Origin of the sequence: Paenibacillus sabuli, assembly GCF_014705605.1 — a bacterium.
GTDB classification, from domain to species: domain Bacteria; phylum Bacillota; class Bacilli; order Paenibacillales; family Paenibacillaceae; genus Paenibacillus_D; species Paenibacillus_D sabuli.
Genome location: NZ_JACXIZ010000028.1, coordinates 1 through 57,671, shown reverse-complemented (window position 1 = coordinate 57,671; position 57,671 = coordinate 1). Strand labels below are relative to the sequence as shown.

At 62.9% G+C, this 57,671-nt stretch carries 45 protein-coding genes, 1 pseudogene and 1 riboswitch; of the genes and pseudogenes, 7 read left to right on the top strand and 39 right to left on the bottom strand.

What is annotated here, in order from left to right:
• Positions 1-79 precede the first annotated feature (79 nt).
• Positions 80-1,003, bottom strand: coding sequence for an aldo/keto reductase (locus IDH44_RS16905; RefSeq protein WP_190919663.1), 924 nt, complete (start codon positions 1,001-1,003; stop codon positions 80-82).
• 173 nt (positions 1,004-1,176) lie between these two features.
• On the opposite strand from IDH44_RS16905, the gene IDH44_RS16900 reads away from it, so the two are divergent.
• A complete protein-coding gene (locus IDH44_RS16900) occupies positions 1,177-1,683 on the top strand; it encodes a hypothetical protein (RefSeq protein WP_190919796.1) in 507 nt (168 codons plus the stop codon).
• A gap of 56 nt (positions 1,684-1,739) precedes the next feature.
• Here IDH44_RS16900 and IDH44_RS16895 read toward each other — a convergent pair whose 3' ends face one another.
• The 5 genes from IDH44_RS16895 to IDH44_RS16875 form a co-directional block, all read right to left on the bottom strand.
• Positions 1,740-2,654, bottom strand: a complete 915-nt coding sequence (locus tag IDH44_RS16895; protein ID WP_317890201.1) for an EAL domain-containing protein — start codon at positions 2,652-2,654, stop codon at positions 1,740-1,742.
• A gap of 201 nt (positions 2,655-2,855) precedes the next feature.
• The gene (locus tag IDH44_RS16890; protein ID WP_190919660.1) at positions 2,856-4,499 is read right to left on the bottom strand and encodes a hypothetical protein; all 1,644 of its coding nucleotides are present in this window, start codon (positions 4,497-4,499) and stop codon (positions 2,856-2,858) included.
• Positions 4,500-4,535: 36 nt separating this feature from the next.
• Positions 4,536-5,846, bottom strand: coding sequence for an alpha-L-fucosidase (locus IDH44_RS16885; protein WP_190919658.1), 1,311 nt, complete (start codon positions 5,844-5,846; stop codon positions 4,536-4,538).
• Complete coding sequence (locus tag IDH44_RS16880; protein ID WP_190919656.1) at positions 5,843-6,766, bottom strand: sugar phosphate isomerase/epimerase family protein; 924 nt, start codon at positions 6,764-6,766, stop codon at positions 5,843-5,845. The genes IDH44_RS16885 and IDH44_RS16880 overlap by 4 nt, the downstream gene beginning before the upstream one ends.
• On the bottom strand, positions 6,763-7,905 hold the full coding sequence (locus IDH44_RS16875; RefSeq protein ID WP_190919654.1) for a Gfo/Idh/MocA family protein: 1,143 nt from the start codon (positions 7,903-7,905) through the stop codon (positions 6,763-6,765). Before IDH44_RS16875 ends, IDH44_RS16880 begins: the two co-directional genes overlap by 4 nt.
• 143 nt (positions 7,906-8,048) lie before the next feature.
• Here IDH44_RS16875 and IDH44_RS16870 point away from each other — a divergent pair, with 143 nt between their 5' ends.
• On the top strand, positions 8,049-8,984 hold the full coding sequence (locus IDH44_RS16870; protein ID WP_190919652.1) for a helix-turn-helix domain-containing protein: 936 nt from the start codon (positions 8,049-8,051) through the stop codon (positions 8,982-8,984).
• 292 nt (positions 8,985-9,276) lie between these two features.
• Here the strand turns inward: IDH44_RS16870 and IDH44_RS16865 are convergent, their stop codons facing one another.
• The 9 genes and pseudogenes from IDH44_RS16865 to IDH44_RS16825 form a co-directional block, all read right to left on the bottom strand.
• The gene (locus tag IDH44_RS16865) at positions 9,277-11,139 is read right to left on the bottom strand and encodes a PAS domain S-box protein (RefSeq protein WP_190919650.1); all 1,863 of its coding nucleotides are present in this window, start codon (positions 11,137-11,139) and stop codon (positions 9,277-9,279) included.
• A 344-nt stretch (positions 11,140-11,483) separates the two neighbouring features.
• A pseudogene (locus IDH44_RS16860) lies at positions 11,484-11,822 on the bottom strand (ArsR/SmtB family transcription factor).
• Positions 11,819-12,202 (bottom strand): SRPBCC family protein, encoded by a 384-nt coding sequence (locus IDH44_RS16855; RefSeq protein ID WP_190919648.1) that lies wholly within the window; start codon positions 12,200-12,202, stop codon positions 11,819-11,821. Before IDH44_RS16855 ends, IDH44_RS16860 begins: the two are co-directional and overlap by 4 nt.
• A 456-nt stretch (positions 12,203-12,658) precedes the next feature.
• The gene (locus IDH44_RS16850) at positions 12,659-13,006 is read right to left on the bottom strand and encodes a hypothetical protein (RefSeq protein WP_190919646.1); all 348 of its coding nucleotides are present in this window, start codon (positions 13,004-13,006) and stop codon (positions 12,659-12,661) included.
• Between the two features lie 42 nt (positions 13,007-13,048).
• Positions 13,049-14,245 (bottom strand): ParM/StbA family protein, encoded by a 1,197-nt coding sequence (locus tag IDH44_RS16845; RefSeq protein ID WP_190919644.1) that lies wholly within the window; start codon positions 14,243-14,245, stop codon positions 13,049-13,051.
• A gap of 115 nt (positions 14,246-14,360) precedes the next feature.
• A complete protein-coding gene (locus IDH44_RS16840; RefSeq protein ID WP_190919642.1) occupies positions 14,361-14,822 on the bottom strand; it encodes a hypothetical protein in 462 nt (153 codons plus the stop codon).
• Between the two features lie 188 nt (positions 14,823-15,010).
• A complete protein-coding gene (locus tag IDH44_RS26665) occupies positions 15,011-16,951 on the bottom strand; it encodes a CotH kinase family protein (protein WP_223869767.1) in 1,941 nt (646 codons plus the stop codon).
• An 18-nt stretch (positions 16,952-16,969) separates the two neighbouring features.
• Complete coding sequence (locus IDH44_RS16830; RefSeq protein WP_190919640.1) at positions 16,970-17,656, bottom strand: DUF4956 domain-containing protein; 687 nt, start codon at positions 17,654-17,656, stop codon at positions 16,970-16,972.
• Between the two features lie 41 nt (positions 17,657-17,697).
• Positions 17,698-18,405: a polyphosphate polymerase domain-containing protein gene (locus tag IDH44_RS16825; RefSeq protein WP_190919637.1), complete on the bottom strand. Its 708-nt coding sequence runs from the start codon at positions 18,403-18,405 to the stop codon at positions 17,698-17,700.
• Between the two features lie 266 nt (positions 18,406-18,671).
• Between IDH44_RS16825 and IDH44_RS16820 the strand changes: the two genes are divergently transcribed.
• A complete protein-coding gene (locus IDH44_RS16820) occupies positions 18,672-19,499 on the top strand; it encodes a class I SAM-dependent methyltransferase (protein WP_190919635.1) in 828 nt (275 codons plus the stop codon).
• Positions 19,500-19,610: 111 nt separating this feature from the next.
• A complete protein-coding gene (locus tag IDH44_RS16815; protein WP_190919633.1) occupies positions 19,611-20,189 on the top strand; it encodes a beta-class carbonic anhydrase in 579 nt (192 codons plus the stop codon).
• Between the two features lie 99 nt (positions 20,190-20,288).
• Here the strand turns inward: IDH44_RS16815 and IDH44_RS16810 are convergent, their stop codons facing one another.
• The 3 genes from IDH44_RS16810 to IDH44_RS16800 all read right to left on the bottom strand — a co-directional run bounded on the left by IDH44_RS16810 (position 20,289) and on the right by IDH44_RS16800 (position 22,285).
• Entirely contained in the window at positions 20,289-21,131 is an 843-nt protein-coding gene (locus IDH44_RS16810) for a 1,4-dihydroxy-6-naphthoate synthase (RefSeq protein ID WP_190919792.1), read from the bottom strand.
• Positions 21,132-21,136: 5 nt separating this feature from the next.
• The gene (locus IDH44_RS16805) at positions 21,137-21,805 is read right to left on the bottom strand and encodes a futalosine hydrolase (protein ID WP_190919631.1); all 669 of its coding nucleotides are present in this window, start codon (positions 21,803-21,805) and stop codon (positions 21,137-21,139) included.
• A gap of 78 nt (positions 21,806-21,883) precedes the next feature.
• Positions 21,884-22,285 carry a LytR/AlgR family response regulator transcription factor gene (locus IDH44_RS16800; RefSeq protein ID WP_190919629.1) on the bottom strand — a complete coding sequence of 134 codons (402 nt, stop codon included), beginning with the start codon at positions 22,283-22,285 and terminating at the stop codon, positions 21,884-21,886.
• 316 nt (positions 22,286-22,601) lie between these two features.
• Here IDH44_RS16800 and IDH44_RS16795 point away from each other — a divergent pair, with 316 nt between their 5' ends.
• Positions 22,602-23,789, top strand: a complete 1,188-nt coding sequence (locus IDH44_RS16795; RefSeq protein ID WP_190919627.1) for an acyltransferase — start codon at positions 22,602-22,604, stop codon at positions 23,787-23,789.
• Between the two features lie 40 nt (positions 23,790-23,829).
• Here the strand turns inward: IDH44_RS16795 and IDH44_RS27445 are convergent, their stop codons facing one another.
• The 12 genes from IDH44_RS27445 to IDH44_RS16735 all read right to left on the bottom strand — a co-directional run bounded on the left by IDH44_RS27445 (position 23,830) and on the right by IDH44_RS16735 (position 36,301).
• Entirely contained in the window at positions 23,830-24,057 is a 228-nt protein-coding gene (locus IDH44_RS27445; RefSeq protein WP_190919625.1) for a hypothetical protein, read from the bottom strand.
• A 55-nt stretch (positions 24,058-24,112) separates the two neighbouring features.
• Entirely contained in the window at positions 24,113-24,304 is a 192-nt protein-coding gene (locus IDH44_RS16785) for a hypothetical protein (RefSeq protein ID WP_190919623.1), read from the bottom strand.
• A gap of 153 nt (positions 24,305-24,457) precedes the next feature.
• On the bottom strand, positions 24,458-25,597 hold the full coding sequence (gene ald, locus IDH44_RS16780) for an alanine dehydrogenase (protein ID WP_190919621.1): 1,140 nt from the start codon (positions 25,595-25,597) through the stop codon (positions 24,458-24,460).
• A 2-nt stretch (positions 25,598-25,599) separates the two neighbouring features.
• A complete protein-coding gene (locus tag IDH44_RS16775; protein WP_190919790.1) occupies positions 25,600-26,994 on the bottom strand; it encodes an aspartate aminotransferase family protein in 1,395 nt (464 codons plus the stop codon).
• Positions 26,995-27,109: 115 nt separating this feature from the next.
• Complete coding sequence (locus tag IDH44_RS16770) at positions 27,110-28,576, bottom strand: CoA-acylating methylmalonate-semialdehyde dehydrogenase (protein ID WP_190919618.1); 1,467 nt, start codon at positions 28,574-28,576, stop codon at positions 27,110-27,112.
• 58 nt (positions 28,577-28,634) lie between these two features.
• Positions 28,635-29,591, bottom strand: a complete 957-nt coding sequence (locus IDH44_RS16765) for a nucleoside hydrolase (protein ID WP_190919616.1) — start codon at positions 29,589-29,591, stop codon at positions 28,635-28,637.
• Positions 29,591-30,667 (bottom strand): Gfo/Idh/MocA family protein, encoded by a 1,077-nt coding sequence (locus IDH44_RS16760; protein WP_190919615.1) that lies wholly within the window; start codon positions 30,665-30,667, stop codon positions 29,591-29,593. Before IDH44_RS16760 ends, IDH44_RS16765 begins: the two co-directional genes overlap by 1 nt.
• Positions 30,668-30,701: 34 nt before the next feature.
• Positions 30,702-31,538, bottom strand: coding sequence for a carbohydrate ABC transporter permease (locus IDH44_RS16755; protein WP_190919613.1), 837 nt, complete (start codon positions 31,536-31,538; stop codon positions 30,702-30,704).
• Positions 31,539-32,492, bottom strand: coding sequence for a carbohydrate ABC transporter permease (locus IDH44_RS16750; RefSeq protein ID WP_190919611.1), 954 nt, complete (start codon positions 32,490-32,492; stop codon positions 31,539-31,541).
• Between the two features lie 93 nt (positions 32,493-32,585).
• Positions 32,586-33,497, bottom strand: a complete 912-nt coding sequence (locus tag IDH44_RS16745; protein WP_190919609.1) for a sugar phosphate isomerase/epimerase family protein — start codon at positions 33,495-33,497, stop codon at positions 32,586-32,588.
• Positions 33,498-33,549: 52 nt separating this feature from the next.
• Positions 33,550-34,986 carry an ABC transporter substrate-binding protein gene (locus tag IDH44_RS16740; protein WP_190919607.1) on the bottom strand — a complete coding sequence of 479 codons (1,437 nt, stop codon included), beginning with the start codon at positions 34,984-34,986 and terminating at the stop codon, positions 33,550-33,552.
• A gap of 64 nt (positions 34,987-35,050) precedes the next feature.
• On the bottom strand, positions 35,051-36,301 hold the full coding sequence (locus tag IDH44_RS16735) for a Zn-dependent hydrolase (RefSeq protein WP_190919604.1): 1,251 nt from the start codon (positions 36,299-36,301) through the stop codon (positions 35,051-35,053).
• A gap of 299 nt (positions 36,302-36,600) precedes the next feature.
• Between IDH44_RS16735 and IDH44_RS16730 the strand changes: the two genes are divergently transcribed.
• Positions 36,601-38,247 carry a PucR family transcriptional regulator gene (locus IDH44_RS16730; RefSeq protein WP_190919602.1) on the top strand — a complete coding sequence of 549 codons (1,647 nt, stop codon included), beginning with the start codon at positions 36,601-36,603 and terminating at the stop codon, positions 38,245-38,247.
• 127 nt (positions 38,248-38,374) lie between these two features.
• On the opposite strand, the gene IDH44_RS16725 is transcribed toward IDH44_RS16730, so the two are convergent.
• The 3 genes from IDH44_RS16725 to IDH44_RS16715 form a co-directional block, all read right to left on the bottom strand.
• Positions 38,375-40,015, bottom strand: coding sequence for an MDR family MFS transporter (locus tag IDH44_RS16725; RefSeq protein ID WP_190919788.1), 1,641 nt, complete (start codon positions 40,013-40,015; stop codon positions 38,375-38,377).
• A 6-nt stretch (positions 40,016-40,021) separates the two neighbouring features.
• Positions 40,022-40,462 carry a MarR family winged helix-turn-helix transcriptional regulator gene (locus IDH44_RS16720; RefSeq protein WP_190919601.1) on the bottom strand — a complete coding sequence of 147 codons (441 nt, stop codon included), beginning with the start codon at positions 40,460-40,462 and terminating at the stop codon, positions 40,022-40,024.
• A gap of 262 nt (positions 40,463-40,724) precedes the next feature.
• Positions 40,725-41,723: a helix-turn-helix domain-containing protein gene (locus IDH44_RS16715; RefSeq protein ID WP_190919599.1), complete on the bottom strand. Its 999-nt coding sequence runs from the start codon at positions 41,721-41,723 to the stop codon at positions 40,725-40,727.
• A 198-nt stretch (positions 41,724-41,921) separates the two neighbouring features.
• On the opposite strand from IDH44_RS16715, the gene IDH44_RS16710 reads away from it, so the two are divergent.
• Complete coding sequence (locus tag IDH44_RS16710; RefSeq protein ID WP_190919597.1) at positions 41,922-44,897, top strand: family 78 glycoside hydrolase catalytic domain; 2,976 nt, start codon at positions 41,922-41,924, stop codon at positions 44,895-44,897.
• Between the two features lie 158 nt (positions 44,898-45,055).
• Here IDH44_RS16710 and IDH44_RS16705 read toward each other — a convergent pair whose 3' ends face one another.
• The 6 genes from IDH44_RS16705 to IDH44_RS16680 all read right to left on the bottom strand — a co-directional run bounded on the left by IDH44_RS16705 (position 45,056) and on the right by IDH44_RS16680 (position 56,914).
• Positions 45,056-45,775, bottom strand: coding sequence for an ECF transporter S component (locus IDH44_RS16705; protein ID WP_190919595.1), 720 nt, complete (start codon positions 45,773-45,775; stop codon positions 45,056-45,058).
• Positions 45,760-47,400: an ABC transporter ATP-binding protein gene (locus IDH44_RS16700; RefSeq protein ID WP_190919593.1), complete on the bottom strand. Its 1,641-nt coding sequence runs from the start codon at positions 47,398-47,400 to the stop codon at positions 45,760-45,762. The genes IDH44_RS16705 and IDH44_RS16700 overlap by 16 nt, the downstream gene beginning before the upstream one ends.
• Positions 47,373-48,269: an energy-coupling factor transporter transmembrane component T gene (locus IDH44_RS16695; RefSeq protein WP_190919591.1), complete on the bottom strand. Its 897-nt coding sequence runs from the start codon at positions 48,267-48,269 to the stop codon at positions 47,373-47,375. Before IDH44_RS16695 ends, IDH44_RS16700 begins: the two co-directional genes overlap by 28 nt.
• Positions 48,266-49,492, bottom strand: a complete 1,227-nt coding sequence (locus IDH44_RS16690; protein ID WP_223869764.1) for a DUF4430 domain-containing protein — start codon at positions 49,490-49,492, stop codon at positions 48,266-48,268. Before IDH44_RS16690 ends, IDH44_RS16695 begins: the two co-directional genes overlap by 4 nt.
• Positions 49,493-49,496: 4 nt before the next feature.
• On the bottom strand, positions 49,497-51,182 hold the full coding sequence (locus IDH44_RS16685) for an S-layer homology domain-containing protein (protein WP_190919589.1): 1,686 nt from the start codon (positions 51,180-51,182) through the stop codon (positions 49,497-49,499).
• Positions 51,183-51,289: 107 nt separating this feature from the next.
• Positions 51,290-56,914: a DUF4430 domain-containing protein gene (locus IDH44_RS16680; protein WP_190919587.1), complete on the bottom strand. Its 5,625-nt coding sequence runs from the start codon at positions 56,912-56,914 to the stop codon at positions 51,290-51,292.
• A gap of 238 nt (positions 56,915-57,152) precedes the next feature.
• A riboswitch (cobalamin riboswitch) is annotated at positions 57,153-57,338 on the bottom strand.
• Between the last annotated feature and the right edge of the window lie 333 nt (positions 57,339-57,671).

Genomic DNA, 57,671 nt, shown 5'->3' with positions numbered 1-57,671 from the left:
GCAGTGTGCGGAGGTACTGCTCTGGCGCCGGTGGGAGAATTGGCTCGGCACGTCGCAACTGCCGTATGGAGGAGCTAGCTCAACGCGCCACAGCTTGCGGATGATCCGGGCGGACAAGTTCCAGCTCCGCTGCGGCCGCGTTGTCTTCGACCTGCTGCACCGACTTGCAGCCGGGAATGACGCAAGTGACGGCCGGATGCTGCAGACACCAGGCCAGCGCCCACTTGGCCATCTCCGTACCTGCCGGCACTTCATCGCGCTGAATCCGCTGGACCTCCTCCAGCTTGCGACGCACGTCCGCTTCGTTGTGCGCCGCCCGCACATCGTCGGCGGCAAAAGAAGCTCCCGGCTGATACTTGCCGCTCAAATAGCCGCTGGCCAGCGGCACGCGCGCGAGGACGCCCAGCTCTTGGCGCTCGCAGGCGGGGAAGACGCGCTCCTCCGGCTTGCGATCGAGCCGATTGTAGACAACCTGAATGGCACGGGCGCCCACTCGGGTCGCCGCCTCGGTCTGATGCAGGTTGGCGTTGCTGCCGATGGAGATGCCCAGATGCCGAATTTTGCCGGCCTGCACTTGCTTGTCCAGCATCGTCCACAAGGCGTCGTTGTCGAACACTTCATCTGTGCCGGAATGGAATTGATACAGATCGATATAGTCGGTGCGCAGCGCCTTCAGCGAGCCCTCGAGCTGGCTCTGCACCTCCTCTGGCCGCCAATGCTGCGTACGGTCCATGTGACGGTGAAAATGATGGCCGAATTTGGTCGCGACGATCCACTTGTCCCGCTGCCCGGCAATGCTCGCCCCGACGAGCCGCTCGGAGAGGTGATCGCCGTAGCACTCGGCCGTATCGATCAGGTTGATGCCATGCGCCTGTGCGCTGTCCAGGATCGCAGCCGCCTCCTGCTCGGTGAACGCCTTGCCCCATTCGCCTCCGAATTGCCACGTGCCGATGCCGATGACCGACACCTGCAGGCCGCTCGTTCCCAATTTGCGATATTTCATCTCGAATCACGCTCCTTGCATACATGATCGTCGTCCGCTCGCGCCCTGGACTTTGGTCCAGGGCGCGCCGCCGCCCCCGGATGGAGGACAGCCGGACTCCCGTCTGTTACAGTATAACGTAACGAAGCATACTCTTTTAAGGAAACGGAGTGAAGCGAACGATGAATCCCCGAATGCTTGCGCGCGCCGTAATCGGTCCGCTCCTGCTGCTTGTCGGCGTATACCTGTATTTGAATCGCGGCGAAACGCTCAGTCCCGGCGAAATGATCGGCTATTTCTGGCCGAGTCTGTTTGTCATTCCGCTCAGTCTTTTTTTCCACTGGCTCTACTTCTCCGTTTTGGAGCGGCGCGGCAGCGGCCTGCTCATCCCTGGCGGCGTATTGTTCACGGTCGGCGTATTCTGCCAGATCGCCATGCTGCTGGACAACTGGGCCTATATCTGGCCCGGCTTCATCCTCGCCCCTGCCCTCGGCCTGTTCGAATTCTTTTGGTTCGGCGGCCGCAACAAGTACCTGCTCATCCCGATCAATATTCTCACGGTGCTGTCGCTGATGTTCTTCGTCTTGTTCTCGCTGGGCGCGCTGTTCAACCGATTCGTGCTCGGCAAGCCGCTGCTCGCCATTCTATTCATCCTCGCGGGCGCTCTGCTGATGGTCGCCGGGCGGCGAAGACGCGCCTAGCGGGGACTGCGGCCGCCCGTCGCGCCTGCCCTCCCCCCCCATCCCGTTCGAATCGCTCAGGAAACGAGCGGCTCGGCGGCCGGACGGCCGAGCAGATAGCCTTGTCCGAAATGCACGCCCGTGCGCCTTAGATAGGCCCATTCGGCCGGCGTCTCGATGCCCTCGGCAAGGACCTCCCCCCCGAACGAGGCCGCCAGCGCGATGATCTCGTCGATCGCACGCTGCTGCTCCGGTCGGTGGTCGCACCCTGTCACGAGCGAACGGTCGATCTTCACGACGTCCGGCCGCAGCTCGCACACGAGCTGCGGCGTCGCGCTGCCCTGTCCCACATCGTCGAGCGCGACGCGCATGCCGCTCGTGCGGTAGGCGTCGAATACACGCTGCAGGTGACGCACATCGTCGATTTTTTCGGTCTCGACCACCTCGAATACATAATCCGACGGCTGCTGGGCATGGCTGCGAATCGCGTCAAAGGTATGGGTCAAGCAATAACTCGGATTGTAGATCGAGGACGGCAGGAAGTTGATAAAGCGCTTGATGCCGTGCGGCAAGTGCCGCGCGCCCGTCTCGATGGCGCAAATGCGAGCTTGGCGATCCAGGAAGGAATGGAGACCGGTCTGCCGTGCGACCTCGAATAAGCGAGCGGCCTGAAAATCCGCGCCTCCCGGAAGCGGACGCAATAAAAATTCGTACGCATAGACCGATTCGTCCGCAGTCCTGACGATCGGCTGCATGAAGCAGCGAAACTGCTTATCCTTAATGATGGCGGTCAGATCGGCATGGTGCAGCCTCGCAATATACGTTGCTAGCGGCAGCTCGCCGCTGTCGATTGCGACCGCCCCGGATCGTCCCGTGATGCGCACTCGCTGCTCGCCGTCCGCCCGGTGCAATGCGGTCAACAGTTCGAGCAATTCCTGTTCGGATCGATAGACCTCTCGCTTTCCCGCTCCGGTCCCATACGTAATGCTCACCTCTCCTTCATCATGAATGGGCGAAATTCCGCCACAATTCGAGCATGACGTCATGCCGTCCCACCTCGCTTTCTGTCGAATGAATGCATTTGCCTTCACTACTTCGTCCGCCGCCTCTCGATCTCCTGCCAGCCGGCGCAAAAAGAGCTCGAACCGCCGCACTAGCCGTGCAGGTTTCGAGCCCTATGCCGAAGCGTCCGCTTAAGACCGGACGCCTACCTCGAAGTCCAGCGTGAAGCCGCGTGCGTCGCCGCGATACATCCGCACCTCGGTGTCGCCGAAGCGCTGCATCCAGCAGTCCGGCGCCCCCAGATGCGGAGCGAGCGTCTCGCGTACGCGCGGATCGTCGAGGAAATCGTCCGTCACAAGCCAGCGGCCGCTGCCGACGCGCCCGCTCTCCCGCCACGCCTGCGGCGCGATGAGCCAGCTCGCAATGACGACGTCCGCGCCGTCTTCGGCGCGCTGCCGCAACGCCTGCAGCGTCCGCGCCGACAGGCGCGAGCCCGCTGCGACGATCAGACCTGGATGGCCCAGCACGTCCGCGCCCACCGTCTCGTCGTAGACGAGCACATTGTTCACCGGATGGAACAGCGTGTGCACCCGATCCTCCTCCGGGAAGGCGCGCCCGTGCGCCAGCGGGAAGTCCTTTGTAGGCACCTCGGCCTTGAGCTGCTGACGCGGGAACGTGTAGCCCGGGATATGCATGCAGCTGCCGTGCGCCGGGATCGTGCCGTGGCTGAGCAGGTGCCACACGTGAAAGATGCTCTGCGATTCATGTGTCCCCTCCAGCTCCCGATTGCCGAACAGCCGGGCATTCTGCCCGTAATTGCTGTCGTCGGAGTGGATGAATACGATGTCCGGATCCGCGTCGGCATGACTCCAGCTCAGCGGGTGGGCCGGCACGAACTCGCGCACGAAGCTGGCCCATACGTCGCCGAACTCGGTCCTGCTGAAGCGCTCGCCGTCATAGCGGAGCAGCACGTCGATATTCTCGGTGAACAGATGGCTCGGGCTCATGTAGTAGGCCATGCGCAGGGCCGATTCGTACTCCTCGGGCGAATGGCCCGGGAAGCCCGAGGTGCGGATGAACCATTCGCCCACGTCCGGTCCCCACAGATCCGCGCAGATCCACATGGCGCGGCCGTACTGGCGCGCCGCGCCGAGCGCCGTCGCCAGCTGCAGCGATTGGAACGATTCCTTCATCACCTTGGGACACGGCGTCATGCCCGCACTCGCCTGGGCGTGGAAAAGCACGGGGAAGACCTGCTCGGCGACGAGCGGCGCCGCCGCCGGATCGAGCCCCGCCCCCGCCAGCAGCTCCCGTACGTGGCGATCGCGCGCCGCCACGGATACGGCGAGCCGCTCGCTCGCCTGCGCCGGCGCGAGGCCGTCCGTTCGGCCCCAGTGCGGCAGGAAGTCCTTTTTAAGATACTGCGCCGCATTGATCTGCAGATGCTCGGGCTCGTCGTAGAGCAGGCCGATCAGGCGACCGCTCTTGGCCGCCTCGAGCAGCGGCTCGTCCGGGACGTCGTAGCGGTTCGTGCCCGCCACGTACGGCCCGTTGATGTTGCCGTATTCGTTGCCGAGGCAGACGTCCATGCCGTGCCGAGTCATGTCGCGGATCATCTCGGACTGGCCAGCCAGATTGGGCAGCATGTGATGGACGTAGAAGTCCGCGCCGAGCGTCTGCATCGCCTCTACGAAAGCGCCGGGCGGCGGCGCCGGGTCCTGGGACGGGTAGACGCTGCCCGTGCCGGTACGCATGATTTCGTCGGATATTTCGCCTGCCCACGGATCGTGCCAGGCGACGACAGGGCCTTGCAGACCCAGCTTCGGTTGTGTCATGATACTCGTCTCCTTTGCGGTCGGATGAGGGCGTTTCTAGTCCTTGAGGAATAGCTCGATCACTGGCACGGTCACGTTCGGCTGCTTGACCGGCAGCTGCAGGGTGAGCGTATCTTCGGGCCGCCCTTCGTTGAAGGCGCCGGCCTCCATCGTCATCGCCTTGTGCCCTTCCACCATCCGGATCTCGGAGGTGTCGTGCATCAGCTGCGCGTATTCGACCTGGCCGGAAAAGCCGCGCAGGTGAATGTTCTTGAACGGCCAACTATACACATGCAGATAGAGCCGGCGGCGCTGCGGATCGTAGGTGAAGCGGCAATCATCCGGACAGGCGAAACGCTCCGGCGCCGCCGTGCAGCCGTGGATGGCGCGCTTGTGGTAACGCATCCAGGCGCCGATGCCCTTGAGCCGGTCGATCGCGCGCGCGTCGAATTCGCCGCGTCCGGTCGGGCCGACATTGAGCAGCAGATTGCCGCCCTTGGCCACCGTGTCGATCAGCATCTTGAGCAGCGTGTCCACGCTCTTCCACGACTCCTCGTCGCGGTAGTAGCCCCACGAGCCGCTGAACGTATGGCACGCCTCCCACACGACGCGCTGCCCGTTCACCCGGATCCACTCGCGCGGCTGATATTGCTCCGGCGTGGTGATGTCGCCCCGCACGCCGAGCCGGTCATTGAGCAGGATATTCGGCTGCAGCTCGCGGATCGTGCGGATCAGCCGCTCGCTCTGCCACTCGTCCTTGCCCTTGCCTGCGAAGCCCTCCTCCGGCGGAATGGAGAAGTCGAAGAACATCATGTCGACCGGGCCGTAGCCGCTGAGCAGCTCCTTGGTCTGGCCGTGCAGATACTCGACGTATTGCTGCCAGTCCCGATTGGACTGGTCCGCCAGGAACGCCTCGTCGTAGCGCAGCGGATGCTTCACGTCGACCGTATAGTGCCGATGATGCCAGTCCAGCAGCGAGTAGTACAGCCCGGTGCGCAGGCCGCGCCCGCGGAAGGCGTCGACCATCGGCCGCAGCAGGTCGCGCCCGGCCGGCGTGCGGGTCGCCTTGTAATCGGTGAGGGCGCTGTCCCACAGGCAGAAGCCCTCGTGATGCTTCGTCGTCACGACGAAATAACCCATTCCCGCCTCGTCGGCGAGCCGCGCCCACAGCTCGGGATCGTACAGATCCGGGTCGAAGCGCTTGAAGTACTTGTCGTATTGTTCGTTGGTCATGTGCTCGCGGCCCTTCATCCATTCGTGGCGCGCCCCCAGGCTGTACAGCCCCCAGTGAATGAACATGCCGAAACGGGCATGCGTGAACCAGCTCGAATCGCCGATCGTCGGCGCCACCTCTACGTAATCGTTCATTGTCCGTCTCCTCTCTGCTTGGCGCGGCCGGCGGCCGCCTTGTCATAGCTGTCGCGAATATAGTCCAGCGCCGAGCCGACTTCCTCGGGCTTGGTATGCTCGAGATAGAGCGGCATCTCCGGCATCCGCTCTGCGAGCAGGCCGGCCACCTGCGCCCAATCGACATCACCCGCGCCCGGGCGCGGCGTGTCGATGCCCTTGGCCGTATAGACAGTGTCCTTGGCGTGCGCGATTACGGCCCGCGGCCCCACCTGATCGAAGATACGTCCCAGCGCCTCGCCCTGCGCCGCCAGATCGTCCCGGGTCAAGTAATTGAACGGGTCGAGCACCAGGCCGAGCCCGCGCTCGGGCAGACGCGCCATCAGCGCGGACGCCTGCTCGGGCCGGGCCAGCACATTGTCGACATAACCCTCCAGCAGTAGCGTCACGCCATGGTCCGCAGCGACCCGCCCGAGCCGCTCGCAGACTGCGCACAAGGCTTCCCAGGCCGCCTCCGAGGCGTTATCCGGGTGATAAGCCCACTGGTTCGTCGGATGCAGACTGCCGGTCTCGGTCGCCACTGCCTCCGCGCCGAATGCCGGCGCCAGACGCAGCAGCCGTTCCATCGCCAGCACGTTGGCCTCGCGGCGCGCCGGGTCCGGATGCAGCAGATTCATATATCCGGAGAGCACGGGGATCGCAATGCCGCGCTGCGCGAAGACCGACCGGATCGCCTCCGCCTGCTGTGCGTTCCACTCGCCCTGCGCATCCAGCAGGCCCTGCTGGCGCGGATCGACCTGAGCCCGTCCCACCCCGTGATCAGCCATTGCATCGGCCATCTCCTCCGCGCGATGCTCCAGATAGATATAGCTCATCAGGCCGAGCGGATTCATCTGATTGCCGGCAGCAGTCTCGGGCGCGCGCTTGTCGATTGCGCTCATGGCTGTCCCCCCTCTCCTGCTGCCGCGGCCTGCTCGCCGCCCGTCGCCTCCTGCAGCACTGCGATTCGCTCGACGACGCGTCCTTCCTTGCTCGAGCGGGTCATCGCCGTCGTAAGCGCAATTGTGTTGTAATGGTCGTCCACCGGCACCGGCGGCGCCTCGCCGCGGTCGACCGCGGCGATGAAGGCCGCCATCGAGCCGGCGAAGCCGTCCGGGAACCATTTGCCCTTGATTCGAATCTCGTGCACGGTGGAAGGGGCCTTCGTCATCGCGACGTAGAGCCGCTCCTGATCGCCCCAGATGCTGCCGTCCTTGCCGTCGATCCACCACGTATAGCTGTGCGCATTGCCCGCCCGCACGATATTGTTGAACTGCAGCGCGGCCATCAAAGGGCTGCGTCCGCCGACCTCGCCGTATTCGATATTGACGGCGTAGATGAGCGGGCTGATCGACTGCTGACCCGGCTGCATCGCTGTCGCACAATGCAAGCGCTCCCATTCGAGCGCCGGACTGCTCGGCGACTGGGCGAAGTAGCGGCACAGGTCGAGATAGTGAATCCCGTGATCGACGATATTGAAGTCCTCCATACGCGTCCACCACCAGCCCTCCTGGTCCTGAAACGCGCGCATCGTGTGCTGGATCGCATAGATATCGCCGGTCAGCCCCTGATCGAGCAGTAGCCGGAGCGCGCGATGGGCCGGCGCCCAGCGGGCCTGCTGATTGAGCCCCATGACGATGCCATGCTCGCGTGCGAATTCGCCCAGCTTTCTCGCTTGACGCAGATCGACGTCGAGCGGCTTTTGGCAGAGCACCGGCCGCGGCGCCTTCGCGATCTGCTCGAGCAGCGCCATCCGCGCCTTCGGATGGACGGCCATATCGAGGATCGTGACCTCGCGCCTCTGCAGCAGCTCGCGAATGTCCGTCGTCCAGAAGGGAATGTCGAACGCCTCCGCTGTTTTGCGCGCCGCTTCAGCGTCGACGTCACAGCAGGCTGCCACCTGCAGACCGAGTTTTTTGTAGGCGGGCAGATGCGCCTGGTTGGCGATCGAGCCACAGCCGATCAATCCGATGCCGTGCCGGCTGTAATCAATGTCCTTGTCCAGACTTGGAAGATATTGTTCCTTCGTGATCCATTCCATTGGCGCTTGTCGCCTCCCAATCATTGGCATGCGCTTTCGCTCGCGTGCCGGATTGAGTATAATTATAAGAAGAAAGCTAGCAGGATGCTCTACCGAATCTTGCTGAATAGTTAAAGCATCTTGCTGCCCGGGAGGCAACGCCTATGACGAATCCGAATCAGCTCAAGCAGCAGGTTCCGCATCCGGAGCCGGGGTATCCGTTTGATATTTTCCATATTGCCCAGTCGGTTCCGGCAGGCAACCCGATTCTTCATCTGCACTGGCACGACGATTGGGAGATTATTCGATTCTTGCGCGGGCGTGCAGTTTTTCACATCGGCTCGGAGACGATTCGCCCGGAGCCGGGCGACCTGCTGTTCGTCAATCAGGGCCGTATCCACACCGGCTTCGCCGAGGACGACGAACCGGTCGCCTACGATGCGCTCGTGTTTCATTCCTCGCTCGTCGGCAGCTCGCTGGCCGACGCCTACCACACCGAGATTACGGCGCCGTATATGAGCGGCCGCAGCTTGTTCCCGAGCCGGCTGACGCCGCGGGACGAGGGGTATGCGCGCATCGTCTCGCATGTCGATCGTCTGGTCGAAGAGTATGCCGCTGTGTGTAAGGGTTTTCAATTGGCCATACGCACCATCCTGCAGCTGCTGCTTGTCGACCTGACGCGCCACAACGACCGGGCGGGATTGCGGGCCCACGACGATTCGTTTGCGGCGGAGCTGACGGCCAGATTCAAGGCCTTGATTTCGCATGTGGAGCGGCATTACGCAGAGAAGATCACGGTACAGCAGGCTGCGGCGATCGTCAACCTCAGCGATTACCACTTTTGCCGCACCTTCAAAAAAATGACCGGCAAAACGTTTATCGACTATGTCAACCTGCATCGCGTCAATGCGGCGGAGCAGCTATTGATTGAGACGGAGGAGCCGGTCACCGAGATCGCCTTCCGGGTCGGATTTGGCAGCGTCAACTATTTCAGCCAGCTCTTTCGCCATTACAAGCGCGTTTCGCCATCGCAATGCCGCAAGGCGAAACGGCTCGGTCAGGCTTCGGCGGCCGGGCAAGTTTCGTTCCGCGAAATCTAGAAGGGCTCGGACTTGGTCGGGCCGGCTATGATTTCAAGGCGAAACGGCTCGGTCAGGCTTCGGCGGCCGGGCAAGTTTCGTTCCGCGAAATCTAGAAGGGCTCGGACTTGGTCGGGCCGGCTATGATTTCAAGGCGAAACGGCTCGGCCAGGCTTCGGCGGCCGGGCAAGTTTCGTTCCGCGAAATCTAGAAGGGCCCGCGCAGCCCATATCGCGCCATACGACCGGGCAGCTTCGCGCGTTCCATCTTTGTCAGATTGCCCAGCAGTTCGACGTGATTCGAGGCCATGATGTCACAAAGCCTCCGCCGTTTCCGAGGTCGGGAGCTTCAGCTCGACCGTGATGCCCTTGTCGGGATTAGACTTGAAGCGCATCGTGCCTTTGTGCGACTCCATGATTTTGAAGCACATCATGACCCCCAGACCGTTGCCCTTCTCCTTCGTCGTATAAAACGGCTCCCCCAGGCGTACCAGCTTGTCCTCAGGGATGCCGACGCCCTGGTCGATGAATCGGACGGTGACATGACTCGCGCTATCCGCATACGCCTCCACCGTCAAGCGACCGCCCTCCGGCATCGCCTCGATGGCGTTTTTGACGACATTGACGATGACTTGCTTGAGTTGCCCCTCGTCACACGGCACGACCGGTAATTCCGCGGCGTAGCGGGTAACGATCTCCACGCTGCTCATCACCGCCTGTGAGCCGAGCACCGCGACAACCGTATCGAGCAGCTTGCGTACGTCCTTGTACTCGATATGCGTCACCTCGGGCCGAGCCAGCACCATGAACTCGCTGACGATCAGATTGATGCGGTCCAGCTCTTCCAGCATCAGCTCGAAATAGGTCTCGTTGCCGCCCGAACGCGCCTTCATCAGCTGGGTGAAGCCGCGCAGTGCCGTGAGCGGATTGCGAATCTCGTGCGCCAGTCCCGCCGCCAGCTCCCCGAGCGCGGACAGCTTGTCTGAATTCCGAAGGAATTGTTCGGTTTTTTTGCGTTCGGTCGCATCCATGACCATGCCGCTTACCGCGGCTTTGCCATTATAGATGATCGTCGAGCCCCGTCCCTCTACGAATACATGCGTTCCGTCCTTGCGCAGCATCACGTATTCGAAGCTTTCGCCGTCGCCGGGCCGCCGCTTGCCTGTCAGCCAGCGCTTGCAATTGCTCTTGTAGCGCCCCTTGTCCTCGTCTGCGATGAGCTCGATGACCGCGATGCCCTCGAGCTCGCCGGCGGCGTAGCCCAGCAGTTCGGATAGCTGCGGATTCGCGTACACGATTCTGCCCTCCTGCGTCATGTAGACGCCGACGAGCCCCTCTTCCACGAGGACCCTGTATTTCAGCTCCGCTTCCTTCAGTGCGTTCTCCATCGCCTTGCGCTCAGTAATGTTACGCAGCACCGTCTGGATGACCGGCTCATCCATAAAAGAGGTGATCATGACGCCGGACACCTCCGCCTCCAGCTCCGAGCCGTTCAGCGTGAGGAGGGTCACCTCGGCAAAATCGGACATCAGCCCGGCCTTGATTTTGCGCAGGCGATCGCGAATGAAGCCGTGCTGACGCGGGTGGAAAAAGTCCAGCAGCTGGCGTCCAAGCAGCTCGCGCTCGCTCTGTCCGTCAAGCAGCGCCACTGCCGCCTGATTGACGTAGATCAGCATGCCTTCGCTATGGACGACCATCGGCTCGGGCGAGATGCGGATCAGCTTGCGGTACCGCTCGTCGCTGTCCAGCAGTTGGCGCTCGGTTTTTCGGTACTCCGTCATGTCCGTCAACATGGCGCAGCTTAGCTCCGAACCCTCCCATTCCAGCGTTTGGACCGCAACATGGGCGTATTTTATCTGTCCCCGCTTGTGCACGATGCGAATTTCGCGCGGCAACAGCACATCCTCATGGACCCCGGGCATCGTGCGGCGCCGCATGTATGCGCGGTCCTCCGGCGCAACCAAGGCAATCGGCGGGATGCGCATTAGCTCATCGGGGGTATACCCCGTCAGCTCGCAGACGCGGCGATTCGCGTATGTCATTCTTTTTCCTTGCCATATGTAAAGGCCTACAAGCGGATTCTCGGCCAGCAGCTGTACAAATGGACCGTATCCCAGCAGCCTCTCGGCCGCTTGCCGCCTGTCGGCTCCTCCGACGCTCTGCTTCTCTTCCCCCATACCGGTTCACCAGCCCCGAATGTCTAATCTATCCCCCTCTATCATATACGAGATTTTCCAATTGAGAAAGAAATACAAGCGAACTTCATGCAAAATGCGTCAAATGGGCTGCTTCTGCTTTTGCGGCAAGGCGAAACGTGCTGCGCCCTCCTCTGGCGGCGCAGCACGTTTCGTTCCGCGAAATCGAGCGCCTCGTCCGGCATGTGAAATGCCGGATTTGCTCGATTTCAAGACGAAACGGCAAGGCCGTTTTTTAAGGCCGAATAAGTTTCGTTCCGCGAAATCGAGCGCTTCATCCGGGATGTGGCGCTCATTTCGCCGCGTAGCCTCGTATTTTACGTTTATTACTTGCCTTCGTCCGACGTCTCGACGAGACGCTTTAACACATCCAGCTTGTTGTCCCAATATTGCTCGTAATAAGCCAGCCAGAGGCTCAGCTCTCACAGCGGTTCCGCATCAAGCCGGTAGCGGGTCTCGCGACCGATTCTGCGCCCCTTGACCAGTCCGGCATCCTGGAGGAGGCGCAGGTGCTTGGACACCGCAGTACGGCTCATCGGGTAATGGCTGCTGATCGCGCCGACCGGCATCTCGCCGTCGGTGAGCAAATGCATCAGGCTCCGCCGGGTCGGATCGGCGATGGCCTGGAAGACATCCGGCCTGTCAGAAGAGGCGCGGTCGATCATCCGGCCTCGACCGTACCGCGCAGCTTCTCGACCAAGCCGGTCCAGCCGCCGTTCATGCGCTCGCGCACGACGCTATTCGCTTCGCCGAATTCGGTCTGCCCTGCCGCCTCCCAGCCGGAGTGCGTCAGAGTGAACAGGGTCGTATCGCCTTGAGCCTCCAGCTCGAATGTCAGCGTCCAGCTCTGCGCCCAGCGGAACGACAAACGATGCGGGGGATCGACGACGGTCACCTTGCAGGGCGAGCTTCCGAACGGAACGGATCCCAGATGGAACGCATGCCCTTCTACCGGTTCGAAGTCATTGGGCATGAACCAGGCCGCCAGTCCATCGGACGTCGCGACAGCCGCCCACACTTTGTCAATCTTTGTCAATCGGTGCATGGAAGGTCGTCTTTTTTACAACGTCCGGCACCTCTTGCGTTTCGTGATTTCTCATACTGCCTCCTTTTCACTAGCCTTCTCGTGTCATTACTCTTGCGCGGCCTGTGTCTGCTTTTATTTTATGAAACCTTTTGGTTTCATTTCAAGCGCATCTCAATACGATGATGCCATGCAATCCCCACTGAGACTCTATATAAGATTTACTCCAAACTCACGCAAGGCACCAAGACATACCTAGAAATACTTTGAATTATATAAACCTACTTTGTATTTTTTGGTATTACAAATTCCAATGCTGTTGGGGACAAATTAGTACCACTAAGTATGACTAAAAGGGGGATTCCAACTAGATTATTATATTATTATCAAAAAAATGAAGAAAACGCGCCTAAAACCAGCAGAAAAAGCACCCCTTGGTAATACCCAGAATTACCAAGGGGTGCTTTGGAGGGTTGGCTATGTCCAGGATTCAATATCCTCATCGTCAATTTCGTCTTCTTCTACAGGTGGTTCAAGCTCATCCCTGCTTGCTTCGGATGCCGCTGCGCTCTCAAGCTGGCCGATCGAATGGAGCATGGCCGACTCGGCCCCCGCCGCTTGAACGGCCTCGGGCAGCAGAGCACGCTCGGCCGGAACATGCGCCTGCAGGTTGCGCACCCCGTTTTGCCGAAGCTCGTTTTCGATCAAATAGCGAAGCGAATCCATCAGATTGCTCTGGGCGTTGATCCACTCCATGACCGCGGGATGCTCGGTCTTTTTTGTCTTCAGACTGATGTTCTCACCTGGCAGTTTGGTCTTCTTCATCTCCGGTCACCTTCCAACCTGCGCTTCATTCCATACGTCCCGTCAGGCCGGCTGCACGGCTTTGCTTTTTAGCGCTTCGTAAATTTTTCCGCGCACAAACGCGTCCAGACCCATGGCATTCATCTGCACCGCGTATTGAGGCGGGATGTACAGCAGCTTCATTTCGCGTTCGTCGCACAGCTCTTTCAGCTGCGGGTAGAGCAGCGTGCGCATCAGGATGCTGCCGCCGCCGTACACCGTGATGACGTCGATTTCGTTTCTCGCCTTGGTCAGCTGTTTTTTGACGTTTTGCACAATCTGGCGGACCTGACTTTCAAGCGGCCGCTTCAGCGTCTTGATGGCACGCGCATAGTACTTGTGCTTCGGGTTTTTGACCACATCGCTAAAAAATTGCCGCGGACTGTCGGGGAGATGCAGCAGCCGATTGAAATCGTCGAGCGCTTCCTCGATCGCATACCCTGCGCCGTGATGGGTGCCATAGACAAATTGGCGCAAAAATTTGTTGCCTTCCGTAATCGGGTACTCGGTCGAACCGTCGCCGATATCGACATGCAAAATGCGCTTGTCCTTGAAAAAGCTGCCGTTGAAGCTTTTACCCACCGCGTACGTATCGACAAATTCCTGATAGATGTCGCCCTCGCGCCAATTGCCCTCCGCATCCTTTTGCAGCGTAAAGATAACCGGCGTTGCTTCCGGCACCACCTTGGCAAATGCAAACGTCACCTTGACCGCGACACGCTGAATGCCCAGGTGCACGGTGACGTGATGCGTGCCATTCATGAAGCGCCGCTCGAACTTGGCCGAGGTTTCATCCGTATGCTGAGTGACCGGCAGCGCGGTCGCCATATCGACTGCGACCTCGATCGCTTCGGGAATCTTCTTCTCTTCCTCGTAATGCTTCTGGACCGCTACCGCCGCAATTTGCGCCAAGCTGTTGACAACCGGCAGATCCATGTCGCATTTGAGATCGATGCCGATTTGCAAGTTGTCGAGAATTTCGCCGCTCTCCAGCGCGAATTTGCCGACATAGTACATGCCCGGGCGCGCAGCCGGCGAGTCGATCGTCACGACGAGCTGGTCCTGGAGGTTTTTGATAAAGCTCTCCGGCGCTTGATCCTCGCTCCACGGGAGCGCGTCCACCGTGCAATTCACATTGGGCTGGACAATCGTATTGCCGTCAATGATCATATCGTGCTCGCTGTTGCCGTTGTCGTTGCCTACATAAAAATGATAGCCCACACTTGTCCCTCCTAAAATGCTAATTTTAAGGCTTGAGCCTGCGTTGAAAAAGGTGATACTGAATAATTTCCATTCCGAACGCGATTCTCCTGCATGCTGCTAAAAATTACCGGCGCTACCCGACTGCGCGCTTCAGCTCGGGCAGCTCCTCCAAATACCCGGTCTCGCTGAGCTCGCCAATCGCGCGCCGGATGACCTGCTCGTCCTCGCTCGACTGATTGGACAACGCCAGCAGATCCGGCAGCTTGGCTTGCGGGTGCTCCCTGCAATAAGCGAGCAGGCCCTTGGCCGACCAAGAGAGGCGATCGTCGTTGAACGGCCCGACCAGCTGCTGGAACAGCTTGTGAGTAATCATTTTTTGATCGACCAGGCTCTGCATCGCTTTAATCGCCTGCTTCAGGTCCATCCGACCCTTGCGCGCCATATCGGACAAGGCCGGAATCGCCGACTCGGTCTGATAAGACCGCAATACAATATACATCATCTGCGCATAAATATCGAGTTCGGGCTGATTGAAAAGATCGTGCGTCACGGTAAAATGCTGACCGTTGTTGGAATAAGACTGTTCGTTTGCCATGCTGGGTAGATTCTCCTTCCGCGATGTCTCGGGTGTACGAACCCATTATAATATACATTTCGCACATTTCCTCCCGTTTGCGCGGTGAATGAGAAGGTTTTAACCTCTGCCCGTCCGCTGCGCAAAGAGGACCGAGCGGCGCCCGCTGCGCTCGTTCGATCCTCTCTGGCTCCATATGTCGCATCCGGTCAGCGGCCGCGCCGCCGAAAGCGCAGTACAAATACAATCGCGCCCGCCAAGGCAAGAAAACCTGTCGAGCTCGCTACGATGAATGCCTGACGCTCGCCTTGACTCGCGGTCGTCGATGTCCCTCCCGCCATTCCGGGAGGCTGCATCCCGCCGCGCCACTCGCCGCGCGCATCCATGCCGCCTTCCGTCACGCCTCGCGCCGCCCCCTGGCCGCCGGCTTGCGGGGGCGCGGCATCCTCGGACGCGTCTGCACCGCCCGGTGCCATGCCCTCCGGCGGTGCCATCCCCTCGGGCAGCTCCATACCCTCAGGCGGCATCATGCCTTCGGGCGGTGCGCCGCCCGCGCCTCCGAAGGCTCCCCCCATGCCGCCGCTCGCCGCCTCTACCACCAGCTCGCCAGAGAGCTGCTGGCGAATCGATTCCGCCCGCGCCGTCATGAAGGCGATCAGACTGCTGTCGCCCGAAGCGCCCTCCAAAAATTCGTCCGTCGTATAGAACTTGGTCGGGTCCTGCTCGACATAAGGCAAAATTAACGCCGACAGCTGGGAGATAAGCGGCTCCATATATGCCTCGCTGAACAATTCGTTCGCAACGTAAGCCAAATCGTCCTCATAAGCAGCGCGGTACTCGTCCACCTCCAGCAGCGCATTCAGCAGCGGCCGCTCCTCCAGCGTCGTACCGGACACCGGCTGCGTGATGCTGAAGTTGATGCTCGCTTCGTTCATCAGATCGCCGCTCATGCCCGCGCCGCCCATCCCTCCCCTGTCGAAGTCCATGTCCGCACCGCCCATACCGAACGCCCTGCCAGCCCCGCGCGACACGCCCCCGTCTCCGTCGGAGCGCTCCTGTCCCGGGGCAACGACACTATCCGCGCCTGCGGGCGGCGATTGTCCGTCTTCGCCGTTCACACTGGTGTCGGGGGCCTGCTGCTCTGCTGCGTCAGACTGGGGCGGCGCGGCGTCCGCGGCATCGAGACCGGCCGCTCCCTCCCGCCTGTCCATGCCGCCGCCCATGCCGCCCATGCCGATGCCGAAGCCCCCGAACGACATATTGTAATCCCAAGGCAGTATGGAAAACACGCCATCCTGCTCGTACAGGTAGTAATTGTGCTTCATCGTGCCCTGGTAGCTGTCCAGATTGACCAGGGCCGTGTTGACCGCAAAATACCGCAGCATCTCGTCTACATCGAGGTAGGACGCCAGATCGCCCCCGGTGTTGATGGCCTCCAGCATGCCCAGGAGTGCCGCCTCGTCCGGATCGTTGCGATTCGTCTTCAGCACCATGCCGGTATAATCGTCGTATTCGTCGCTGATCCACTTCAGATCGCTGCCCGTTCCCTCCGGCTTGTACAGGTCGCCGGTGCCGTCCGCGAAGCTGCGGGCGAGGAACGGCTCCTCAATCGCTTCGACGCCGAGGTACAGGCCCCACTCTTGTCCATTGATCGTCACGTACATGTACGAATAGGCCGGCGTCGCCACGCCCATTTCCTCCATCACGCGGTAGGACAAGTATTCACGCATCTGCGTAGCATCGCTGAAGTTATTGTTCAGATTGAGCTTGCGCAGCCCGTACAGACTCTGATCGGAGTAGTAATCAAAGTCGATCTTGAAGCTGTACCGCTCCGAATCCTCCATCCGCGCCACCGACGAGAGCGACGAATTGCCCTTCGTGCGCACGCCGACGTCGCTTACCCGCACGCCGTCCACCGTAACGGAGGCGTTGAACATTTCCTCCGCGGTCGGATTGTCCAGCATCTCCGCCAAGTCCCCTTCGCTCATCTCGATCTGTACCTGGGTGACGCGATTCTGGTTGAACACCCGCTCCACATAGGCGCCATTGGCCGCCGCCTGGACACCGAGCCGCGGCAAGACCGCCATGACGGCAACCAGCAGGAGCAGCAGCAGACCGACCGCGAACGCAATGTAACGATTTTGGATCATCGCCTTCGCCCTCCTTCATCAGGCCGTAAAGTTGCCGTCATAGCTCAGCATGACTGCAGAGTGGACGCCCTCCATCTCTGTGATAGCATTGAGGAATTCCCCCTCGTGCGCCTTGACGCGTATCTCATAGGTCACCTCGTATTCGCCGCCGGGCATCACCGACTTCGACTTGAGCATATGCTTGCGCGATTGGCGGGAGACGATCTCCTCCAGCGACCGCTCCAACTCGGCGGTGCGGTACTTGACGATCAACAGGTACGGATTCTCCACCGTGATGCGATTGACGAAGAAGAGCAGCACCGCCCCGATCAGGAGCGAGCCGACGATGACGAGCGGAATAAAGCCCGCACCGCACAGGATGCCTGCGACGATGGACCAGAAAATATAGACCAGATCCATCGGATCCTTGATCGGCGTACGGAAGCGCACGATCGACAGCGCCCCGACCATGCCGAGCGAGAGCAGCACGTTCGAGGAGATGCCCATAATGATGAGTGCGGTGGCCATCGACACGACGATCAGCGAGATGTTGAAGCTGTGGGAATAGATGACCCCGGAGAACGTTTTTTTGTAGATGACGTAGATGAATAACCCGACGGCAAACGCAACCAGCAATCCGATCAAGGAATCGGTCAGCGAAAAGCTTTCCGTTTTTTCGAGAAAGCTCGATTTGAAAATATCGTTGAAGGTGAGATTCGTATCCATAGGGCGCAAGCCTCCATTATCTTTTTTTGCAAATATGCAACCTACCCGTACATGCGACTGAGCTGGTACTTGGAGAACGCTTCCCGGGTGCGTGCGCCGATCTGAAGCAGCGCCCGAATATGATCCGGCAGGTACGCATCGTACTTGACCTCCAGGATCGCCTCCCCCGGACCGAGCACCGGCGTCATCGGCACATGCGCGTTGCAGACGTCGTCGTGGCGGAGGCCGGTGCGAATGTCGCTGTCCAGCGTGACGCGTACATTGCCGTGCGGATAGACGAATACCTCGCGGGTATAATCGACAATGACCGTCGGCTTGAGCTGCAGCTGCTTCATGCGTACCTGCAGCTCGCGCACCAGCTCGCGCTCATCCGTCTCCATCCAGGCCGTATCGCCGAGCCGGATGCGCTCGTATTCGAGCGCCGTGACCGGACACTTCGATTTGTACGTCATATTGTCGCGCTTGCTCTTTTTCTCCAGCGTCAGATGCGCGGTGTCCAGATTGTACAGCCGCACGCGGTACTTGTCGCGGCGATAAAATCCCTCCTTCTTTTCGGTCAGCACCTTGTTGTCAAAATTATCGAAATACACACTTCGAATACGATAGCTGCCATCCGCGCCGGCATGCGGATCGGGCTGCATCACATGACGCAAATTGGTACGCAGCAAGGTACAATCCATCTGCGTGATGGCATGCTTGAGCTCATGGCGTCCGCCAGGGGCGGGCGGCCTGCGGAATAATCCACGCATCACAGCGCCTCCTCGTCCTGTTCCTCTGCCCGGCGATTGCCTCGGCATACCTCCAGTATACGGACGAGTCTTAAAAAAACCTTAACAATCCCAGGCCCCGGATCAATGCGCTGCTTTACCGGCCTGGCTTCACATCCCTTTTCAATTCAAAGCGCGTGGATGCTTGACATTCGGCACGCGCGCTCGGCACAATTAAGAAGATAAGCAACAGACGTGCGCGCTCCTGGAGCGGCTGCAATTTGTACTCGCACATTGGAGGTGACGGCATGACGATGCCCAGCGGCAACCGCCCGAGCAACATCACGCGCTTCGAGGGCTTCGGAGACGTCTACCAGCGCTATCGGCCGGAGGCGCCGCCGCACGCCGCGGCGCTCATCCTGCGCTATCTGGGGCGGCGCCCCGAGCTCGTCCTGGATCTGGGATCGGGGACCGGCCTGTCGTCCTTCGTCTGGCTCGGCCGCGCCGACCGGATCGTCGGCATCGAGCCCGGCGCGGACATGCGCGCCCAGGCGGAGGCGCGGCTGAGCGGCGATTCCGGGGCTGCGGCCAGCCTGTCCTTTGCTCACGGCTATTCCAATCGCCTCGCTTTTGACGACGACAGCGCCGACGTGGTCACCTGCTCCCAGTCCTTTCATTGGATGGAGCCGCAGAGCACGCTGCGCGAGGCGGCGCGCGTGCTCCGTACCGGCGGGGTATTCGCCGCCTACGACTGCGATTGGCCGCCTGCTGCGGGCGCGGAGGTCGAGCGAGCCTACATGGCGCTGACGCGCAAGGCCGACCAGGTCGGCGAAGCCCTCTCCACCCCGGACGCCCGTGCGATCAAGGCGGACAAGGAAGGCCATTTGGAGCAGCTCCGCAGAAGCGGTGTTTTCCGCTACGTGCGCGAGCTCGTCTTCCATCATGCCGAGCCTGCCGATGCCGAGCGTTATGTCGGGCTGGCGATGAGCCAGGGCGGCGTCCAGGCCGCGCTGCGCCTGGACCGGGATGCGCTCGAGCCTGAGCTGGCGGCGCTGCGCGCGGCCGCTCGGACCCGCTTCGGCGACGGAGAGGAGCCGGTCGAATTCGGGTACCGCATGCGCCTCGGCGTCGTCTAGCCCCTCCGGCTGCCAGCAATGGCTCGCTTTTCCGGTTGACGAATGATAATCATTCGCCCAGAATAGAAAGGATAGGTCAATTACCATACTGGATGCAGGAGGAATCGAACCATGTCCATACTTCGGGACATCATGGCTTTTAATCAATCCTTCGTGGAAGAAAAGCAATACGAGCAATATGTCACCGACAAATTCCCCGGCAAGCGCGCCGTTATCCTCACCTGCATGGATACCCGGCTCGTGGAGCTGCTGCCCAAGGCGCTGAATCTGCGCAACGGGGACGTCAAGATCGTCAAAAACGCCGGCGCCATCCTGACGCAGCCGTTCGGGAGCGCCATGCGCAGCATCCTGGTTGCCATTTACGCTCTGGGCGCACGCGAGGTTTTTGTCATCGGGCACCACGGCTGCGGCATGACCAAGCTCGACTCCGACGCCATGGTGGAGAAGTTCAAGGAAGAGGGGATCGAGGCCAGCGTCATCGACACGCTGGAGCAGTCGGGGATCAGCATGAAACGCTTCCTGCGCGGCTTCGACAGCCCCGAAGACGGCGTCAAGCACAGTGTCGACATCATCCGCAATCATCCGCTGCTCCCGCGCAACATTCCCGTGCACGGGCTCGTCATCGATCCGACGACCGGCGCGCTCGATCTGATCGACGAGGACACGCGGCCGATCGAAGCGGAGCAGTAATTCCGGCAAAGATAGGAAGTCAATACGTTCTATCGATATGCAAGACAAAGGGCCCGCCCCCCGGCACAATGCCGGAGGGCGGGCCCCCTGGTTGTCCAATCAAAACGCACGCATGGCTGCCAGGTCGATGCGGGGCACCAGCCCCTCGGCCGCGGCCCGGCCGAGCAGCGCCTCGATCGCGCCGCAGCCGCTCTCGCCGAGCTCGGCCGTATAGCTGTTGACGTACAGATCGATATGCGACTGCGCGACCTCCGCCGACAGCTCCTGCGCATGGCGCATGACATAATCCCGCGAGGCTGCAGGATCGGCCCAGGCCGCTTCCACGGAGGCGCGGATCCACCCGGCCAGCGCGGGCAGATCGAGGCCGCGGCGGGCGATGATCGCCCCGAGCGGAATCGGCAGACCGGTATCCCGCTCCCACCAGCTGCCCAGATCGACCACCTGATGCAAGCCGTATTGGCCGTAGGTGAAGCGCGCCTCGTGAATGACCAGCCCGGCGTCGATCAGGCCGTCGCGCACAGCCGGCATGATCTCGTGGAAGGGCATGACCACGATCTCCGGACGCTCGCCCGGCACCTGCTGGGCCGCCCATAGACGGAAGAGCAAGTACGCCGTCGAGCGCTCGCTCGGCACCGCGACGCGCCGGCCCGCCAGACGCGCGAGGTCCGCGCCGTCCGCGGCTTCCGCCGTCAGCACGAGCGGCCCGCAGCCGCGCCCCAGAGCGCCCCCGCAGGGCAGCAGCGCGTAATCCTCAGGCACCCAGGGCAGCGCGGCATAGGAGATTTTCATGACGTCGAGACCGCGGCCGCTCGCGGCAAGCTCATTGGTCACGTCGATGTCCGCATAGGTCACGTCGAATTGCGGCGCGTCCGCTATGCGGCCGTGGACGAGTGCGTGGAAGACGAAGGTATCGTTGGGACAAGGCGAAAAAGCAATCTGCAGCATTGTTAGAGCACCTCCAGCAGGACGGGGCCCGCTGCCTCCAGCGCGGCCAGCGCCTCGCCGATGCGCCAGGCGGCGCGATCGCGGGGGCCGACCGCATTGGAGATCGCCCGCAGCTCCAGCACCGGGAGGCCGCGGCGCACCGCCGCCGCAGCGACGCCGCCGCCTTCCATGCCTTCCGCCGCGGCGCCCGGCACGCGCGCGCACAGCTCGGCGGCGGTCGCGGCCGTCCCCGTCGCCGTGGAGACGGTCAGCACCGGCCCCAGCACAGCCTCCAGGCCGCGGGCGATCAGCGCCGCATGCAGCTGGCGCGCCGCCGCTTCGTCGACGGCGAAGCGTCCGGTCCCGAAGCCGAGCTCGTCGATGGCGACGAAGCCGCCCTCCGCCGTCTGCGCGCCCAGATCGGCGACGACAATCGCATTCGCCACGACCAGGCTGCCGACCGCGGCCCGTCCGACGAAGCCGCCGCCAATCCCGGCTGAGACGACCAGGTCGTAGCGATCCTCCTGCAGCGCCTGCATGGTGCCCGCTGCCGCCATCGCGGCGCCGGCCCCCACAGCGACTGCCGTGAATCGTCCGTCACCGCCCAGCCCGTGCTGCAAGGCCGCCTGCTCCGCCTCTACCGCGGTGACGACGAGTACGCGCCGCGCCTGCTTGTAGCCGTCTGTATGCATCGGACCCGTCCTTTCGATTCGTGATTGCTGTCGTCGCGACCAGCACTTCTTACAGTGAACCACGAATGGCGGCCGGAATCAATCCCGTTCGAGCTGCGAGGCGCGCAGCTCCGTCCGTTCGGCGCGCATGCGGCGAAGCCGGTCGATCGAGCGCGCCAGGCGCAGCGGCTCGACCGGCTTCAGCAGATAATCTGCCGCCTGCTGATTGAAGGCCTGCAGCGCATACTGACGCGCGCGCGTGACATAGACGATCTGCAGCTCGGGCAGCGCCTCGAGCAGCGTATTGGCGAGGCCGATGCCCGACATGCCGGGCAACAGCACATCCAAAAATACGACATCCGGCGCAAGCGCCGGCACACGCTCCAGCGCGAGGCGAGGATCACGCTCCGATCCGACGACTTGAGTCTCCGCGACAGCCTGCAGCTGCCGCTCAAAATGACGCAAAAATCGCGCGTCGGCATCGATTAAAAACACCCGCATCCTCTGGTTCCCCCCTCTGCTCCGCGCCGTGCCGTATGCAACGCGCCGATTCCTCGTCCTGCACAAGCATATCTTTCGTAGTATGCCCATCATACTCCCCGGCTCTGAACAAATTCTGATCGGAATAGCCAAGGAATCGACCCGATTTCCGATTCGATCCTTTTTCGCCAAATTGCGCTTTGCGCCCTGCGCAGTGTTGACAAGCCTGCCGCAACCGAACATACTTGCCTGTAGGCGGCTTGTTCAGTGCGTTTCGCCAACCCGGCGATCGCCGGGTCGCACAAGCCTGCGAGCAGCATAGAGAGGAGTGGTAGCGATGGACGCCCAACCCGATAAAAAAGAAAAAATTCCGGAGCTGCAGCTCGTGCGGGCCTTTGCCATTCTCGGCGTGCTGTTCGTGCATTCCACTTCGTATGCTACGGTCGAGATGACAAATTCGGGCTATTACGGGCTATATAACTTTTTGAACGTATTTATGAAGCACGGCACCCCGACCTTTATATTTCTGAGCAGCTTCGTGCTCTTTTATAATTACTATTCCCGGCCGCTCACCGCGCAGCTGATCGGCGGATTTTATAAGAAGCGCCTGCTGTATATCATTGTGCCGTACCTGCTCTTTTCCGTTTTTTATTTTGCCCTGCTGCACCATCATTATTATCAGGGCCGGCCTTTTGACGAGACGATGGACTCCTTCTTTTCCAAGCTGCTGACCGGCAAAGCCTACACGCACTTGTATTTCGTGTTCATCAGCATTCAATTCTATGTCTTGTTCCCGCTTACCCTGTGGCTGTTCAAAAAAGCGCCGCTGCTGGCGCGCTGGGCCATACCGATCGGACTGGCCGTGCAATGGGGCTTCGTGCTGCTGAACAAAGCCTATTGGGAGGTGCCCAATAAGGGCAGCTGGGCGTTCTCTTACATGGCTTATTTTATGCTGGGCGCGTGTCTGGGCATTTATTTCCCCCGGATCAAGGCCTGGTTCCAGATTCGCCGCAGCACCGTGAGCGCGCCGCGCGTCGCCTTCTGGCTCGTACTTGGCGCAGCCTGGCTGACCGCCGGTACGGCGCATGTCTACATCTGGTACAACGCGCGCCTGTACGGGACGCGCTACAATACGACGCTGTACGAATTCCTGTGGAACGCGCACACGTATCTCGGGACGGCCGTGCTCCTCATGCTGGCTTACGTCGTGTACCGCAAAGCGCCGCGCTGGATCAACCGCTGGCTGGAGCGGCTCGGCGCGCTGTCGTTCGGCATTTATCTCATTCATCCGTTCTTCTTGTTCGAATACCGCCTGCATCCGCTGGAGACCGGCAATTCGATGCTCGTGCATCTGTGGTACGCCGGCGGCTGGGCGACGGCGCTCGTCCTCTCCTGGATCGTCGTGTCGCTCACGGCGCGCTGGCTGCCCTTCTCCTGGATCGTATTCGGCAATCTGCCGAAGCCCGGGCGCCCCGAGGTGACCCGGAAGCGGCGCGCGCCGGTCGACACGAGCTCCGGCGTCTGAGCCCGGGCGGCGCACGCGACACGCCTCATGCTGCGCGCGTCTACAGCCGATCGAGCAGCATCGACAGGAAGACCCCGAGCGCGGTCACGATGCCGACCAGCGGTCCGCCCGCCTCGTACGCCTCCGGCATCATCGTCGAAGCGACCATCGCGATGATGCCGCCGCCCGCGAAGGCGCTGACGATGCGCGGCCCTCCGCCGACAAATCGCTCAAAAATGCATACTGAGGAATAACCGGAACAAGCCGTCCGACTTCCCGGGCGGAGCATGCTCCGCGCGGGACATCGGACGGCTTGACGGTGTGCGTTCGGCCGCATCAGCGCGTTACGAACGGCGTTTTTTCTTATACATATTGGACATCAGCATCGCCGCAATCCCGAGCAGCAGCAGCGGCATCGACAGCACGTCGACGGCTTCGATCAGACCGACCCGGGCGTTGAAGAGCAAGCCGATGACACAAGCCGCGAACCCGCTGTAAAAAATGATTTTGCCGCGTCGCGTCAGCTTCTCCAGCATGGCACGATCCCCCTTTAGGACTAATGGGTCCATTGTAGCACATGCCTGGACGTGCGTCCTCACACGGCGCGGCATGTCCGGCCGGCCAAGTACGGATCCGCGCTCAGATCCGCCTGCCGCCACCTGCGCCAGTCGTCCTAGAAGCCGTCTCGACTAGGCTCCGATCCCCGCGCCGCGCGCCAGCGCCGTCTCCAGCGCCTCATGCGGATAGCCGTGCGCCTCCGCCACGGCCTGGCAGACGATCCGCCCGCCCAGGACATTGATGCCCCGCGCCAGCGCGCGATCGGCCAGCGCGGCCTCGCGCAGCGGACCGCCCGCCAGCCGCAGGCCATACGCGGTCGTGCAATTGGCCAGCGCCTGCGTGGACGTGCGCGCCACGGCGCCCGGAATGTTGGCCACCGCATAGTGGACGACGTCATGCTTGATATAGATCGGATCGTCATGCGTCGTGATGCGGTCGATCGTGGCGATCGAGCCGCCCTGATCAATCGCCACGTCGACGATCACCGAGCCCGGGCTCATCGCTCGCACCATCGCCTCGCTGACGAGCCGCGGCGCGCGCGCGCCCGGGACGAGCACCGCGCCGATCAGCAGATCGGCCTCGCGCACCGCGCCGGCGAGCGTATGCGCGTCCGACATCAGCGTCCGCACGCGTCCGTGGAAGCGGTCGTCGAGCTGGCGCAGCCGTTCCGGATTGATATCGAGAATGCTGACCTCGGCGCCCATGCCGAGCGCGATCCGGGCCGCATTGACGCCGACGATGCCGCCGCCGACGATCGTGACGCGCGCCGGCGCTACGCCGGGCACGCCGCCCAGCAGCAGCCCCTTGCCGCCATGATGGCCCTCCAGGTAGCTGGCGCCGATCTGCACCGCCATCCGGCCCGCCACCTCGCTCATCGGCGAGAGCAGCGGCAGCGCGCCGCTATCGAGCTGGATCGTCTCGTATGCCACCGCCGTCACGCCGCTCTCCGCCAGCGCCTGCGTCAGACCCGGCTCCGCCGCCAGGTGCAGATAGGCGTAGAGCAGCAGCCCGCTGCGGAAGTAGCCGTATTCCTCCGGCAGCGGCTCCTTGACCTTGACGATCATCTCCGCCGCGCCCCATACTTCGGCCGCATCACGGCCGATCCGGGCGCCGGCCGCCTCGTAGTCCGCGTCGCGGTACCCGATGGCCGCCCCCGCCGCCGTCTCGACGACCACCTCATGACCGGCCGACGCATAAGCGTGAGCCGTCGCCGGCGTCATGCCGACGCGGCGCTCGTGATTTTTGATCTCTTTCGGCACTCCGATTATCATGGCTATCCCTCGCTTTCGCTTGCATGCATGACCGACTTGAACGTGGCGAGCAGGAAGGCGAGGTCCTCGTCGGTCGAAGCGAGCGGCGGCGCGAAGGTGAGCACGTTATTATACCCTGCTACGGTGTCGCCGTTTTTGCCGATGATGAGACCCCGCGCTTTGCAGGCGGCGATGAGCCGCGTCACCTGCTCCACCGGCAGCGGTGTGCGGGCTTGCTTGTCGGCGACCAGCTCGATGCCGAGCAGCAGGCCGAAGCTGCGGATATCGCCGACCAGCGGATGCTCGCGCAGCTCTTCCATGCCGGCGCGCAGCCGCTCGCCGAGCAGCCGGGAGCGCTCCACGAGCTGTTCGCGTTCGAGCAGCTCCAGGTTGGCCAGCGCGAGCGCGCACGCCGCCGGCGAGCCGCCGAACGTATTGACGTGGCGCAAATATTCATAGTCCTCCGTGCCTTGAAACGCCTCGTACACTGAGCGCCGCACAGCCGTCGCCGACAGCGGCAAATAGCCGCTCGTCAGCCCCTTGGCCATCGTCACGATATCGGGCTTGACGTCGTAATTCTGATGACCGAACTTGCGCCCCGAGCGTCCAAAGCCGCAGATCACCTCGTCGACGATCAGCAGCACGCCATGCCGGTCGCACGCCTCCCGCACCAGCCGCAGGTAGTCCGGCGGCGGCACGAGCATCCCGCCGCCGGTGATGACCGGCTCCATGATGACGGCCGCGACCGATTCCGCGCCTTCCCAGCGAATCGTCTCCTCGAGCTCGCGCGCGCATTGGCGGCCGTATTCCGCTTCGTCCATGCCCTCCGGCCGGCGATACGGATCGGGCGGCCGCACATGGACGAAGCCGGGCGCGAGCGGCTCGTACTTGTACTTGCGCTGGGCCTGCCCCGTCGCTGCCAGTGCTCCCATCGTATTGCCGTGGTAGGCGCGATAGCGCGAGACCACCTTGTAGCGAGCGTGCTGCCCGATCTGCTGCTGGTATTGACGGGCGATCTTGAAGGCCGTCTCGTTCGCTTCGGAGCCGCTGTTGGAGAAGAAGACGACGTACTCGTCCTCCAGCCATTCGCTCAGCCGCTCCGCCAGCCGGATCGCCGGCTCGTGGCTGTGCATGAGCGGGTAATAGGCCAGCGTCTTCATCTGCTCGTAGGCCGCCCGCGCCAGCTCCTCGCGGCCGTAGCCGACATTGACGCACCACAGACCGGACATCGCGTCGAGGAAGCGGTTGCCCTCCAGATCGGCGATCCAGGCGCCCTGCCCCTCGGCCACAATCATCGGCGGCCGCGCTTCATTGTACGGCGTCATCGCATGCCATAGATGCGCCCGGTCGGCGGCCGCCAACTCCCTGGCATCCGCTCGCGCCGCTTGCTCGTCGGCGACTGGCGCCGTCGTGTCCATGCGGGACGCATGGCCATCCGGGCTCGGCGCCTCTGCATCCGCCCGTCCGGCCCGACCTGCTGCCGATGCGGCCGACATCGAATCATATGCCATCGTACTTCCTCCTCTCCGCGCCTTAGTAGCGCGCCGTGACCATTTTTTTGCGCGTGTAGAACGCGACCCCGTCCTTGCCGTTGGCGTGCAGATCGCCGTAGAACGACTTCTTGTACCCCGAGAAGGGGAAGAAGGCCATCGGCGCCGGCACGCCCAGATTGATGCCGAGCATGCCGGCGTCAATCTCCTCGCGGAACTGCCGGACGGCGCGGGCGCTGTCCGTGTATAGGCAGGCCCCGTTGGCGAATTCCGACGCATTGGCGATGCCGATCGCCTCCGTCAGATCGGCGGCGCGCACAACCGCCAGCACCGGCGCGAACAGCTCCTCCCGCCAGATCGTCATGTCCGGTCGCACATGGTCGAACAGCGTCGGCCCGACGAAGTAGCCCGCGCCGCTCGCCGCCGCGTCCGCGCGGCCGTCGCGCACCAGCGCGGCGCCTTCCGCTACGCCCTGCTCGATATAGCCCAGCGTGCGCGCCTTGTGCTCGGCCCGAATGACCGGGCCGAGGAATACGCCGTCCGCCAGGCCGTCGCCGATCGTCAGCGCGTTCGCCGCCTCGCGCAGCCGCGCGACGAGCGGCTCGGCGACGTCGCCGACCGCGACCACGACCGCCGCCGCCATGCAGCGCTCGCCCGCCGAGCCGTAGGCCGCCCCCATGATATTCGTCACCGCCGCGTCCAGATCGGCATCCGGCATCACGATCGAGTGGTTCTTGGCGCCGGCGAGCGCCTGCACGCGCTTGCCGTGCGCGGCGGCGGTCTTATACACATGCTCGGCGACCGGCTGCGAGCCGACGAATGAGATCGCCTGCACACCCTCGTGCTCCAGCAGGCCGTTCACGACGTCATGCGCGCCGTGTACGAGATTGAACACGCCATCCGGCAGGCCGGCCTCGGCCAGCAGCTCCGCCAGGCGGCAGGCAAGAATCGGCGTGCGCTCCGACGGCTTCAGGATGAACGTATTGCCGCAGGCGATCGCCAGCGGGAACATCCAGCACGGCACCATCATCGGGAAGTTGAACGGCGTGATGCCGCCGACGACGCCGAGCGGATAACGGTACATCCCCGACTCGATGCCGGTGGCGATGTCGGGCAGTTGCTCGCCCATCATCAGCGTCGGCGCGCCAGCCGCGAATTCCACGCATTCGATGCCGCGCTGCACCTCGCCCTGTGCCTCGGCGTAGCTCTTGCCGTTCTCCAGCGTGATGAGCCGCGCCAGCTCGTCCCAGTGCGCGACCAGCAGCTGCTGGTAGCGGAACAGGATGCGCGCCCGGCGCGGCACGGCGGTGCGCCGCCAGCCGTCATAAGCCTCCGCGGCCGCCGCGACCGCCGCGTCCAGCGCGCCGCTCGTGGATAGCGGCACCCGCGCCAGCGTCTCGCCGGTGGCCGGGTTGGGCACGTCCAGCAGCTCCGCCTCGGGGCAGTCCGTCCATGCGCCGCCGATGTAATTTTTCAGTTGTCCGTATGCTAGCTCTGCGGTATGCGGCATAACAATAAGCGCCTCCTCTGGTTGTATCTGTGCTGATGGAACCCCCGACCGGGAGCGGCTAGGCGGTCCCGTCTTGACCGTAGCGTGCGAATGTCTCCAGCAGCAGCGGCCAGAATCGCTCCTGCCGCAGCCGCTCGGCGACATCGACGTTGGGCGGCCGTCCGGTGACGCCGCCGCGGTCGATGACCGTCATGCCGGCCGTGTATTCGCCTCGCGTCTCGATGACGACATTGAGATGGCGCGTCGTGAACAGCTCGGGATCGATGCAGTAGGCGACGCAGCACGCATCGTGCACCGGCGCGCCGTCCATGCCGTACACCGCCTTGTACGTCTGCGTGACGAAGGCGTACAGCTCGCTGACGAAGCGCGGCACGGCGCCCTCCAGCGCCGCCACCTCGGCGAGGAAGGCCGGCGTCGCCACCGCCTGATGGGTCAGCTCCAGTCCGACCATCGTCAGCTTGGCCCCGCTCTCGAACACGATGCGCGCCGCCTCGGGGTCGTTGTACAGATTGAATTCCGCGGCCGGGGTCTTGTTGCCGAAGTAGGCGCCGCCCATGACGACAATTTCTTCGATCCGCGCCGCGATGTCCGGGGCCTTGCGCAGCGCCAGCGCGATATTGGTCAGCGGTCCGACCGGGACGAGCGTCACGTCGCCCGCCGATTCGCGCAGCATGCGGATGATAAAGTCGACCGCATGCTCCGGCGCGAGCGCCCGGCGCGGCTGCGCCAGCACCGGGCCGTCCATGCCCGAGCTGCCGTGCACCTTGGACGCCGGCAGCCGCGGGCGCACGAGCGGCCCGCTCGCGCCGGCGCATACCGGCAGCGTCTCGGGCAGCCCCGCGACCTCGCATACCTGCAGCGCATTGCGCGCCGTCTTGTCGGCGTCCGCATTGCCGGCGACCGTGGTGATGCCCAGCATCTCCAGCGACGGGTGACCTGCCGCCAGCAGGATCGCAACCGCGTCGTCATGCCCCGGATCGCAGTCGAGGATGATCTTGCGCCGTACGTCCGTCATCAATGCGATACCTCCTTCGCCTGCGCGGCGCGCACGATCTGCAGCGCCAGCTCCACATCGGCCAGACCGTCCTCGCCCGGCGTGCGCAGCGGGACCCCGGTCGTGATCACCTCGTGGAAATGCAGCCATTCGTTGCGGAACGCCTCCTCGCAGGAGGCGACGGTTCGCGCTTCCACCGGCTTGCCGTGCTCCGTATGCCGGGATTGCACGACCGTCGGCACGTACTGGGCGTACGGATTTTTGAACGCGATGGTGACGATGCGCTCGCGCCCGTAGGCGACCACCTGCTCGTCCCACCAGGAGTAACCGGCCCACATGCCCATCTCCACCGCGCAGCGCCGGCCCTCGCCGTAGTCGAGCAGCGCGAGCAGCGCCTTGTCCGAGGGCGCATCGCTGTGCAGCACGCGCTGCGGCGCGCCGAGCAGTCCGCGCATCACCGCCAGGTCGTGGCTGCACAGCATGAGGAAGGACTGATACAGCGCGGCCAGGTCCTCGTAGCCCGCGCCCAGTCCGGCGCGCACGCTCGCCGCGACGCGCGCCTGCCCTTCCTTCAGCACCTCCGGCGGAATATCGCTTGCGCCCTCCAGCGTGTACATGGCGTCGCCGATGCGGAAGTCGCCGGCGAAATCATGCACGCGCAGCAGCCGCATGTCCGCCATTTCGCGAATCAGCTCGGCGGCGTACGCGTACCCGGGATCGTAGCGCTTCATGTAACCGACCATCAGCTGCACGCCCTTGCGCCGGGCCGTCTCCACCATGCGGCGGCCGTCGGCCGGATCGAAGCAGAGCGGCTTCTCCACCAGCACGTGGATGCCCGCTTCCAGCGCGGCCAGTACCGGGCCGGGATGGTCCATCGTCAGCACCGCGATGCAATCGAGCCCGCCCGCGCGGATCATCTCGGCGTAGTCCAAGTAACGGCGCTCCACGCCGTAGCGCTCGCCCATGGCGCGCAGCAGCTGCGGCGAGACGTCGCAGAGCGCGGCGAGTTCATACTGCGGCAGCTCGCTGAGGAACGGCAGATGCATAATCTGCGCGACTTTGCCGACGCCGACCACACCGACGCGTAATTTTTTCATCTCAATCCCTCCTTCTTCTGCCTGCTCCCACGTGCTATCCCTTGACGGCCCCTGCCGTCAAGCCGTCCACGAATTGGCGCTGCATCGCGACGAAGAGCGCGATTACCGGCGCGGTCACGATCGACAGCGCGGCGAAGTACAGCGTCCAGTCGGACGTGTATTGGAAAAAGAACTGCGTCATGCCCAGCGGCAGCGTCTGCAGCGCCACGTCGCGCACGAAGATCAGCGCCAGGAAAAACTCGTTCCAGAAATGCATCCCCTGGATGATCACCACCGTCGCCAGCGCCGGGCGCACGAGCGGCAGGATGACATGCGCGAACACCTGCAGCCGGTTCGCGCCGTCGACGAGCGCCGCCTCCTCGGGCTCGTGCGGGATCGACTTGAGGAAAGCGTGCAGCGTCACGATGCTGAACGCCAGCCCGCCCGCCGCATACGTCAGAATCAGCGCCAGGCGCGTATTGAGCAGGCCCATCTCCTTGACCGTCAGGAAGAGCGGGATGACCGTCGTCTCCGACGGAATCATCATGCTCGCCAGAAAAAGGGCGTACAACACGGTCACCCCGGGGAAGCGCAGCCGCGACAGCGCGTAGGCGGCCGTCGTCGAGACGACGAGCAGGATCGCCAGCGCGCTCACCGTGACGATGACGCTGTTCACCATGCGTGTGCCGATCTGCGCCATCTCCCACGCGCGGACGTAATTATCCCAGTTCAGCGAGGCCGGCAGGCCCCAGATATGGTTGTAGAATTCATTCGTTTCCTTGAAAGAGCCGAGGAATACCCACAGGATCGGATAGACCGTCAGCACCGAGAACAGCGCCAGAATGAGATAGGCCGCGCCGTTGCCCAGCCGTGCCCCTGCCCGCATGCCCATCTATCTCCCTCCTTCGCCGCCGCGGTTGAACGTCCGGGCGTAAACTAGGATCAGCACGGCAACCGTCAGGAACAGCAGGTAGCCCATCGCCGACGAATAGCCGAGGTTGCCCCGCTGGAACGCCTCGGACACCATGTGCGTCAGCACCACCTCGGTCGAATGGTTCGGTCCGCCTCCGGTCATGATGTAGATCAGGTCGAAGTTGCGGACGAACCCGCCGTTGAGCGCCAGGAATACGCTGATGAACGTAATCGGCTTCAGCAGCGGCAGCGTAATGGAGCGGAATCGCGCCCACGGCGACGCGCCGTCGACAATCGCAGCCTCGTACAGATCGGCCGGGATCGCCTGCAGACCGCCCAGGAACAGCACCATGTGGAAGCCCGCCCATTTCCATACCTCGACCGCCACGACGGCCCACAATGCCGTACTGGCGGAGCCGAGCCACGGATAGACCCAGTTCTCCAGCCCGAGCGCCTCGAGCCCGCTGGCGACGAGCCCGAACGACGGATTGTAGATCCACGCCCACAAGAGGCCCACGACGACATAAGAGAGCGTGACCGGCACGAACAGCGCCGTGCGGAAGAACAGGATGCCGCGGATTTTACGGCTCACGAGCAACGCCAGCAGCAGCCCGAAGACGTTTTTGCCGATCGTGATCGCCACCGCATACAGCGCGGTATTCCGGGCCGCCTGATGGAAGACGCTGTCCGAGGTGAAGGCCTTCACATAGTTGCGCCAGCCGACGAAGGTCATCGCCGAGAAGCCATCCCACTTGTGGAAGCTGATGTAGAGTCCGTAGAGGATCGGATACAGAATAAAAACGGCGAGCAGCAGCAGCGCCGGCAGCACGAGCGCGTAGCCCTCGACCGCCGTCCGCCGCGCGGCAGCGCCGCGCCGCTTGCCGGTGCGCAGGGCGCCTACTGCGCCGCGTGTCGTTTCCAGTTGTTTTGCCATAAGCACCTCGCGTGTCGCGGAGCCGCACAGGCGGCGGCCGTCTCCCGAGTCGGGAAGGCGCGCCGGCTGCTGTGCCGATCCGGTAATAGGGGGCTACTTCACATTCAATTGCAGACCGAGCGTCTCCGTCACATAGCGGACATTGTCCTGACAGCTATCGCGCGCCGGCTTGTCGGTGGCGTCCAGCTCGAGAATGACCAGCTTGTCGTAGCCGTGCTTGAGCAGCACCCGGGTCATGCCCGCCAGATCGACATGACCGTCGCCCAGCTCGCAGAAGGCGCGATAGCGGTCTGCACCCTGCAGCGCGGCCAGGTCGCCGCGGCAATCCTTGAAGTGCACGTGACCGACATGGGCGATGTACGTGTCCAGGATGTCCACCGGATCGCTGCCGCAGAGCAGCAGATGCGCCGGATCGACGCACAGGCCGACCAGCGACGTGTCCAGGATGTCCATCAGCCGGTCGAGCTGCTCGCGCGTCTCGATGAAGCAATCCATATGCGGATGGTAGACGGTGCGGATGCCGAGCCGGGCGGTGTAGGCGCCGATCGCCTCCAGCTTGTCGGCGAAGGCGCGATACTCCTCCGGCGCATGCGGCCGGAAGCGTGCCGCCGGTCCCCCGCCCATGATCAGCAGATCGGAGCCGTACGCCCGCAAGAGCCGCACGGTCGCCTGAATGACGGCCCATTCGTGCGGCCACAGATTCGGACGCAGCATCTCCGCGTTGACATACAGCCCCGCCAGCTTCATATCGTGATCCAGCTCGGCGTTGCTGAAGGCCGCGATCCGCTCCAGCATGTACACGTCGCTGTGCCGCGGCGGCAGCGCGACGCTGCGCTGCGTGATATAGCGGCGGCAGAAGTCATCGCTCATGCTGTCCTTGACCAGCGGCTCGTACCACTTGATGCCGGCCTCGGACAAGGTCTGGAAGGCCGTATCCATCTGACCGCTGAGATCCCAGGTGTTCAGGTGATAGCCGATGTCGAACAATTGCTTCGGTGTCATCATATCGCTCCTCTCGGCAAAGGGGCGGCGCCGCGTATGCGCCCCCCCGCCAAAATTATTCGCCGTAGACGTAGCCGTCGGCAACGAGTTGGTCATAAGCCGCCTGGATCGTCGCCGCCGCCTCTTCGGCGCTCACCATACCGCCGGCGATGCCTTGCAGCGACGAGGCGATCGCATCCTTCACTTCGACCGGCCAGATCCAGTCGAGGAAGCGAACCGTATTATCATAGTGGCCCTGGAGATCCTGCGCGATCGGCTCGTCCGACAGCGTCACGCCCTCGATCGAGGCGAAGATCGGCTTGTAGATGCCGAGGTACTGATCGGCGACCTCGGGACGCGTCAGATATTCCATTAGCTTGATCGCGTATTCCTGATTGTCGTCCTTGATATTGCTGCTTACGCAGATGCCGTAGTCCGGTCCGCCGCCGTGCTTCGGATCGCCGATGGTATCCGGCAGCTTGGGGAATTCGAAGGCTCCGTATTCGAAATCGGTCACATTGTCTTGCAGCCACGACAGCTCCCACGTGCCGCCGTAGTACATCGCCGCCTGCTGTGAGGCGAAGGCGCTGCGCATGCCGTCCGTGTCGACGGTGAGCGTATTGCCGTCAATGATGCCGTCTTCGACGAACTGACCGACCAGGCGCAGCGCCTCGACATCGGCTTCGTCGGTGAATTTCGTCTCGCCGCTCAGGTTGGACTCGGTCTTGCCGACGGAGTCGCCCGACGTCTGCGCCAGTGTCTCCATGAGCCACATCGGCCAGTACCAGGCGTTTTTTCCCTGATGAATGACCGCCATATGACCCGCTTCCTTGACAGCCTCGGAGACGGTCAGCAGCTCCTCGTACGTCGTCGGCACTTCGAGTCCGAGCTCGGCGAACAGATCCTTGTTGTAGTAGAAGGTCGAGGTCGACATCGTCGCGATCGGGATGCCGTACACCTTGCCGTCGCGCGAGTAGGCGTTCAGCGCCGACGGATCGATGCGGTCCTTGAACGGTTCGATGTCGGCCGTGATGTCCTTGAGGATGCCTTTGTCGATGAAGGTCGTATTGGTCGGATTGGCCGCGCAGGCGACCATGTCCATGTATTCGCCGCCCAGATTGGCCGTCATCATCCGCGTCACCTGATCGGCGACCGGTCCCTGCGCGTCCCAGGTCACCGACTTGACCTCCGGATTCTCGGCGATGAAGCCGTCCAGTACCGTCTGCTCAATCTCCTTCTGATTATCGGCGCGCGCGCCCAGCGCATCGCTCGCCGAGCCGCCGAATACCTTCAGCTCGACCGATCCTTCGACTGCCGTCGACTCCCCGTTGCCCGCAGTGTTATTCGCGCCGCCGGCATCGTCGCTGTTGCCGCCGCTTGTGCCGTCATTGTTGCCGCCGCAAGCGGCGAGCAGCAGCATCGCAGCCGTTACCATTGCCGCGAGTGCCGCCTTCTTGCGAACCGCTTTCTTGCCCCCTGCCGTTTGGCTTGCCCCATTACGCTCTTCCAACATCCCTGGTCCCTCCTCGGATATGGTTCATTTATGCCAAGCGCCTCGCGGCGCCGGTCACCGCTCATCAGGCCTGCTGTTCGCACAATTTGAGCGCTGTCCTGTACAGCAGCTCCGTGCCGTAGGCCACGTCTTCTTCGCTGGCGAATTCCTGCGGATTGTGGCTGATGCCGCCCTTGCAGCGGACGAAGATCATGCCGTAGCGGCAATAATGCGACATCGCCAGCGCGTCGTGGAACGGCCCGCTCATCAGCTGCGGCACGCTGCCGCCGAGCTCCTCGACCGACTCCGCGATCGCCGACATGATCGCCGGATCACAATAGCGCGGCTCGCTGTTCGTATCCTCGCGGATCGTATAGGTCAGGCCATGCTCCTTGCAGATGCTGTCGATGCTGTCGTACAGCTCCCGCTCCATCGCTTGCCTGCGAGCCAGGTCGATGTCGCGCAGATCGACGGTGAAGCGCACCTTCTCGGGAATGATATTGCGCGAGTCGGGGAACACATTCAGCGAGCCGACCGTCGCCACCGACGGCGTCGTCTTGTCGCGGGCGGCGAGGCTGTGCAGCACGGTGACGATGCGCGCCGCGCCGGCCAGCGCGTCCCGGCGCATGTGCATCGGCACCGAGCCGGCATGTCCGGCATAGCCCTGCAGCTCGACGGTGAGCCACAGCGGGCCCGAGATGCCGGTCACAATGCCGGCCGGACAGTCCAGCGCCTCCAGCACCGGGCCTTGCTCGATGTGCAGCTCCAGGTACGCGCCGAGCCGCCCGGGCGGGTAACGCGATTCGGCGAACCTCGCCGGGTCGCCGCCGAACGCCAGCAGCGCCTCGCGGCGCGTCACGCCGTCCCGGTCGGTGCGCTCGAGCTCGCCTTCCTCCAGCATGCCGACCAGTCCCCGCGAGCCGAACAGCCCCTTATTGAAGCGGGTGCCCTCCTCGTCGCAAAAAGCCGCGACCTCGATCGGCACCGCCGGCCGAATGCCTTGCTCGCGCATCGTCTGCACCGCCTCGATCGCGCCGACGACGCCGACGATGCCGTCGAAGCGCCCGGCGTAAGGCTGCGTATCGATATGCGAGCCGAGCATGACCGCCGGCGCCTCGGGGTCCGCTCCCGGCAGACGTCCGATCAGGTTGCCGAAGGCGTCGATTGCGGCCGTCATGCCGGCCTGCTCCATCCATCCCTTCACCAGTTGCACCGCCGCGCGGTCTTCTTCGCTCAGCGCCAGACGACAGACGCCGGTGTCCCCCAGCTTGCCCAGCTCGGCGAGCTCCATGATGCGGGCGTAGACACGCCCTCCGTTTATCGTCCTTTGCTGCATCGTCGCCCCTCCGTTTGCTCTCAGGTATGAGGCTGAGTATACGGGCATGGCGCAGCTTCGGCATTAGACAACCTGTCACATCTCGCAACGTGCGGCGGTCGACTCGCAGGCCTCGTAATGGCTTACATGATCGCTGCCGAGGCGGCCCCGAAGCGGCGCAGCGCCGGATCGGCCTAGTATGGACAGATTGTCCACTGGCAACGAACCACTCTTTCAATATTTTATATTTTGGTGTACGATAATCTCACATTGCGAAACAAAAAATAACTTTGACATCCTAGAAGAAGGAAGCGATGATCATGCAGACTTCAACGTTAACGGTGCAGGACATTGTAAGAAGGCCGATCTTTCAAGGGGCTGTCATATTCGCCAACGACAAGGCGCTGGAGCGTATCGTCAAGTGGGTGCACGTGATGGAGGTCACCGAGGTCGGCCATTTGCTGAGCGGCCAGGAGCTGATTCTATGTACGGGGATCGGCTGGCAGGACGACGAGGAGAAGAGCGCTTCCTTTTTGCAGCAGCTGATTCGCTGCGAGGCGGCGGGACTATGCGTCGAATTGGGGACGTATACCAAGAAGCCGCTGGAGCGCATGAAGCGCATGGCGATGGACGCTGATTTTCCGCTCATATTCTTTTACCATGAAGTGCGATACATCGACATCACGCGCGAGTTGCACACGCACCTGATCAATGCGCAGTATCAGATGAACGCCGAGCTGTCGCAGTTCGGCCAGCGGCTCGACAGCCTCGCCCTCTCCGGCAAAGGCATGGCCGCGCTGCTCGGCGAGCTCCAGCGCACCGTGCGGGCCCAGGTCGTCTATCGTCGCAGCGACGACGTCGGCGCACAGCCGTACTGCGCGCCGCCGGTTCCCGGGCGGACGCGGGCTGCGGCGCTGGCCGCACGCGCTTTTGATGGGCAGCACGATACGGCCGCGCAGGCCGATGTCCGCACCGACCAGGTCATCTGCCGGACGATCGCCGTCATGGACCGCCAATTCGCTCAACTGGCGCTGCTGGCGGACGCCGATCGGCCGCTCGGCGCCTTCGAGCAGCAGGCGCTGGAGCGCTGCGCGTCCGCGGTCGCGCACGAGCTGCTGCGCACGCTCTACAACGAGGAGAAGCGCAAGCTGTCCGAGCACCAATGGGTCGGCGCCTGGCTGAAGGGAACGATCGGTGCGCGCGATCTGGCCGAGCAGGCCGCGCTGCTGCCCGGCTATCGGCCCGACTGCGTCAAGACGGTCATCGTAATTGAACCACAGAGCGCCGCTGCCGATCTGCCGGACTTCGAGAGCAGCGCCTTGCAGCGCCAGCTGATGGCGCGCCGCCTATTCGACAAGCACGGGTACACGCTGCTGCCGGAATGGCGGGAAGGCCGCATCGTCTACGTCGTACTCGCGCGGCGCCAGACGCCGGATTCCGCAGACGACGCACGCCGGCTGATGGACGAGCTCCGCGCGCTCGACGCCGCCAGTCCCGCTCCGCTGTACGGCCCATTGTACGCCGTGGGACCGTCCTTCACCGCGCCGGAGTCGCTGCCTGCCAGCTACGAAGCGGCGCTCAGGTCGCTCGATATCCGCCATGCCAGCGGGGTTGTCGACAGTCCGCTGTACCGCGACCTTCACATCTATCGAATGGTGCATCAGTTGCAGCGCAATCCGGTCTTCCAGACCTTCTGCCGGGATTACGTGACACCCGTGCTCGACCACGACCGCGAGCACGGCGGTCAGCTCTACGCTACGCTGCGCACGCTGCTGGAGCTGTCCGGCGCCAAAAACGAAACCGCCAAAGCGCTGTTCGTCGTGCGACAGACGCTCTACCACCGAATCGACAAGCTGAAGGAACTGCTCGGCGAGGACTTCCTGCTGCCGCCCAAGCGTTCGGCCATTGAATTGGCCGTCCATGCGCACGAATATGCCAGCCGGCCGCCGCTTGGGGGCGCACAATGATCAAAGGCCTGTACTTGTCGGGCCGGCTATGTTTTCAAGGCGAAACGGCTGCAAAAAAAGGCTGCTGCGAACATCAAGGTCCGCAGCAGCCGAAAAAGAATTGGTCTTATCTCAAGTCGCCGGTGGCTTATGCCTCGCCCAGCGACGGACGCGAGGCGACAGCCTCCTGCTCGCCGGCGCCCTGCTCCGCACCTGCCGGAGCAGGCGCGGGCGTCTGCGCCATGCGCAGCGGGATCTCCTTGAGGAAGAGCACCAGCACGAAGGCCACGGCGAGCAGACCCGTACCGGCCAGGAACACCGTCGTCAGCGCATCGCTGAGCGCGCCCCGCAGCATCGCGATCATCTGTGTGACGACCGACTGCAATTGCTCCGGCACGGCGGCCTGGAGCTGCTCCAGCTCCGGCTTGTTGAGCAGCAGCTGAGGATTCATGAACGGCGCCAGCTGCTCGGCTGCGGCCGGATCGACGGCCGATGGATCGATGCCGCTGCTGGCCGCCGCCTCCGTCAGATTGGCGGTGAGACGCGAGGTCATGACCGAGCCCATGACGGCGATGCCGATCGTGCTGCCCATGTTGCGGAACAGCTGCGACGCGGCCGTGACGACGCCGAGCTCCGAGGACGGCACGGCATTCTGGGCTGCCAGCGTGAAGACCGGCATGCCGAAGCCGAGGCCGAGCCCGAAAACGATCATGCTCGCAATCGCGAACGGAATGTTATCCATGAAGGCCATCATGACCATGCCGATCATCATGATCAGCATGCCGAGGATGGCGAAGCGCTTGTACTTGCCCGTCTTGGTCATCCAGCGGCCTGTCAGGGCGCTGAGCACGATCATGCTGATCGACATCGGCATCGTCACGTAGCCGGAGTACGTCGGCGATACGCCCTCGACGCCCTGCACGAAGAACGGCAGGTAAATCAGCGCGCCCAGCATGCCGGCCCCCATCAGGAAGCCCGCCAGATTGGAGATGGTGACGATGCTGTTGCGGAACAGCGACAGCGGCATGACCGGGTTCGCCACCTTGCGCTCGACGAAGATAAAGATGATGACGCTGATCAGCGCGCCGCCGAACAGCCCGAGAATTTGCGGCGAGAGCCATTCATACTCGGAGCCGGCCCACGTGAAGCCAAGCAGCAGCGGCACGATGGCCAGGGTCAGGAACAGCGAGCCCCAGTAATCGACGCGTTCGCCGACTCTGCGCTCCGCCTTCGGGAACAGCTTGGCAATCAGGGCAAAAGAGACGAAGCCGAGCGGCAGGAAGATCCAGAACAGCCACTCCCAATTCATGTGGTCGACCATCCAGCCGCCGAGCGTCGGTCCGAGCACGCTCGATACGCCGAAGGTGGCCATCAGCATGCCGGTCCACTTGGCCCGCTCGCGCGGGGGGAACAAGTCGCCCACGGCGGTCACGGCACTGGCCATGATGATGCCGCCGCCCAGTCCCTGGATGCCGCGATAGATAATCATCTGCGTAATCGTGCCTGAGGTGCCGCAGAGCAGCGCGCCGGCCATGAACAAGATGATGCCCGACAGCAGGAACGGCTTGCGTCCGTAGATGTCCGACAGCTTGCCGACGAGAATCGTGGCGATCGTCGAGGTCAGCATGTAGATCGTGATGACCCATGCATAGTGATCCATGCCGTTGAGCAAGGCGGCGATGCGCGGCATCGCCGTGCTGACGATCGTCTGGTTAATGGCTGCAAAAAACATGGCCGACATGATCGCGACCATAATCAATACCTTTTGGCGTTGCGCTAAGTGTTCGATGAAAATCTACTCCTTTTCTATCCGATTTACAGCGTCAATCATTTGCCCAAAAATCCGCTTGAGATGCGCGATGTCGGTCTCCGGCAGCTGCTCGAAAAGCCGTCCGTACAATGCCTGATGCTTCTCCTCCATCGCATCCTTCAGCGTTCGGCCTTGCGGGGTCACCGCCAGATAGACAACGCGGCGGTCGTCCTGATCGCGATTGCGCACGACGTAGCCGCGCTCGATCAGCTTATCCGCCAGACCGGTGACTGCGCCGGGCGTGACCTGCAGGCATTCGGCCAGCTCGGCAACCTTTTGCTTTCCTTTCTGGACCAGCGCATGCAGCATGCGATAGTGCGTGACAGACAAGCCGGTATCGTTGTCGCGATTCCACGCGTCGCCGACTTTTTTCATTAAGCTCTTGAACAACGTATGAATTTCATGCGACTGCTCATGATAAGGCATGTCACCCTTGTCATCTCCCTCCGTACATTAGCCAAAAAAATCGCGGCCGATCCAAAGTCGACCATAAAACTTTACAATCAATTATTTTAGCGAAAATTAGTTTAGTACTAATTTATTTATGCATAAAATATACGCCCTTCAAGGCGTCGTGTCAATCACTCAGCAGGTCAATGAAGGTTCATCTAACCGCTTACATCTTTCTTTTTCGTTAAAATACGCTCGCAAGCTCGTTAAGAGGTGAGATTAGCATCGTCCCGTGTCCCTAGCGACGATGCTGCGCGCGGTATTGGCGCGGTGTGAGGCCGGTTTTGGATTTGAAGAGACGATTGAAGAACGACAGATCGCGGTATCCGGAGAAGTCGGCGACGGCGGCAATCTTGTGACCGCCCTCCGCAAGCAGCCGGCATGCCAATTCGATGCGATGCGCATGGACGTAGCTCGTGAACGGCATGCCGAGCCGCTCCGCGAAGCGGCGCCGAAAATGGCGCTCGCTCACGCCGGCCGCATCCGCCAGCGCCTGAACCGTGTAAGAGACGTGCGGCTCGCGGGCGACCAGGCGCGCCGCCTCATCGATGCGCGAGGCGAGACTCGGGACGCCGCGCACGACCGGCGCGTCTGTCGCCGCCTCCCTGCCGCCATGGCGCTCTCCTGCGGATGCAACGCCGGATGTCGAGCCGGAAGCCAGGCCGGGCGCCGAGCCCACCGGCGAGCCGGATGCCGAATCCGGCGCATCCGCCGCGGCACGCCGCAAATAGACGAGCACCCGCACGAGGCTGGCAATCATCATTGCCTCGAAGCCGGGTCGCTTGGACGCAAACTCCTCCAGCAGGTCCCGAAACACCCGCCCCGCAAAGCCATCTTCGTCGCGCGCGTGCAGCCAGCCTTGCTCCGGATAGGCCGCAGGCGTCAGCGGCGCCATGCCGGGTTCGCTCCCGTATGCCGGCGTCAGGCGCTCCAGCAAGCGGCCGTCGAACAGGCAGTTGTGCACAATTAAGCGGCCCCCGTCTCCTCCTGCCGCAGCCGGGCGAAAGACGTGCGAGACCCCGAGCGGCAAATAAAACAGATCGCCGCGCGCGACCGGCATCCGCTCTTCCTCAATATAGTGAAAGCCGCGTCCTTCGCTTACATAATTCAACTCGATGAATTCGTGGCGATGCTGCTCCAGCTCGAAGCTCTCCGTCATCCGGTTGACATGCAGCGGCAACGGAGTATTCAGATAGAGCTCCCGCGAAGTCGTGATAATCGTTCGTTTGACCCCCATATGCCTTGCCCTCTTCCCTTCCCTGGCTTCGATGACTGCTCAATTTCGCTGCACCATAGCCGAATTGCCGCCACATCATGTCCGAATCGTCTTAGAATTATCCGTTCTCTACACTTTATAATGAAAGCGATTGCCCTGCAACCCGCAAATGCGGGAACAGTCGGCTACTTCTCGTGACAGAAGGGATGGAGATGCAAGATGTGGCAAGGGAAATGGATATGGGACAACGGTGCGCCGAGCCCGCGCAATGGGTGGCATTGCTTCCGCCAAAGCGTACGGCTGGAGCAGCCCGCGCCAGATGCGCGGCTGCGGATCACCGCCGACTCCCGGTATGTGCTGTACGTCAACGGCACGCTCGTCGGACGCGGCCCGGTACGCTCGTGGCCCGAGCAGCTCAGCTATGATGAATATGAGGTCGGCCACCTGCTGCGGCCCGGCGCGGACAATGCGATTGCCGTGCTGGTCACGCATTACGGAATCTCGACCTTCCAATACTTGCGCGGCCGAGGCGGACTGCTGGCGGAGCTGCTGAGCGCGACGGATGACGCGCAAGGCGCTGCCGCCCAGCCCGGCCAGGACGCGGCGCGGCGCTCGCCTCGCGTGCTGGCCTCGACGGACGAGGACTGGCGCACGCAGGTCCACGCCGGCTACGATGCGCATACCTCGCGCATCTCGTGCCAGCTCGGCTTCACCGAGCGCTTCGACGCCCGCGCGCTGAACGATGACTGGACGAAGCCCGGCTTCGACGACAGCAGCTGGGAGAAGGCCCGCACGCTCGGACCCGCCGGCCTGTCGCCCTGGGGCATGCCGGTGCCGCGCGACATCCCGTACCTGACCGAAGAGCCGGTACGGGCAGTGCGCGTGGAGCGGCTGCGCTTCACGCGGCCGATCGCCTGGGCGGCGGTCGTCGACGTGCGCAGCCTGTTCGCCCCGGAGAGCGCCGCTCATGCCAACAACATCCAGCTCGTCGGTCTGCTGGCCGCGCGCATCCATCTGGCCGGCCGCGGCACGCTGACGATCGGCTCCGTCGACGACGGGCGCCTGCCGCTGCGCGTCACGGTCGACGGCGTCGCGCCGCCGGAGGCCGCCTGGTCCGGCGAGAGGCCGGAGCGCTACGCGGCCGTACCGCTGGAGGCGGGCGAGCATCTGATCGTGCTGGACGTCAGCGGTCAGACGCACGGCCACGGCTATCACATCGCCTTCGACAGCGACGTGCCGCTGCGTGTGCGAGCGCTGGACGACGAGAGCGATAGCGCCTTCACGGCGATCGGCCCGTTCGATACCGTCGAGGTCATCGACCATCAGCAGACGCGGGAGCTGCGGCGCGGGCATCCCGCCTACGCCCGCGCTGCGGCAGCAGCTTCAGTGGAAGAGCTGACCGCCCTATCCGATTGGCTCGCCCCGGTGCCGCCCGCGCTCGTCAATCTGGAGGACACATTTACCCACGCCGTATGGACCAGCGAGGCGCGCGAGCTGCCGGTCCCCCACGAGCTGCAGCTCGCGCTCGCGGCCGGTCCGGACGGCGCAGCGCTGCCGCTGGAGCCGGGCGCGGACACCGAGCTGATCGTCGACTTCGGCCGTGAGCTGACCGGCTATCTCGCCTTCGAGATCGAGGCCGAGGCGGGTACGACGCTGGACTTGTACGGCTTCGAATACATGCGGCGCGGCTGGCTCCAGCATACCTATCAATTGGATAATACGATGCGCTACGTCACCGCCGAGGGTCGCCAGCGCTATGTCTCGCCGATCCGGCGCGGGCTGCGCTATGTGCAGATCGCCGTACGCGGCGCGCAGCGGCCGCTGCGGCTGTACGACCTGCAGCTGCGTCTCAGCACCTATCCGGTCGCCGAGCTCGGCCGCTTCCAATCGAGCGACGCGCTGCTTGAGCGGATCTGGCACATTAGCCGCGAGACGACACGCATGTGCATGGAGGATACGTTCGTCGACTGTCCAGCCTTCGAGCAGGTATTCTGGGTCGGCGACGCGCGCAACGAAGCGCTGGTGAGCTACTACGCCTTCGGCAGCAGTCCGATCGTCGAGCGCTGCCTGCGGCTCGTGCCGGGGTCCGCCTTCCAGTCGCCGCTGTACGCCGATCAGGTGCCCAGCGGCTGGAACAGCGTCATTCCGAACTGGACGCTGTTCTGGGTGACCGCCTGCCGCGAATACTACGACTATACCGGCTCGCTCGCCTTCGCCCGCGACATCTGGCCGCAGATGCGGGCGGCACTGGAAGCGTTCCTGGGGCGGCTGCAGCCGGACGGCCTGTTCGTCCATCAAGGCTGGAACCTGCTGGAGTGGGGCAATTTCGAACAACCACGGGACGGCATCGTCACGCCGCAGAATATGTTCCTCGTCAAGGCGCTGCGCGACGCCGCCTACGTTGCGGAGGCGGTGCAGGATCAGGAGGACGCCGCGCGCTACGTGGCTGAGGCGGATAAGCTGCGCGAATGCGTCGACCGACTGCTGTGGGACGAGTCGCGCCAGGCCTATGTCGATTGCATTCGCCCGGACGGCTCGCTGTCGCAGACGATCAGCATGCAGGCGCAGGTCGTCGCGCTGCTATGCGACATCCCGCAGGGCGAGCGCGCGGCTCGGCTGGCGCGCTATCTGGAGCAGCCGCCGGCGGCATTCGTGCAGATCGGCAGCCCGTTCATGTCCTTCTTCCTGCATGAGGCGATGGCGCGGCTCGGACGCTATGATCTGCTGGCGGACGACATCCGGCGCAGCTACGGCGTCATGGTCGAGCATGACGCCACGACCTGCTGGGAGGTGTTCATCGGCAGCAGCATCTCGCCGGAGCAGCGCGCGGACGGCCTGGAAGAGGCGCAGCTGCCGGAGCTGGTGCGGGACGGCCACCCGTCCCCGCCGACGCGCAGCCACTGTCACGCCTGGTCGGCCGGCCCGGCGTACTTCCTGGGCGCCTACGCGCTCGGCGTGCGCGGACTGACGCCGGGGTGGACGCGCGTGGCAGTGCAGCCGCAGCTGTGCGGACTGACGCGGGCGCGCGGCGCCGTGCCGCTGCCGGGCGGCGGATGCATCGACGTCGAGTGGCAGGCAGACCTGGCGACCGGACGCTTCTACCTGCGGGTCGAGGCGCCGCAAGGAGTCGAGCTCGACATCGCCGCCCCGGACGATCTGGAGCTCGTGCTGCGCGAGCTTAGGATCGGTTATTAATTTGAACCTCAACAGCTATCAGACTATCTGAACGTACGGGATTGACAGTTTCAAGACCAGCGCACAAAGGGAGCCGAGGGCCGGCTCCCTTTGTGCATATTGTTTTAGGCGAGTATCGCCAATTTTACCCAATCAATTTGCGCATGCCCGAAGCTCTGTCATCCCCCGCGATCCAGCAAGCCGTATTTCGACTTGATCCGCTCCAGCTTCTCCAGCATCGTCTGTGAAAGCACGAACAGGAAGACGACCGTCGCGACGGCATGTACGAGATCAAAGCCGATCGCCGAAGCGTATGCGGCCAGCAGCGCCTCCCATGAGAACTCGGCCGAGAACATCAGCAGGCTGCCGATGTTGATCACGCCGCCGTACAGCACGTACGTGGCCGCCCCGCCAAATACGCATAACGAAAGCTTGCTCCGGCTCAGCCTGCCCTTGCGGAACAGCACCCCGGCCAGATAGCCGATGATGCCGAAGCAAAACATCTGCCATGGCGTCCAGGGGCCCTGGCCAAAGAAAAAGTTGGACACGAAGCCGCTCAGCACCCCAACCAGAAAACCCGCTTCCGCGCCCAGCGATACACCCGCGATAATGACGATCGCAACAACGGGCTTGAACTGCGGGAGCATGAAGAAGGCGGCCCGCCCCGCCACCGCGATGGCGGACAATACCGCGATGACGATGAGCTCGCGCGCTTGCGGCGCCCTTCGCTCGAATACGAGCAAGAAGGGAAGCAGCGCATAGGTGATGATCAACAGGCTGATAAAATAGTATTTGCGGTCATTCAACGAATAGACGCCGTACAAAATCGTCAACGGAATCGCGACTACGATCAAGACGGCGGCAATCACCGTCCGGTAGCGGCCTAACCGGGTCGACATTGCTTGATCACATCCTCTATCGTGATCGCTTGCGGGTAAAGATGCCGTGCCATCCGATTCGCTGAAGTCGTATAGAAGCGATTGCCCGCAAAGAAATTCCTCGTCTCGCGGGCCGTCACAATCCCCCCGTCGAAAAACAATCCGCATCGATCGGCATGGCTTGCGCAAAATTCAAGATCATGGGACACCATGACGATGGTTATCCCCTTGTCGTTCAGTTTCTTCAAGATCGCGGCCAGCTTCGTTTTGAAAAACGCGTCCAGTCCCTTGGTCGGTTCGTCGAGCAGCAGCAACCGGGGCTCCAGCAGCAGCAGTTTCGCCAGCGCGGCCCGTTGCTGCTCGCCGCCGCTCAAATCGTACGGGTGCCGCCCCAGAACAGCGCCCAGCTCCGCGAGCTCGACGACCTCGCTAATCCGCCGCTCCTGCTCCGCTTTGGTCGCGCCCGTGGCGGCGCGCATTTCCCGAAGCTCGAGCTCTACGCTTTTTCGCACAAATAGCTGCTGCGGGTTCTGCGGCAGCAGCGCCATGGGGCGAGACACTTCAGCGTGCATGATTTTCCCGCGATACGGCTTCCGCACGCCGGCCATCAGCGTCAACGCGGTCGTCTTGCCGGTGCCGTTGCCCCCGACGATGCTGTACCACTCCCCCTCCAGGACGTCGAGGGACAGATCCTTCACGACATCCGGCGCGGTCTTGGCATAGCGGTACCACACCTCCCGCAGCTGCAACGCGGTCTTGGGCGTCCGTTCAGGATCGGACCGGCGCCCGGGCACAGGCGCTCCGGGTCGCACATGCCCTCGCGCGGCCTGTGAGACGCGCTGCCGGCCTTCGTTGACGGTGAGCAGGCAGCCGCCTTCCGGCTGCAACGCTTTGCCGATCTGCATCGCCGCCGGCATCGCGAGGCACATCGGGTGATCGAGTCGATAGAGCGTATCGCCGACACTACGGGGCGGGCCGTCGGCGATGATGCGCCCCCGACCCAGGACGACCAGCCGGTCGCTGCGGTCCAGCACCTCCTCCAGCCGATGCTCGGACAGCACGACCGTCGTACCGAGATCCCGGTTGATGCGCTTCAAGGTTTCCAAAAACTCCACTGCCGCAATCGGGTCCAGCATCGCCGTCGGCTCGTCCAGAACGAGCACGGACGGCTGCATCGCCATGACGGAGGCCAGATTCAGCATTTGCTTCTGCCCGCCCGAGAGTGCGCCTACCTTGTGATGAAACCAGTCCTGTATGCCAAAAAAACTGGCCATCTCGGCAACGCGCAGCCGGATCGTCGGGGTGTCGAAGCCCAGGCTCTCCAGACCGAAGGCCAGCTCGTGCCATACTTTGTCCGTGACAATCTGGTTATCCGGATTTTGCAGCACATACCCGATCTCGGCGGCTTGGCGCCTCGGCTCGACATGCGCCAGCGTCATCCCCTCGTAGCAAATGTCGCCCTCTCGCGCCCCATGCGGCGTCAATCCCGACTTCAGATGGCGCAGCAGGGTGCTCTTGCCCGAGCCCGACTTCCCGCACAGCGTCACAAATTCGCCGTGCCGAATGGATAACGAGATGTCATCCAAAACGCGGCTCGGCTGGTCCGGGTAAGAAAAACTTAAATGCTCGATTCGATACGCTTCCACCTTCGTTCCTCCTGAATCGTAAGGATAACCGGCAACAGACAGAATAGCAGATAGGCGACCAGCGCCGCTGTGCGAAATACGGAAGGCTCGGCGGTGCGGATCGACGGGAAAAAGCGCATCGCATTCATCCCCAGAGCGGCCCCGGTCAGAACGATTGCCATCAGAATCGCCATCCCGCCTAACATCGCCGCATCTCTGCGGTCAAGGCGGAACAGCGAGAAGCTGGTCCGCCCCGGCAAGCCGTACCCTCGCGATTTCATCGAGTCGGCCGTCTCGATCGCATTTTCGAGCGCCCAGGTCGTCAGGATCGACAGGATGCGCATGCCGTTTTTCGCACGCTGCAGCCAGCTCCCCTGCGAGACATCCCGCCCGATGCCTTTTTGCGCGAGCGAGATTTCGCGCGCCTTGTCCGCATACCGCGGGACGAAGCGGAGCACCATGGAGAAAAGCAGTGAGAACGCCGGCAGCACGCGGCCGAACAAGTAGATGATTTTGTCGGAGGTCATCACCGCATTCACGCAAGAAAACCACAGGATGACCGTCACGAACATGACTGCCGCCGACGCCCCGTACAGCACCGACTCCAGGGTCACAGGGTTGCCGCTGTCCAGGTAAAACAAAATGGTCACGCCTTGATGGTTGAACAGCGGGTTCCAGATCGCCATCAGCAGCAGGACGGGCAGCATATAAAGCGTATTGAACACCCAGCCCGTCCGCCCTTTGACCAGTACAGAATAGGAAAATGCGCCAAGCAGCGACAGCGCTTGAAAGAGCGGATGCGTGAAAAACATGCTGCAGCCGATGACGGCAGCAAAATAGGCAAAAAGCACGGCCGGGTGCAGGCTTGCAAAGCTGTTCCGCTTGCTCATCTTCCGCCCGCGACCGCCGATCCGCCGATGTCCCGGCCCAGATCGCACGTATACACCCACTCGATCCGGTCGCCGGGCTCCAATTGGTACCGGCTTGCGCCGTAGTTGGGAAACCAGTCGTTCACCTTATACATCCAGCCGCTCAGTTCGCCGCAATCGAACTCGTAAAGATTGTGGATGCCTTCCACATAATGACTGTTGTAAATCGGCGTCATCTCGAATTCCATGTGGATTTTGCTTGCCTTCATCTCTCTGAGCAGCACATCAAACACCGATTCGCCTTCGTAAAACGTCACCGTCTGCTCGGCATAGATGACGCCGTCGCCCGGCAGCACCTCCAGCTTGTCTTCGTCAAGCAGGTCGAGGTTGTTCAGAATCGTCTTCGCCGTGACCGACAACGTGGCCGTGCGCGCTTTCGCTTTGTCGACTTCGACCTCCTGCCACTCCACCGGCTCCGGCTTGCCTTCCGGCACCGGGTCCGTCAGGTAGCGGTCCTTGTCCCCTGCCGAGGCCTGCGTCTGAGGCTCGGTCTGATTGTCCTCCTGGCCCGCCGCGGGCGATTGCTCGGACGGCGGCGCTGCCGCGTCATCCGGTTGGGGCGCAGCCGGGCGCTCCGGCTCCAGGCCGCCCGAGGACGGCGGTTCGCTCGCCGGCCTGCCCGGTGCCGCCGGTTCGCCGCGCCCCGGCTCTGCGCCGGTGTCAGGCGCTTCCTCAACCGGGGGCGACTCGGCTGCGGGCACTGCGGCGCTCGGCTCCTCTTCGGACGCCGAGACCGCCCCGCTCGACTCCGTCGGAATTGCGGGCGCTGCGGATTCGGATGATTCGGATGCTGCGTCTGCAGGCGCCGATGATTCCGGCTCAGGTGCATCGGCCCCCGGCGCATCAGCTCCGGCCTCATCGGACGCCGGGGCTTCGCCTGCCGCCGGCCTCTCGCCGTCCGACGCTTCGCCTGACGCTCCTGCTGCTGGCACACCGTCGGACCGCTCTCCCGCTCGCTGCGGGTCCGCGGTCGATCCTGCATCCATCGCCGGCGACGGCTCTTCCTGTGCCTCCTGTGCTACCAACGGAGCTTCATGAGGCATCGAGGTCTCAGCCTCAGCCGCCTCGCCCGCCTGGTGCCCGTCCTCCAGCGGCACGACCTCGTCCCGATTGCCCAACAAGAAGGTCGCCACAAGCAAAACCGCAATTGCTGCGGCGAGGATAAGCAGAGACTTCTTCTTCATGTGTCTACCTCCTCGTCAGGAAGGCGGCGGCGGTCGCGGTCGCTCCGGTCCGGTCGGTCATGTCGTAGAGCCGGTTGCCGCCTTCCGCGAAGCGCCGGTAAGCCACCAGCGCATACATCGCCTGGTCCGTCGCCATCGGGTCAACCGCTCCCGGCGCCGCCCCGCCATTGCCTGCTTCCCCGGTCCGGATGTGATAGAATCCGCCGTCCGGCGCGGCATAGCCAAGCAGCGCATCGAGCACCGAGCCGCCCTGCTTCACAAAGCGCGGGTCGACTGCCGCATCGATGCCCAGTCCGGAGAGCGCCACGACGACCTGCGCTGCGCTCTCCGCGTTCAGGGCGCCCCAACTGCGGTAACCCCCGCTGCTGTCCTGGGCCGCCGCCAGCCAGGCGAGCCCCCGATCCGCAGCCGCGCGCACCTCCGGGCGCTCCGTGTAGTACGGGGTCAGCCCCTGGATCGCCATCGCCGTCATATCCGGGTCCGGCGTCACGGGGTCTGCGCCCAGCGCCCAGCCGCCGCCGTCGATCTCGCGTTCCAGGATGAACGCAATCAGGCGTGCTCTCGTCGTCTGTTCCTTGACGCCGGCATCGATCGGAATCTCGTAGTCGAGACTGTCGAAGGCGATCAGCGCGAAGATCGGCCCGTTGATGCCCTGGCGAGTGACGTAGTCGAAGTCAGCCAGCGCCTGGCGGATATCGTATCCGCCGACATCGTGTACGTCCCGGCCGATCGCCGTGAGCCCGAGCATCAGCCGCGCATGCTCGGTTCCTTTGCTGCGGTCCAAGCGGCCCTCCGCCTTGCCGCCGCTCTCGGGCATGAGCCGCTGCACCTCCGCCACGACATTACGCTCGTACGCCGCATAGTAGTCGTCCGGCACCGGCTCGCCCGAGCGCGCCAGCCCGAACATCGTCCACTCGCCAGCCAGCGTGCCCAGACCGGGCTCCGGCACCATGCGCTGCATGAATGCGGAATTGGACCGGATCAGCTGCCGGACCTCGTCCAGACGGCGCTCTTGCCCGCCGGGCGTCCCTCCGGCCGCCTCTTCCCCGGCTGCCGCCGCATACGCGCGCATCGCCACCACGAAGGCCATCTCTCGCGTAGCCGGATCGCGGGGGCGGAATTGGCCGCTGTCGCCCTGCATGATACCGACTGCTGCGACCGTCCGGACCGCGGGCTGCGCCCATAGCGCCGCGTCGGCCATATCCTGCGGCTCGCCATCAACCAGCTCCTCCTGCAGCCCCAGCGCCTGGACCATCATGACGGCCATTTCCTGACGCGCAATCGGCGCATGCGGGCGAAACGCCGTACTGCTGTAACCCGAGACCATGCCGGCATCATAGCCGATCTGGACGTAAGGGTAAAACCAGTCGCGCTTGCTTACATCCGCAAAAGGCAGCTTGCGCCCATTCGCGGCTTCGATGGCGAGCATCTCCACCAGCAGCTTGGTGAACTCCGCCCGCGTGATCAGACCTTGGGGGCGAAGCTTACCGCCGCTACCGGCGATCATGCCCTGCTCCGTCCCTTCCCGGATGGCCTCCCGCGCCCAGGGAGAGATCGCGCCGGCATCCGTATACAGTCCGTCTACATCGGCTTCTCCGGTTGCCGCGGCGAGCGCGGCAGGCATCGCCAGCAGCAGGCCCAGCAGCAGCGTCGCCAAGGCGAGGCGCCAGGGCCGCAGTGGGTAAAACATCGCGCAACCACTCCTTTCTCAAATCCCCTTGTATAACACCGAAAGGGCTGCTTCCCGAAAGGCGGTCTCGCCCTCCGGAAAGCAATCCCTTTTTTGACTTGGCTGTGTTACTCCCTGGTCTCCTTGTAATGGTAGGCGCGCATCGCCACCACGAAGGCCATTTCGCGCGTCGCCGCATCCTTCGGAAGGAAGCGGTCCCCGCTGCCGATCATCAGCTCCAGCTCGGCAAGACGCTGTACATTCGGCAGCGCCCAGGCGGCGATTAGATCCTGATCCGCATAGCTGCTTGCCGAGTCGGCCGGCGCCAGATCCAGCGCTCTTGCCAGCATGACCGCCATCTCCTCACGGGTAATCGCGGCGCTGGGCCGGAACCGGTCCCCATACCCCGTGACTATGCCCGTCGCATGCGCTGCGTTCACGTAGGAATAGAACCAGTCCTGCGTCTGAACGTCGCGGAACGGCGTCCGGGACCCGCCAGCTCCTTTTAACTCGAAGACCTCTACCAGCAGCTTGGCGAATTCCGCTCTCGTAATCTCGTCTTTTGGATTCACACGGCCTTGATACCCTTCCACGAACCCTCTGACCGTGGCTGCCCGGATCGATTCGTAGGCCCAGGACGAGATGCGGTCGGCATCCGTATAGAGCTCCGTCAAGACCAGTTTCTCGCTGCTCTCGCCGGTGTCCGCATCCCCAGACTCGTCAGTCCCGTCTGTTGGAGTTTCCGGAAATACAGTGCCAGGGCTGTCCCCTCCTCTGTCAGGATCGCCACCTCCGGCTCCGGAATCGCCGTCCTCCGAGTCGGAATCATCCTCCCATTCCGCGGGATCCTCACCAAGGTCCTCGCCGAGATTGGTCGTATAGCGCCATTGCACGCGGTCGCCCGGCTCCAGCTCGTATTGGCTCGCGCCGTACTGCGGATAATCGCCGTTGACGTTGTACATCCAGCCGCTGCCGCTGCCGTGATCGAACTCGCCATCGCCGGCAATGGATTCGATATAGACACTGCCGTACTCTTCCGAGAAGGTATAGTCATAGTCAATGTCGCGCGCATCCAGTTCTCGCTGCAGCACGTCCCACACCGTCTCGCCTGTAGTAAACGACACGGTCGTCGGAGACAGGACGTAGCCCTTGTCGATCGTGAGCTTGTCTATGGACAAGCGAATCGTGGGTCGCTGCGTTCCCGGCTCCTCCCCGTCATCCTCGCCAGGCGGAGTACCGTCGTCCTCTTCCTCGACCGCTGTCGTCTGGTAGAGGACAAAGTCGGTAAAATGAGACGTCTTGACGACGAGCGCGCCGCCGGCCTCGTAGGCATATTCCGAAAGGCCGCTCGCTGCGCCGGCCTCATCATCGGCAAACTTCTGAATGACGGCCATTTCCCCATTTTGGATAAACGCCGCTTCCTTGCCTGCCATCCCTGCAAAGGTCAGCGCCACGAAGCCGTTGGCAAACCGGACCGGCTCGCTGCCGCCCATCGTGAAGAAGGCTTGGACGCCGTCCAGCTCGCGGTCGGCGCCAAGAATGCCGACAAGCTTGGCACGCATATCCGCATCTTGCCGATTTTTGGCTGTCATCAATTCCAGGCCGGTCGTCGATTCGGTCTCCATGCGAAGACCCTGCGGGAACGCCGCAACGACACCGCCCCGGACAATCTCAAGATGAGGCAGCTCGACATTCGCCGGCAGCTCGATGAAGGCGCGGGCTTGCGACTGTTCAGGCAACTGAATTGAGACCGACTTGTCCCGATCCGCTTCGGTCACGCGAATCGTGTAGTCCAGCCCGTCATCGGGCACGACGATCGACGGCTCATCGCCGGGGAGCGCGATCACATCATCCGGCTCCGCTTCCTTCAGCACGACATCGGACATCTCATAGAGAGCGGTCTCGCCCTTCAGGAAGCGATCAAATGCGACCAAGGCGTACGTGCCTTGATCGGTAGCCATGCCGTTCACGCTGCCGCCCTTCGGATGGACGAATCCGCCCCCCGGCGCGGCGAACGTCAGCAGATTGTCGACCGCCGAGCGGCCGTTCTTGATGAAGCGCGCATCCGTATGCGGATCGATGTCGAGCGCAGTCAGGGCGACGACCACTTGCGCCACACTCTGGACATTCTCGACGCCCCAGCTGGCGTAGCCGCCGTTGCCGTTCTGCGCGGAGGAGAGCCAGGCCACTGCCCGGTCGACCGCCGCGCCGACCGCTTCGTCGGAGGCATCGTAAGGGGCCAGCGCCTGCAGCGCCATCGCAGTCATATCCGGATCGGCCGCACCGGCCAGCGACCAGCCGCCTGTGGCGATTTCCCGTTCGAGAATGTAGTCGACCATCTTCTCGCGCGTGGTCGGATTGTCCACCCCGTCGGCAGACGGGAGCGCATAGTCGTGACTGTCGAGTGCGAGCAGCGCGAAGATCGGCCCGTTGATGCCTTGCTTGGTCACATAATCAAAATCCGCCAGCGCCGCGCTGATATCGTAGCCCGCCACATCGTGGATATCCTCGCCCAGCGCCGTCAGGGCGAGGATCAGGCGCGAATGCTCCGTGCCGCGATTGCGATCCAGCAGCCCCTCCGCCTTATTGGCGGTGGCGGGCATGAATTGCGCGACTTCGTGCGCAACGCTGTCGTAATAAGAGGCAAAGTAACCGTCCGGGACGTCGGCGCCGGCACGCGCCAGCGCCAGTACGCTCCATTCCCCGCCCAGCGTGCCGAAGACCGGACTACTGACGCTCGCCGCCAAATAGGCGAGGTGCTCGTCAAGCTGCTCCGTCACACCGGTCAAAGGCGCCTTGTGCCCGGGCTGCTGTGCCGCCTCCAGGGCGGCGCGCGACTGATCGAGCGCAAGGACCTTGGCATCCACCTCATCCTGGCTCGCCGTCTCGTCCGCAATCAGCGCCTGCGCCGATTCCATCGCCTGGACGAGCTGGCCGTACACGTCCTCCGTCACCCAAACGTCGCTCGGATGCACATCCGCGCCGTCCGCACTCACGACAACCGACTGCAGCGCCCGCTCCGCCTGTTCGATCGCCTGCTGCAGCGCAGCCGTATCGGCGGGCACGGGCTCGTCCGCCGCCACGACGACGATCTCCGGGAACACGCTGTAGTATCCCTCCCGCATGGAGGCGGTGAAGTTCGGGTTCGCGCCGACCGCCGGATCGATATTGCGGTGATCGCCGATCGGACTGCCGTAGAAGCCCAGCTTGATATGTCCGTCATACAAGCTATAGCCGTCCTCATCCAACTGCTCCGGCACTTGGAAGGTCAGGCTGTTGGCCTGCGTAGCGATATTGTATTGTCTCGCCAGGCCCGTGATCAGCTCCTCGTCCGGCCCCGCAGCGAAGCGCAATTGCGCATTAAAGTTGTAGATGCCGGACAGCTTGTTCGCCGGGAACGACAAGCCCTCGAACACCGCCTGCACCTCGTCGCCGGCGCCGATCGCTTCGCCTGGACGCGACACATTGTCGAGCGTCACCTGCAGCGGCCGGGCGATCATGGCCTGGTATTCGGCCAGCCCGTCCTTCTCCACCTTGACCAGGTTGCGGCCTTCCTTGAGCAGGATGTCGACCGAACCGTCCGGGTGGGCGGTCACATGCTCCCGGGAGAACGCGCCGCCTTCGTACGACACCGTACCGGCGGCATGGTCGATCTCCGGGTACAGCACGCTGACCTCGCTGCCTGCCGAAGGCGTGAACGTATAGGCCGCGCCCGGCTCGCCGGCGAGGTAGTAGACGCTGTCGATATCCGCATCGAAGGCGCCATTCTGCAGATTCATGACCTCGTTGCCCGTCTTGCCCGCATTGGCCGCTTCATTGCGCGCCTTGTTGCTCTCGATGCCGGTGACGATGTCCGTCTCCGGCTGGCCCACCGTGACGGCGAACAGGCCGACATTCTCCGGCCAGATGGCGCTGAACGCATCGTCTGCGTCCTGAATGTACATCGACCCGTTGACCTTCAGCGCGTCATAGGTGACCTTGACGATGGCCGTCCCTTCCTGCAGCGCGCGGATCGTGGAATAGCTGCCCGGCTCCCCTGCGGCGATCTCGATCACGTCGTCGCCCGATACGATCTCGTAATGGTAGTCCGGCTCGAAGAAATAATTGTTGATGCCCTCGATCAGGGCCTGCCAGTTGCGCAGCGTCAGCAACTGGAATTCGTCGCCCGGCGCCGCCAGCTTCAGGTGATGCTGCGTATCGAGATTGAGATAAAGGTTGCCCTCCAGGTACGTGCCGCGGTTCAAAATCGCTTGCGGCGACTGCACATCTAACTGCGCAGAGGTGACCTCCATTGCGGCATTGGCCTCGCTGGCCTGGAACGTCCCGACGGTCGTCAGCTTGCCTGGCTGGCTCACGCGGTAATTGTAGGTCTGACCGTTCATCAGCTTGTAGCTGTAGATGCGCTTGCCGTCCTCAAGCGCGGAGCCCAGCGGCTCGATCTCCTCGAAGGAGACGAAATGCTTGATCTTGCGGCCCACAAAAAGCGTGGCGTCCTCCGGCACGGCGAACGAAGTCTCGCGGGAAAGCGGGATTGCGCCGCGCACGTTCTGCGCCGAGCCCGCCAAAGTGACGGTCACGCTGCCGTCCAGCGCTACATACCCTTCCTGAACCCGCGCCGCGCTCGGCTCGAAGGCATAAAAATACGTATGACCCGTGACGACCAGTGCAGGATAGTGGCCTGCTTCCGCCTTGTCGCCAAGCGTCAAAGAGGTGTCGGACGGGCTGTCCTGGCCGATGCGGACGGTGTAGTCCTCGTCTGCCTCCCAGCCCGAATTGTTGGCCCGCAGCTTCAACTGGCGTAAGGCAAACGCCTGATTCGCCTCGTCGGTGACCTTGAGCTCGCCCCCGCCGACCCGGTTGCCCTCCTGATCGACCCCGGAATAGCGGTACGTGCCTGCTGGCAATGCGGCGGTATAGACATTGAACGTGTCCGGCGTCGCTGCCCCGATATCCACGCGATGATCATCCGCATCGTAGACATCCAGGGTCACAGTGCGCGGCGCGACGGTGAACGTGACGTCATAGGCCGGTTGCGGCTCACCGCTCCCCTCGTCTTCGCTGGCGGCGAGCGCTTCCTCCAGAGCGGAGCGCGCGGCGTCGACATCCGACTGGCTGCTCGCCATATCGGTCAGCGCCGCATACGCGTCGTCGTAAGCCGCTTGCACCGCAGGGTCCGCCAGCAGTTCGGCTTGCTCCGGGCTGCTGTTGAGCGCGGCCACCTCGGCCGTCAGCGCGTCCTTGTCGGCCAGCTCGGGCGAGCCGGCCAGCTCGCCGCGCAGGTCGGCACCGAAGCCATAGACCGTGAATTGCCAGCGAATCACATCGCCTTGCGCGACGGTCCTGTCCGACGCTCCGACATTCGGGAATTGATCATTGACGGCGTACATCCAGCCTGACATGGATGTATAGTCGAATTCGCCCAGCCAGTCGGCTTCGGCCCGGTCGCCGATCGCGCCCGCTCCTCCGGCCGCATCCACGATGTGGGTCGGGATGTCGACGGCTGCGTCGCTCGGATTATGCACTTTTGACAAATAAAACGCACTGTCGATGCTGCCGGTGTGGCGTGCATCCTCGCCCAGAAGCGCCATGATGACGGCGGCCGCATTGTCGCCTTCTTCAAAAGGCACGCGAACCGGCTCGACGACATAGCCTTGCCCGAGTGTAAATTTCTCGACGGACACCGTCACGTAGCGGTCCGACGATCCGCCCTCGGCTGCCAGCGCCAAGGCCGGACTGAACAATGAAAAGAGCATTAAAAGGGCTAGATATAAAGCCACTATGGATTTTTTGCTTTGAACGTACACAATCGTTCATCTCCCTGAGTTGAATTTCGTTCCGAGAAATCTACACAAGTATAGAGCAAGTCATATACTTTCTATGATTTCAAAAAAACACCGTTCCCTAAAATCGAGAAAGGTGTCAGACAGCCAAACAAACCTGTGTCCTCATCTGGACACGGCGCCGCATCTCCCCTTCCATCCTCGTGGAATTTCTGGATCAACGTACAGGGCATGTCTCCTGGCTCGGCATCATCGCACGGCTAGCGCCTTCCCGTATCCATCGATACAGTGGCGTTACGTTAGCCTGCTCCGCGTTACAGTGGCGGGACCGCGGCAGATTTACACTGCGCTTCCATTTTAAGCTGTGTGGTACAGCACCCCATACTGGATATATGCAATTGTCGTCGAGCGCTCCCATGAATATTCAAGGAAACAGTCGGTTTCATCTTAGATGAACGGGACCGGGCCGTCAAGAAGTCTTCATGACAAATGGACTCTCCGGCAACCAGAGCGCGATACGCAACAGGTTCAGATTGGCGAGTTCTGGATTCACAATATATTGTTCGTACTCCCTGCCCTGCAAGAGCGGCCCACCATCCGCATCCGGATCTTTCACTTGCTTATTACGAAACCACTGCAAGAGTCTGTTCAAAAAGCATCAACTTCATTTTGAAGATAACAGCATAGTAGTTCAGTAAAGACTCCAGAATTGGAAATAAAGAGGGAAGAA

Excerpts from the sequence above, each read along its gene's own strand:
- IDH44_RS16735 (WP_190919604.1), bottom strand. The coding sequence starts at position 36,301 with ATGCAGCAAAGGACGATAAACGGAGGGCGTGTCTACGCCCGCATCATG.
- IDH44_RS16885 (WP_190919658.1), bottom strand. The coding sequence starts at position 5,846 with ATGAACGATTACGTAGAGGTGGCGCCGACGATCGGCGATTCGAGCTGG.
- IDH44_RS16815 (WP_190919633.1), top strand. The coding sequence starts at position 19,611 with ATGTCCATACTTCGGGACATCATGGCTTTTAATCAATCCTTCGTGGAA.
- IDH44_RS16775 (WP_190919790.1), bottom strand. The coding sequence starts at position 26,994 with ATGGACACGACGGCGCCAGTCGCCGACGAGCAAGCGGCGCGAGCGGAT.
- IDH44_RS16715 (WP_190919599.1), bottom strand. The coding sequence starts at position 41,723 with ATGGGGGTCAAACGAACGATTATCACGACTTCGCGGGAGCTCTATCTG.
- IDH44_RS16730 (WP_190919602.1), top strand. The coding sequence starts at position 36,601 with ATGCAGACTTCAACGTTAACGGTGCAGGACATTGTAAGAAGGCCGATC.
- IDH44_RS16705 (WP_190919595.1), bottom strand. The coding sequence starts at position 45,775 with ATGTCGACCCGGTTAGGCCGCTACCGGACGGTGATTGCCGCCGTCTTG.
- IDH44_RS16745 (WP_190919609.1), bottom strand. The coding sequence starts at position 33,497 with ATGATGACACCGAAGCAATTGTTCGACATCGGCTATCACCTGAACACC.
- IDH44_RS16690 (WP_223869764.1), bottom strand. The coding sequence starts at position 49,492 with ATGAAGAAGAAGTCTCTGCTTATCCTCGCCGCAGCAATTGCGGTTTTG.
- IDH44_RS16770 (WP_190919618.1), bottom strand. The coding sequence starts at position 28,576 with ATGCCGCATACCGCAGAGCTAGCATACGGACAACTGAAAAATTACATC.
- IDH44_RS16850 (WP_190919646.1), bottom strand. The coding sequence starts at position 13,006 with ATGAAGAAGACCAAACTGCCAGGTGAGAACATCAGTCTGAAGACAAAA.
- IDH44_RS16890 (WP_190919660.1), bottom strand. The coding sequence starts at position 4,499 with ATGACACAACCGAAGCTGGGTCTGCAAGGCCCTGTCGTCGCCTGGCAC.
- IDH44_RS16805 (WP_190919631.1), bottom strand. The coding sequence starts at position 21,805 with ATGCATACAGACGGCTACAAGCAGGCGCGGCGCGTACTCGTCGTCACC.
- ald (WP_190919621.1), bottom strand. The coding sequence starts at position 25,597 with ATGATAATCGGAGTGCCGAAAGAGATCAAAAATCACGAGCGCCGCGTC.
- IDH44_RS16825 (WP_190919637.1), bottom strand. The coding sequence starts at position 18,405 with ATGCGTGGATTATTCCGCAGGCCGCCCGCCCCTGGCGGACGCCATGAG.
- IDH44_RS16870 (WP_190919652.1), top strand. The coding sequence starts at position 8,049 with ATGACGAATCCGAATCAGCTCAAGCAGCAGGTTCCGCATCCGGAGCCG.
- IDH44_RS16880 (WP_190919656.1), bottom strand. The coding sequence starts at position 6,766 with ATGAGCGCAATCGACAAGCGCGCGCCCGAGACTGCTGCCGGCAATCAG.
- IDH44_RS16695 (WP_190919591.1), bottom strand. The coding sequence starts at position 48,269 with ATGAGCAAGCGGAACAGCTTTGCAAGCCTGCACCCGGCCGTGCTTTTT.
- IDH44_RS16795 (WP_190919627.1), top strand. The coding sequence starts at position 22,602 with ATGGACGCCCAACCCGATAAAAAAGAAAAAATTCCGGAGCTGCAGCTC.
- IDH44_RS16800 (WP_190919629.1), bottom strand. The coding sequence starts at position 22,285 with ATGCGGGTGTTTTTAATCGATGCCGACGCGCGATTTTTGCGTCATTTT.
- IDH44_RS16750 (WP_190919611.1), bottom strand. The coding sequence starts at position 32,492 with ATGGCAAAACAACTGGAAACGACACGCGGCGCAGTAGGCGCCCTGCGC.
- IDH44_RS16830 (WP_190919640.1), bottom strand. The coding sequence starts at position 17,656 with ATGGATACGAATCTCACCTTCAACGATATTTTCAAATCGAGCTTTCTC.
- IDH44_RS16820 (WP_190919635.1), top strand. The coding sequence starts at position 18,672 with ATGACGATGCCCAGCGGCAACCGCCCGAGCAACATCACGCGCTTCGAG.
- IDH44_RS16720 (WP_190919601.1), bottom strand. The coding sequence starts at position 40,462 with ATGCCTTATCATGAGCAGTCGCATGAAATTCATACGTTGTTCAAGAGC.
- IDH44_RS16760 (WP_190919615.1), bottom strand. The coding sequence starts at position 30,667 with ATGAAAAAATTACGCGTCGGTGTGGTCGGCGTCGGCAAAGTCGCGCAG.
- IDH44_RS16740 (WP_190919607.1), bottom strand. The coding sequence starts at position 34,986 with ATGTTGGAAGAGCGTAATGGGGCAAGCCAAACGGCAGGGGGCAAGAAA.
- IDH44_RS16840 (WP_190919642.1), bottom strand. The coding sequence starts at position 14,822 with ATGGCAAACGAACAGTCTTATTCCAACAACGGTCAGCATTTTACCGTG.
- IDH44_RS16685 (WP_190919589.1), bottom strand. The coding sequence starts at position 51,182 with ATGTTTTACCCACTGCGGCCCTGGCGCCTCGCCTTGGCGACGCTGCTG.
- IDH44_RS16710 (WP_190919597.1), top strand. The coding sequence starts at position 41,922 with ATGTGGCAAGGGAAATGGATATGGGACAACGGTGCGCCGAGCCCGCGC.
- IDH44_RS16865 (WP_190919650.1), bottom strand. The coding sequence starts at position 11,139 with ATGGGGGAAGAGAAGCAGAGCGTCGGAGGAGCCGACAGGCGGCAAGCG.
- IDH44_RS16855 (WP_190919648.1), bottom strand. The coding sequence starts at position 12,202 with ATGCACCGATTGACAAAGATTGACAAAGTGTGGGCGGCTGTCGCGACG.
- IDH44_RS16900 (WP_190919796.1), top strand. The coding sequence starts at position 1,177 with ATGCTTGCGCGCGCCGTAATCGGTCCGCTCCTGCTGCTTGTCGGCGTA.
- IDH44_RS16875 (WP_190919654.1), bottom strand. The coding sequence starts at position 7,905 with ATGGAATGGATCACGAAGGAACAATATCTTCCAAGTCTGGACAAGGAC.
- IDH44_RS16765 (WP_190919616.1), bottom strand. The coding sequence starts at position 29,591 with ATGACGGACGTACGGCGCAAGATCATCCTCGACTGCGATCCGGGGCAT.
- IDH44_RS27445 (WP_190919625.1), bottom strand. The coding sequence starts at position 24,057 with ATGCTCCGCCCGGGAAGTCGGACGGCTTGTTCCGGTTATTCCTCAGTA.
- IDH44_RS16755 (WP_190919613.1), bottom strand. The coding sequence starts at position 31,538 with ATGGGCATGCGGGCAGGGGCACGGCTGGGCAACGGCGCGGCCTATCTC.
- IDH44_RS16680 (WP_190919587.1), bottom strand. The coding sequence starts at position 56,914 with ATGCTCTTTTCATTGTTCAGTCCGGCCTTGGCGCTGGCAGCCGAGGGC.
- IDH44_RS16785 (WP_190919623.1), bottom strand. The coding sequence starts at position 24,304 with ATGCTGGAGAAGCTGACGCGACGCGGCAAAATCATTTTTTACAGCGGG.
- IDH44_RS16905 (WP_190919663.1), bottom strand. The coding sequence starts at position 1,003 with ATGAAATATCGCAAATTGGGAACGAGCGGCCTGCAGGTGTCGGTCATC.
- IDH44_RS26665 (WP_223869767.1), bottom strand. The coding sequence starts at position 16,951 with ATGATCCAAAATCGTTACATTGCGTTCGCGGTCGGTCTGCTGCTGCTC.